Here is a 54,521-nt window from a genome sequence, read left to right on the forward strand (position 1 = left end):
GGTACGGCCCGGGGCCTCGTTCCGCGCCGCGTCCTCGCGGTGCGGAACGGGGCCGCCGGTGCGACGTCCGCCTTACGGGCGGCTCGACGAAATCGGGCGTGCCGGACACTGTCCCCGCCCGACGCACCCTCATATGCTTCGCCTTCTGCCTGTTCGCCCGCTTCAGGAGGCTCCGTGCCGGCTCGCACCCTGTACTGCTACACGTGTGATTCCGATGAGAAGCACCGCTCCCTCACCACCGGCGAGAAGACCTGGCTCAGAGGCCGCACGGGCCGTCGGAGCGTCGACGAGTTCTTCATGTGCGAGGCGCCGAGCTGCCGCAATGTGCGCAGCGGCTTCAACAAGCACCCCTTCGACCCGGTGATCCGCGTCCCTCTGCCGGACTGACCTCGCTCAGGGCGCTTCGACGGCTTCCTTGATGCGCTGCCCGAACGCCGGCGCGTCCTTGCGCGCCGCGCTTCCCGCGAAGCCGACCAGCAGCTTGCCGACTCCGTGGCCCTCCAGGACGTTGAAGAGCCTTACGTGCGTCCCGCCGTCCGGCGTGGGTTCGAGGTCGTAGCCGCCCTCCGCCGCGGTGATGAGGTTCTTGGACTGCTCGTGCCAGCGGATCCGGGTCGGAGCGACCAGTTCGCTGATCTCGAAGTCGCGCCGGGAGGTCATGCCCGCGTCCTTGACCGTGCTGTGGAAGACGGTGCCGACGCGGGTCGGGCCGTTCGGTGATTTCTCGATGCGCTGCACCCGTGGGCTGAACTCGGGGTCGTGTTCGCCGTCCGCGAGGTAGGCGAAGACCTCCTCGATGGGCCGGTCGATGTCGACCGTGGCTTCGAAACGTGTACTCATGGCTCTCTCCGGTCTGCTGGGGCGCGCACGGGAGATACGACGGGAACGGCCACCGCCGGAGGGGCGACCGCGCTCGGCGCGTCGCTCCGTCCACGCTACCGGAGGCGGGCGGGGTCAGCCTGTCGGCCGGCGTCGTGGCCGTCGTCGGGCGGGCGGATCGCCGGGCACGAAGAATCCCCGGACCGTAATTGCGGTCCGGGGATTATCGCGCGTATATTGGATTCTTCTGCGCTCATGCAGAAAGGCCCCGCTCGGGGGCCTTATGGATACGAATATATCTGGCGGGGAGCCGTTTTGTCAAACCGGGAAAGCGACGAATTGCGGGAAGAGCAGGAATTCATCGACCGGCTCCATGCCCGGGTCGACGCCCTGCGCGGCGTGGCGGCCGACGGTGTCGAGCGCGCGCTGACGCCGGTCGGTACGGGACAGCAGGCGCGGCTGGAGCGCGACATACTGGTCGCGGAGCGCTCGGGGCTGCTCGCCGCGCTCGACGCGGTCGACGGGTCCCTGTGCTTCGGTCGCATCGACCGCTCCGACGGGCTCGCGCACCATATCGGCCGGATCGGGATCCGTGAGGACGACACCGAGCACACTCCTGTTCTGATCGACTGGCGTGCGCCGGTGGCACGTCCCTTCTATCTCGCCACCGGGCACACGCCGATGGGGCTGCGCCGGCGTCGGCACATCACCACCGAGGGCCGCACGGTCACCGAGCTCCATGACGAGATCCTGGATCTCGGGGACCGGGACCGCACCGGATTCGAGGATCCGAACGGTGACGCCGTGCTGCTCGCGGCGCTCAACTCCGCGCGGACCGGGCGCATGGGCGACATCGTGCGGACCATCCAGGCCGAGCAGGACGGCATCATCCGGGCCCCGCACCGCGGCGTCCTCGTCGTCGAGGGCGGCCCCGGCACCGGAAAGACCGCCGTCGCGCTGCACCGGGCCGCCTTCCTGCTGTACGAGCACCGCGAGCTGCTCGCCAAGCGGGCCGTGCTCATCGTGGGGCCCAACCCGGCGTTCCTGCGCTACATCGCGGAGGTGCTGCCCGCGCTCGGCGAGACCGGGGTGCTGCTCGCGACGCAGGCCGAGCTGTTCCCCGGGGTGCACGCCACCGGTACGGACACCCCGCGCGCCGCCACCGTCAAGGGCGGCGAGCCGATGGCCGAGGCCCTCGCCCTGGCCGTACGCGACCGGCAGCGGCTGCCGGAGCCCGGGGCCGCGATGGTGATCCCGCACGAGGACGGCGGGGACCTGATCCTGGACTGGGAGATCGCCTACGAGGCCCGGCAGGCGGCCCGGGACACCCTCCTGCCGCACAATCTCGCCCGGCCCCACTTCGTCTTCCGGGTCATCGACGCGCTCACCGCACAGCTCGTCGAGCGCATCGGTGCGGACCCCTACGGCGGGCCCAACTTCCTCGGCCCCGACGATGTGGCGCTGCTCGGCCGGGACGTCGCGCTGAGCAAGGAGGTGCACGCGGCCGTCGACGAGCTGTGGCCGCCGCTGACCCCCGAGGGCTTCCTCGCCGACTATCTGGCCCACCCCGTGTACGTACCGGAGGAGGACGCCGACGCGATCCGCCGCCCGGCCGGCGCCGGGGCGTGGACCCCCGCCGACGTACCGCTGCTCGACGAGGCCGCCGAGCTGCTGGGCGTCGACGACAGCGCGGAGCGGGCGGCCGCCGAGGCGGCCCGTCAGGAGCGGGTCGGCTACGCGCAGGGGGTGCTGGAGCTGTCGCGGGGCTCGGAGAGTTACGAGTTCGAGGACGAGGAGTCCGAGGTCCTCGCCGCCCACGACATCATCGACGCCGAGCGGATGGCGGAGCGGCACGAGGAGGCCGACCACCGCACCGCCGCCGAGCGGGCCGCCGCCGACCGTACGTGGGCGTTCGGGCACATCATCGTCGACGAGGCGCAGGAACTCTCGCCGATGGCGTGGCGGTTGCTGATGCGCCGGGCGCCGACCCGCTCGCTGACCCTGGTCGGGGATCCGGCCCAGACCTCCGAGGAGGCGGGCGTCGGGTCCTGGGAGAGGATTCTGCGGCCGTACGTCGGTGACCGCTTCGAGCACGTCACGCTGGAGGTCAACTACCGTACGCCCGCGGAGATCATGGAGCTGGCCGCCGGAGTCCTGCGGGAGAAGAACCCGTCGTTCACCGCCCCGGTCTCGGTGCGCTCGACCGGCGAGAAGCCGTGGAAGCGGGCGGCCGGGGAGGATCTGGCGGGCACGGTGGCCGAGGCCGTCGTGGAACTGACGCCCCGGGAGGGACGCCTGGCGGTGATCGCGCCGCGTGCGCTGCACGAGGAGATCGCCGCGCCGCTGGACGGTGTCGTGGCAGGCGAGGCCCCCGACCTCACGCACCCCGTGGTGCTGCTGGATCCGCGCCAGGCCAAGGGGCTGGAGTTCGACCATGTGCTGGTCGTGGAGCCGGCCCGGTTCGGCACGAGCGATCTGTATGTGGCGCTCACCCGTGCCACGCAGCGTCTGGGCATCGTCCACCGGGAGGAGCTGCCACCGGCGTTGCGTTGACGGACGTCGCGGGCAGCGGGGGTGGCCGGAACACGGTGGGCGAACCCATAGGGTGACGCCATGTCTTCGCCATTGAGTTCGACCAAGACCGCGGCTGCTCTCCGCACCTCGGCACGGGTCTCCGCAGAGTTGTTGTTGGTCCTGGTGGCGGCGGCGGTCGCGCTGTGGGTGCTGGGCCGGATGTGGTCGGTCCTCTGGCCGCTGATAGTCGCTCTGTTCCTCACCACGCTGACCTGGCCGCTCGCCCGCTTCCTGCGCGCGCACGGCTGGCGGCCCGCGCTCGCCGCGTCGGCGGTGACGGTGTTCTCCCTGCTGGTGGGGGCGGGCATCGTGGCGCTGATCGCGGTGCCGGTGGCGGACCAGTCCGGGGAACTGGCCGGCAGGGTGGTCGACGGCATCGAGAAGCTCCGCGAGTGGGCGGCCGGTCCGCCGCTGAACATCGGCGACGACCAGATCACCGGCGCCCTCGACACCGCGACCTCCAAGCTCCAGGACAGTGTCGGCAGTGTGGTGACCACCGCCGTCACCGGGGTGAGCACCGTGGTCAACGGACTCGTCACGGCGGTACTGGCGGTCTTCCTGATGTTCTTCTTCCTCAAGGACGGCACACGGTTCCTGCCGTGGCTGACGCGTCAGCTTCCCGGCAGGCTCGCCACCGACATCCCCGAAGTGGCCTCCCGCAGTTGGGACACCCTGGGGGCGTTCGTACGGTCCCAGGCGTTCGTCGGTCTGCTGGACGCGGTCTTCATCGGGCTCGGCCTGTGGATCCTGGACGTGCCGCTGGTTCTGCCGCTGGCGGTGCTGACCTTCGTCTCCGCGTTCGTGCCGATCGTGGGGGCGCTGTTCGCCGGATTCGTCGCGGTGGTCATCGCTCTGGTCTCGAACGGGCCGATGGACGCCCTGATCGTGCTCGGGATCATCATCGTGGTCCAGCAATTGGAGGGCAATGTGTTCCAGCCCATGATCCAGAGCCGCGGGCTGGGTCTGCACGCCGCGACGATCCTGCTCGCGGTGACGCTGGGCGGCAGCCTGGCCGGTGTGGTGGGAAGCCTCCTCGCCGTTCCGGTGGCCGCGCTGCTCGGGGTGGCCTGGAACTATCTCCGCGAGCAGCTCGCGCAGGAGCCGCGGGAGCCGGAGCCCGAGGATCTGCCCGCGGATGCGCCGGTTCCCTCGTAGGGCCCGCCACCGGCGGGCAGGCGGGAGTGGTCAGGACGGGGTGCGGATCGCGGCCAGGAGCCGGGCGCAGCGTGCGGCCATCTCCGTAGCGGACTGCTCGGGGTGGGAGATCCACCAGCCGACGAGCGCGCCGACCGTGCCGGTCCACACGTGCTTCAGCGCGTCGGCGTCCAGCGGGTCGCGGTTGCCCTGTCCGTGCAGGACGTCCGCCGTACCGGAGGCCGCGAGGTCGTCGATGGCCGCGCGGTGGGCGTGTGCGGCGGCGTGCGGATCGGAGCCGGGCTTCAACGTCCGGTCGTACAGCACGAACCAGGCTTCCCGCTGCTCCTCCAGTACGTCGAAGACGGCTGCGAGGACGCGCGGCGGAACGCTCGACGCGGCGGGCGTGACGCCGGGTGGATCCGGCGTCATCGCCTCCTCGATCGCGGAGCGCAGCCGGGGCGCGATCTGTTCCAGGCAGGCGAGATAGAGCCCGTCCTTGGAGCCGAAGTAGGTGTACAGCATCGGCTTGGTGACCCCCACCCGCCGGGCGATCGAGGCCATCGACGCCGAGGCGTGTCCGTGCCGGCCGAACTCCTCCATGGCGGCGGCGAGGATCTGCGCCTCGCGCCGCGCCCGGGGAACGCCTTTCGTCCCGGCGCCGGGCACCGGGCCGGGGGCCGCGCCGGAGCGAGGCGGTCCGGAGCGGGCCGGTCCGGACTCCGGCGAGGGCGGCGGGGCGGGCGACTGACCTCTTGCCGTGTTCATGCCTGGACTATACGTTGCAGTAAATTACCCAGAGGTAAATTACTGGAAGGTCATACGCCCATGGCGGACCGCACCTCCCTGTCACACGGGGCCGACGCCGCCCCCGCCCGGTCCTGGTGGGGCTGGGGCGACCCGGGTCAGGCCCTGCCGGACGCCGAGTGCGCCGAGCTCGCGGCGCTGGTCCCCGGGGCCGCCGGAACCGTGCTGCCCGTCCCCTCCATCGCCTCCCTGGAGCTGCCGCCCGTCCGCGTGAGCGCACCCCGTACGCTCGCCCACCTCGTCTCCGGCGATCCGGCCGACCGGGCGGGCCACACCTACGGCAAGGCCTTCCGTGACGTCGTCCGAGCGCTCCACGGCGACCTGGCGGCCGCACCCGATCTCGTCGCCTTCCCCCGGGAGGAGCGGGACGTGGTGGACCTTCTCGACTGGGCGGCCGCATCGGACGTCGCCGTGATCCCGTACGGGGCGGGGAGTTCGGTGGTCGGCGGGGTCGAGTACCGCGCCGGAACCCACTCCGGCGTCCTGTCGATGGACCTCTCGGGGATGGGCCGGGTGCTGGAGATCGACCGGGTGAGCCGGTCGGCGCGGATCCAGGCGGGAGCCCTCGGACCGGGCCTGGAGGCGCAGTTGAGGCCGCACGGACTGACGTTGCGCCACTTCCCGCAGAGCTTCGCGTTCTCGACGCTCGGCGGCTGGCTCGCCACCCGGGCGGGCGGGCACTACGCCACCCTCCACACGCACATCGACGATCTCACCGCCGCCCTGCGCGTGGTCACGCCCGCCGGGGTGAGCGAGTCGCTGCGCCTGCCCGGGTCGGGGGCCGGGCCCTCCCCCGACCGGCTCTTCCTCGGTTCGGAGGGCACCCTCGGGGTCATCACCGAGGCGTGGATGCGACTCCAGGACCGTCCCGTCCACAAGGCGTCGGCCTCGGTGGTGTTCGACCGCTTTCCCGCCGCGGTGGACGCCGTCCGGGCCATCGCGCAGTCGGGCCTGCATCCGGCCAACTGCCGCCTGCTCGACCCGGGCGAGGCCGCGCTGTCGGGGGTGGCGGGCGGCGGCACAAGCGTCCTGGTGCTGGGCGTGGAGTCGGCCCACCACCCGGTGGACGGCCGGCTCGCCGAACTCGTCGCCCTGGCCCGCGATCACGGCGGCTCCCCCGTCGGCGGCCCGACCGCTGCGGGCGACTCGGCCGTGGGCGACTCGGCCGCGGAGACCTGGCGTTCGGCGTTCCTGCGGATGCCGTACATCCGGGACGGGCTGGCCCGGATGAGCGTGATCAGCGAGACGTTCGAGACGGCGTGCACCTGGGACCGGTTCCCGGAGCTGTACGAGGCGGTGCACCGGGACGTCGGGGCGGCCGTCCGGGCGGCGACCGGCGCCGAGGCTCTGATCAACTGCCGTTTCACGCACGTCTATCCGGACGGTCCCGCCCCCTACTTCACGGTGATCGCCCCGGGCCGGCGCGGGTCGGAGGTCGCCATGTGGGACGCGATCAAGGCGGCGGCGATGCGGACCCTGGGCGAGCACCGGGCGACCGTCACCCATCACCACGCGGTGGGGCGCGATCACCGGCCCGGGTACGACCGGCAGCGCCCGGAGCCGTTCGCGCTCGCCCTGCGCGCGGCCAAGCAGGCCCTCGACCCGGCCGGGATCCTCAACCCGGGCGTGCTGTTCGACGCGGCGGGGTGACAGCGGGTGCAGCTGACGGCCGGTCGACGCGGCGGGTGATGGCGGGCCTCCCGGCCGCTCATGCCGGGCGCGCGTCCGGCGGGGCCGTGCCGGGGGCCGCCTTCAGCGAGGCCTCGATGCGGGTGAGCTGGTGGGCGAGGCTCGTCATCCACACCTCCAGGTCCACGGACAGAGGCGTCGGCGGGGCGCGGTCCGGGCCGCGACCGAGTGCGGGCCCCGGCGCGGGCCCCGGCGCGGGCCCCGGCGCGGGCCCCGGCCGATCCTCGGCGAGCAGGGTGGCGATCCGGTCGGCCTCCGCCTCCAGGCCCGACGCGGTCCTCCGGGCCCGAACGGCGGAGGCGTCACTCGCGCCCGACTCCGGGCGGAGACCGAAGCGCGGCAGCCACTGCGCGCCGAGCAGCATGTGGTTGGCGGCGATGAGCAGGGCGTGCCAGTCGGCGCGGTCGGCTTCACCGGCGCTCGGGGCCTCCGCGCGGTACTGGGCGTACGCCGCCTCGGCGAGGCGCAGCCGGTGGACGCCCGGCAGGATCGCCGGGGCGGCCCGCGAACCGCCCGACGGCGCGAGCAGCGCCTGTGCCGTCACCGGCACCAGCGGGGCGCACGTTCTGAGCAGCCCGGCCATGGCCAGGCGGACCTCTCTTCGCGCCCCGGCCGGCCAGGCCAGCAGCCCGCACAGCAGACCGATCACGCTGCCGGTGACGACGTCGATCATCCGTGCCTCCGGCAGCCGCAGGGTGACCGGGGCGATCTGGGCGAACGCGGTGGCGACGACGAGCGTGAACAGCGCCTGCGCGTACGCGAGGCCCAGCAGCGGCCCCAGGGCGAAGGCCACCAGCATGACGGGGGCGAGCAGGGCGGCGTACACGTCGGTGTGCCGGCCGAGTCCGATCACGAGCGCCCCGGCCACCAGCGCGCCCGCCGCGTTGCCCGCCACCGCCCGGCGGACCGCCTGCCAGGTCGCGCCGGCGGTCGTACGTCCGAGGGTCAGGACGGCGAGGAGCACCCAGAACCCGTGGGTCAGGTCGAGAGAGCCGGCCACCGCGCGGGCCGCGGCGAGTCCGAGCGCGGTCCTCACGGCGTTCTGGAACAGCACCGACCGGAACGTCACATTGCCGAGGACGCGCCGGGCCCACAGCCTCGGCGTGGACAGTTCGGCGTACCAGAACAGTTCGCGCGGGGCGGCCGGCTCGGTGGGCCCTCCGTGCGTGCCGATGTCGACGGTGATCTCCACCATCCGCGCCGATTCGGCGAGCGCCAGCACCCGGGACTGCCGTCGCAGCACCTCGACCGGGGGCCGCTGACCGGGCGGTCCGGTGGCCAGGCGCACCCGGTCCGTCTGGAAGCCCCGCATCGCCTCCTCCAGCGCACCGGCGGGCGGTGGGCGGCTGCCGGTGCGCAGAAACCGGGCGCAGGCGGTGCACAGCTCCGCGACCCGGTCCAGGAGTGCGGCGGACTCGGGATCGGCGGGCGCGGGTACGGGTGTGGCTTCGGCGAGGGTGGCCAGCTGGTCGAGGAGTCTGCGTACGGAGCGGCCGGCCTGTTCGAACGCGCGGTCCGTCCGGCCGGCCCCGGCCGGGCGTTCCGCCGGTGGTAGGTCCGCCAGGCGCAGCTTCGCTCCGGCGGCGCGCAGCCGTGCTGGTGGTACGCCGCCGGGAGCGGCCCCGCGCGCCGCCTCGTCGAGGGCGTCGGCCAGCCGTTCCCGGTAGGAGGGCGCGGCCGGATCGGGCAGCAGGACCTCGAAGGCGGCGAGGAGCAGCACACCGGCCGTGAGCCCCGACAGCCGCTCCACGAGCGTGTCGGGGGCGTACGGCGGAAAGCAGGCGAGGATGTAGAACAGCTGGAGTCCGGGGGCGGCGCCCGCGGGCCTGGGCCCGGCCACGGCCGCGAACGCCAGCAGGAACCCGACGAGGAGCATGCCGCCGACGGCGGCCCAGGTGTCGACGGCGAGCAGGGTGCCCAGGGTCGCCAGGACCAGCGCCGGGGGCAGGGCCCGCACCATGACGGAAGCCCGCTGACGGCCGGAGCCGGGGACGGCTGAGAGGAGTCCGAGGGCGATCGGCGCGAAGAGGGCGTACAGCGCGGTGACCGGGAGCCCGGCTCCGTACAGCAGCGGGTAGAAGCCGGCGCTCGCCGCGCCGGCGACCCGGAAAGACCGGCGGAGGATCGTCGCCCGCTCCTGCCCGGCGATCACCCGCGCGCTCCCTCCGCGGGCGGGGCCCCGAGCCTCGCCCGGCGGGGCATGCGGACGGCGGCGGGCGGAGACCCTTGTGAGGGCCCGTCCGCCGGGAGCCGCTGTGCGCTCATGCCGCGCGCTCCTCTCCCGGGCCGGTCTCCGGTGACGCCCTCAGGGCTGCCTCCGGCCATTGTCGGCCGGGACCGGGCCGCCCGCGCGCGATGGCGAAGGGCTCGGGCGGCTCGATCGGTCCGTGCGGCCCGGCGATCGGTCGGGCCCTGTGCGCCGGACGAGAAAGGCGTCCGCCCCGAGCACCTGGTGCTCGGGGCGGACGCCGGCGAAGATCACACGGCCGGGCGGTCGCCCGCACAGTGGGGCGGCCCGTGGTGGCTCAGATGGTCGCCGTGTCGATCACGAAGCGGTAGCGGACGTCGCTCGCGAGAACCCGCTCGTACGCCTCGTTGACCTGGCTCGCGCCGATCACCTCGATCTCGGCGCCGAGCCCGTGCACGGCGCAGAAGTCCAGCATCTCCTGGGTCTCCGCGATGCCGCCGATCGCCGAACCCGCGATCGACCGGTTGCCCATGATCAGGGAGAAGAGGTTCAGCGAGATCGGCTCCTCGGGGGCGCCCACGTTGACGAGGGTGCCGTCCGTGCGCAGGAGGCCGAGGTAGGCGCCGAAGTCCAGCGGGGCCGAGACCGTGGAGAGGATGACGTCGAAGGTGCCGGCCAGCTCCTCGAAGGTCTTGGGGTCGCTGGTCGCGTAGTAGTGGTCGGCGCCCAGCTTGAGCCCGTCGTCCTTCTTCCGCAGGGACTGGGAGAGGACCGTGACCTCGGCGCCGAGCGCGTGCGCGATCTTGACGGCCATGTGGCCGAGACCGCCGAGGCCGACGACGGCGACCTTCTTGCCGGGGCCCGCGCCCCAGCGCTTCAGCGGCGAGTACGTGGTGATGCCGGCGCACAAGAGCGGCGCGGCCTCGTCGAGGGCGATGCCCTCGGGGATGGTGACGGCGAACTTCTCGGTCACGACGATGTGCGTCGAGTAGCCGCCGTAGGTGGGCTCGCCGCTGCGGTCGAGGGCGTTGTACGTCTGGGTGTTGCCCTCGGCGCAGTGCTGCTCGCGGCCCCTCAGGCAGGCGTCGCACTTTCCGCAGGAGTCGACCATGCAGCCGACGCCGACGCGGTCGCCGACCTTGAACCGGGTGACCCCGGAGCCGGTCTCGGCGACGATCCCGGCGATCTCGTGGCCGGGCACCATCGGGAAGATGCCCTCGCCCCAGCCGTCGCGGGCCTGGTGGATGTCGGAGTGGCAGATACCGGCGAACTTGATGTCGATCAGGATGTCGAACTCGCCCACCGGACGACGCTCGATCGTGGTGCGCTCCAGCGGGGCCTTGGCACGGGGAGCGGCGTAGGCGGCAACGGTGGTCATGCCGGAGGTTCTCCTCTGGGTGATGCGGTAGGAACGTGTCCCAGCCTCACTCCGGGTCCGACGTTTACCCAGCCCACCGCTTTGCCTACGTCCAGTGGTCCTACTACTGACGGGGACAGGCTCGGCCGCCTACGACCACGCATCGCAGGAATAATGGACCCCATGGACGATCAGCCGGAGGCCGCCGCACCCGAGCCGCTGGACCGGCGTGCCGAGCTCAGTGAGTTCCTGCGCACCCGCAGGGCCAAGCTTCAGCCGCAGGACGTGGGACTGCCGGAGTTCGGCCGGGCCCGTCGGGTGCCCGGGCTGCGCCGGGAGGAGCTGGCGCAGCTGGCCGGGGTGTCCGTGGCGTACTACACGCGTCTGGAGCAGGGCAACGGGCGCAATGTGTCGGCCGAGGTGCTCGACGCGATCGCCCGCGCGCTGCGGCTCACCGACGCCGAGCACGCGCATCTGAACCATCTGGCGAGGCCCGCCCGGCACAAGAAGAAGCGCCGCCCGGCGAAGGTGCAGCGAGTGCGGACCGGGCTGCTGTATCTCCTCGACAGCATGGAGGGCATTCCCGCGTACGTGGCCGGGGCGCGGTCCGACATCCTCGCCTGGAATCCGATGGCGGCGGCGGTGTTCGGCGACTGGGCCGCACTGCCGCCGGCCGAGCGGAACTGGGCGCGTCTGGTGTTCCTCTCCCCCGCCTACCGGGACCTGTTCCTGAACTGGGACTCCAAGGCCTCGGACATGGTCAGCTATCTCCGGCTGTACGCGGGCTGCCACCCCGACGATCCGCAGCTGTCGGCGCTGGTGGGCGAACTCTCGCTGAAGAGCGAGGAGTTCCGGCGGCTGTGGGCGACGCACAACGTCAAGGAGAAGGGCCACGGCATCAAGCTGATCCGGCATCCGCTCGTCGGCGACCTGACCCTGTCGTACGAGACGCTGAACCTCCCGGACGACGAGGACCAGCAGCTGGTGACCTACCACGCGGAGCCGGGTTCGGAGTCGGCCCAGGCCCTGCGCCTGCTGGCGAGCTGGGGCGCCGACGCGGGCCGGGCGGATGTGATCAGCGGCGCGGGTCGGGGTCCGGACGACGAGCGATGAGGACGAACTCCCGGCCCGGCCGGTCGGGTGCGTCACGCACCTCGCGTACGACGAAGCCCCGGGCCGTCAGGTCCGCCTCGACCTCCTGACGCTCGCGGAACCGCAGCGTGGAGTCGGAGGTGAGGACCTGGCCGTCGGCCGCGAAGACGTACGTCCAGCGGAACGAGACGAGCGGTCCGGCGACCTCGGTCACCTCGACCCAGCTCTCGACGGGGCCGAGGCCGACGATCTCGGTGACACGGTGCGAACGCTCCCGGTTCCACGCCTCCCAGGCGCGCCGGGCCGGGTCCCGCGTCTCGAAGACCAGGTGCCCGCCCGGCCGTAGCGCCTCGTAGGCACCGCGCAGCGTCGCCCGCCAGTCGCGCGGGTCGGTGATCTCCTGTGCCACGTTGGCCGTCATGGTGGCCAGGTCGACCCGCAGCGGCGGAAGAGCCGAAGCGTCACCGCTGATCCAGCGGACCCGGTCACCGCCCGGCTTGGCGCGCGCCACGTCGAGCGAGGCCCGGGCGGGGTCGACGCCGACGACCTCGAACCCCCGGTCCGCCAGCAGCAGGGCGAACACACCGGTACCGCAGCCGATGTCCAGCACCCGCCGTGCGCCGAACTCCTCGGCGATGCGGACGTACGGGTCCAGATCGCCTCGGTCGAGGTCGAGCGGATCGTAGAGAGCAGCCAGTCGGGGATCCACGAACATCTCGTCAGCCATGCGGCGGAAGGTACCGGGCGGGCGGGGCATCGGCACTCGCCGGGGCGGACGAGCGGTCAGTCGGCCTCGGCCACCGCCGCCACCTCCTCGGGCGCCACTCCTGCCGCCGCCTCCGCCTCATCGGTGGCGGCGGCGGGCGCGGGAATCCGGGTCGACGCCGTAGCGGCCGTGCCGGCCGGGTCCAGGAGCGGGAGGGTCTGTGCGGCGGCGAGCCGGGGCAGCAGCAACTGCCAGAAGCCGGTGAGCATGTACGGGGACAGCCAGCCGGAGTCGTGCCGGCCGAGCACCTCGAACCCGGCCGTCGCGGCGACCGTGGCGGCTGCCGCGTCCTCGCGGGAGACGTCCTCGGCGAGTGTTCCGGCGGCGGCCGCCTCGTCCAGCAGTTCCCGCACGCGGTGGTGCCACTGCACTCTCAGGTCCGGGGCGGCGGTTCTCGCGGCGTCGCAGCTCAGCCGGAATCCGGCCCGGCTCACCGGGTCCTCGCGCAGCCGTTCCGCGAGAGCGTGCGAGCTGTCGACGAGCGCCTGCAGGGCGGTGTCCGTCCTGCGCCGGATCGCGCCGGACATCTCGCGCAGCTCCCGGGACGCCTCCACCACCACCGCTTCCGCGACCGCGGCCTTGTTCTCGAAGTGGAAGTGCAGCGCGCCGGTGCTGACGCCCGCGCCGGAACTGATCAGCGTCAGCCGCGCCTGCGCGTAGCCGTGCTGCTCGAAGACGGTGGCCGCGGAGCGGATCAGCGACCGGCGGGTACGGGTGGCCCGCTCCTGTTTGGTCACCGGGACCTCCGCTCGAAGAATCGGCGACCGGACGGGGGACCGGAAAAGGCGGCTGCCCCGGTGGAGGGCTCCCCGCCGGGGCAGTGGAACGGCTTCATGGAGTTATGAAACCAACTTACCGGTTTCATTTCCAGAGAACGGAAGAAGACGGCGGAGACTTCCGGGACCCTTTCCGGCCACTTCTCCCCTTCGGGTTATAAAAGCTCTTCCCTTCCGGGCCATGGAACCGGGCCGGAAAGGGAAAGAGCGGATCATCGCACGTAGGGGAGAGCTGTCTCGCGGTACTACGCCGAGAACGCGTCCGCGTGATCGGCCGACCAGATCCGGAACGGCCGGGCCGGACGCCCTGTCAGTTCCTCGACGGTGGGCACCACCGTCGCCTTCGCGCCCGCCCGCTGCCGCTCCGCGCTCTCCAGGAAGGCTTCCGCGACGGGCCGCGGGTATGTCGCCAGCAGGGCCGCACGCGCGGCGTCCACGCCCAGTTCCTCGAAGCGCAACGGCCGCCCCAGCACCCGGGAGAGCTGGGCCGTCTGCTCCCGCGCGGTGATCGCCTCCGGGCCCGACACGGCGTACGCCCTGCCCTCGTGCCCCGTGCCGGTGAGTGCGGCGACGGCGACCGCCGCGACGTCGCGCGGGTCGACGCAGGCGACCGGCGCGTCGCCGTACAGGGCGCGCACCACTCCGGCCGACCGGATGCCGGGCGCCCAGGACAGCGTGTTGGACATGAACGTCCTGGGGCGGACGAACGTCCAGGCGACCCCCGACTCCCGCACGGCCTGTTCGTTCTCCCGCTGACGCCGGGTGATGAAGTCGTCGGCCCCCGGCTCCTCCACCGCCATCATGGACAGCTTGACCAGGTGGCGGACGCCCGCCGCTGCCGCCGCCGCGGCGACCCACTCGTCGTGGGGCTCGGTGGGGCTCTTCGTCACCAGGAACACCGAGGTGACGCCCCGCATGGCCCGGTCGAGGGCGGAGCGGTCCCCGTACTCCCCCTCGACGACCTCGACCCCGCTCCCCCGTACCGTCAGCCGCTCGGGGCTGCGCGCGAGAATCCGCACCGGGCCTGCCGCCGCCAGCTGTCCGGCGACCTCACGGCCCACCGCTCCGGTCGCCCCGGTCACGAGAATCACTCGGAAAACCTCTCAGCCGTCGATCCGCGGGCCGGACAGAACGGTGGAGAACACCGGTTCGCCGTCCTGATGGCCTGTCACCTGGACCGTCACCGTATCCTCGGCCGTCCCCGGCCGGACCACCGCCCCGATCGAGCACGGGCTGTCGAACTCGGCGTACCGGTGGAACCGGCTGCGCGCCTCCGCCGGAACGATTCCGCCGGGCCCCACCGCCAGGCAGGCCGCCTGACGGGCCGCCTCCAGCAGCAGCATGCCCGGGACATGGTCGTTGGGCCGCTGGAACAGCGTCGGATGCCGGGTGTCCACGCGCAGTTCCCACACCCCGTCCCGGCCGGTCTCCGAGAGCACCACGTCCTCGGCCCTGGTGCGGCCCGCCCCGGCGGTGGAGACCGGCGTCGCCCGCGGTATCGATATCCCCTCGGCGGGTGTGTCACCGCGCATCCGCCGGTACACCTTGGGGTTCGTGAAGCGGGTCGCGCCCGTCCCCGTCGCGGCCAGTTCCCCGTCGCGGTGGACCGCCCAGCCCACGCGCCCCTGTATCGGCAGTCCGCCCCGCCACTTCAGATCGGAGCAGTACACCTCCACGTCGATCTCGGCGGGGGCGCCGCCGACGCCCAAGTGGTCCAGGTCGCACGCGTAGTCGAGGTCCGCCATCAGGAAGTGGTAGCCCACCGGGACGCCGTACCCGGCGTGGAAGGAGAGCATGGCCGCCTGTCGCATCGCTTCCGCCACCAGCAGCGGATCGTGCCGGTCGCCGCTCACCGGGGCGAAGAACGGATGATCGTGCGGCAGGACCGCCGTGACCGAGAACCGATCGCGGGCCAGGCGCACCCAGTTACGCGGAAAGGCGTCCTCCGGCCTGGTCCGGTGCACCATGTCGATCCCCACGGGATGCACCACCTCGGCCTCCGAATCCATAGCCGGCACCGGATCGATCAAGACTGCTGCTTCGGGCATAACTCCCCCCAGGGGTCATGTGATGGCGAGCCGTTCCTGCGATGCACGTGCGCTGATAAGATACAGACTAAGCGGTTTTTTTTCTATCCCCGGCAGGGTCGTCCCCCCACACCGTCCCAGCCGTTTCCCGGGCCCTCGCCCAGCAAAGGAGACAGGATGGCCAAGCAGGACCGGGCGATCCGCACCCGCCAGACAATCCTGATGGCAGCGGCGCAGGCCTTCGAGAAATACGGCTATCAAGCCGCGACGATCACCGAGATACTCAAAAGCTCCGGCGTCACCAAAGGCGCTCTCTACTTCCATTTCCCGTCCAAGGAAGATCTCGCGCTCGGTGTTCTCGATGCGCAGGAGCCTCCTCAGACCGTTCCGGACCAGGCTCTCAAACTCCAGGAACTCATCGACCTGGGCATGCTGTTCAGCCATCGTCTGCAGACCAGCCTCCTCGCCCGGGCGGGCGTCCGCCTCTCCATGGACCAGCAGGCACAGGGCCTCGACCGCAGCGGCCCCTTTCTCCGCTGGCAGGAAGCCACCCATCACCTCCTCGCCCGTGCCAAACACAACGGCGAACTGCTCCCCCACGTCAACCCCACCGAGACGGCGGACCTGTACGTGGCCGCCTTCGCGGGAACCCAGGCGGTCTCCCAGACTCTCACCAACTACCAGGACCTGCAGCGCCGCCACATCACGCTGCAGCAGCACATACTCCCCAGTATCGCCACGCCCTCCATCCTCACCGCCCTCGATCTGACGCCGGAGCGCGCCGAGCGCCTCGGCCTGCTGGATCCGGTCGGCTGAACCGAGCCGGGGGAACGGCCACCCGGCTTTCAGGCTCGTACGCGGAACGGGCGCCGGGCGCTCAGGCGTCCAGCGCCAGTTTCGCGCCGAGGCCGATCATCATCACGGCGACCAGCGCGTCCAGCACCCGCCAGGCGGCGGGCCGCGCCAGGACCCCGCTCAGCATCCGGGCGCCGTATCCGAGCGCGACGAACCAGCACAGGCTGGCGAGGACCGCGCCGAGGCCGAAGGTCCAGCGCAGCGGACCCCGGTCGGCGGCGACGGACCCGAGCAGGAACACGGTGTCGAGGTACACGTGCGGGTTGAGCCAGGTCATCGCCAGGCAGGTCAGCACGACGCCCCGGCGCGACGTGGCCGGCGCGTCGGCGGCGTGCAGGGCCGACGGGCGCAGGACGCGGCGTGCGGCGAGCAGGCCGTAGCCGATCAGGAACAGGCCGCCGAGCAGCCCCACCGCCGTCAGCGCCGACGGCCAGGCCACCACGACCGCACCGACCCCGGCGACCCCCAGCGCGATGAGCACCGCGTCGGACAGGGCGCAGATCCCGACCACCGCGAGCACACCGTCACGGCGGACGCCCTGGCGCAGCACCAGGGCGTTCTGGGCGCCGATGGCGACGATGAGGGACAGGCCGGTGCCGAATCCGGCGGCCGCGGTGGTCAGGGCGTTCATCATGCGGCCGACGCTACAAAGCGGGACAATATGATGTCCAGCTAAGGATTCTTACGTATCATTAGCTTTCATGATGTCCGAGCTTCCTCTCGACCAGGTACGGACGCTGCTGGCCGTGGTCGACGAAGGCACCTTCGACGCGGCGGCGGGGCGCCCTGCAGCTGACGCCGTCGGCGGTCAGCCAGCGTGTGAAGGCACTGGAGCAGCGCACGGGCCGGGTGCTGCTGATGCGCACGAAACCGGTGCGGCCCACCGAGTCCGGCGAGGTGGTGGTGCGCTTCGCCCGCCAGCTGGCCCGGCTGGAGCGCGACGCGCGGACGGCGCTCGGGATGGCCGGACCGGACGGACCGACGCCCCTGTCGATCGCGGTGAACTCCGATTCCCTGGCGACCTGGTTCCTGCCCGCCCTGCGGCGGGTGCCGGAGGAGCTGGACCTCTGCTACGAGCTGCGCCGCGAGGACCAGGACCATACGGCCGCCCTGCTGCGGGAGGGGCTGGTGATGGCGGCGGTGACCTCGTCCCCGGAGGCGGTGACGGGCTGTTCGGTACGCAGGCTGGGACGGATGCGGTATCTGCCGGTGGCCAGTCCCGGTTTCGCCGACCGATGGCTGGAGCGGCGGGCGGGCACGGCGTTGCGCGAGCTGATCGGCGATGCCCCGGTGATCGGCTTCGACCGGCGCGACGATCTCCAGGACACCTTCGTCCGCCGGCTCGGTCTCGGGTCCCGGGCGAGCGCCCGGCGTCATCTCGTGCCCACCTCGGAGGGGTTCGTGAGCGCCGTGGCGGCGGGCATGGGCTGGGGCATGGTGCCCGAGGTCCAGGCGGAGCCGCTGCTGGACGACGGCCGGCTGGTGCGGCTCACCCCGGACCGGACCGTCGTCGTCCCGCTGTACTGGCAGCAGTGGAAGCTGGACTCACCAGCCTTGGCGGCCGTGGCCGATGCGGTGGCGGCAGAGGCGGCCGAGTCGCTCGACGGCGACCGGCCGGACTGACCGGTTCCGCCTCACCCCCACCCACAACCCACGTATCCCACCCCTACGCATGGGTGATTGCAGCACCCTCCGAGCGAAGTTAGGTTTACCTAACCGACCAGAGAGGGGCGCATGATGACGGACAGTCAGGGCCAGGAGACCGGCAACGGCCCGGAGACGGCGGTCGATTGGCAGGCACGGGGCACGGTCGCCCGGCTCGTGCTCGGTCAGATGGCCACCCAGGCACTCGGTACGGCGGTGCGGTTGGGGGTGTTCGACCGGATCGGTCCCGGCGAGCTGAGCGGCGACGCGCTCGCCGGTTCTCTCGGCACCCATCCGCAGGCGACGCTGCGTCTGCTGCGCGCGCTCGCCGGACTCCAGTTGCTGTCCGAGACGGAGCCGGGCGTCTTCCGGACCACGACGGCGGGCGACGCCCTGCGCACCGACACGCCCGGCACGATGGTCGCCATGGCCCGGATGTTCACCGATCCGGTCATGCTGCGGGGCTGGGACCTGCTCGACGAGAGCGTCCGTACGGGAGAGACCACGTTCGACACCGTGTTCGGGACGGACTTCTTCGGCCATCTCAAGGAACAGCCCGAGCTGTCCGCCGCGTTCAACGAGGCGATGAGCCAGGGCACCCGGCTGACCGCCGCGAACGTGCCGCACCACTACGACTTCGGGCGCTTCCACACGCTCGTGGACATCGGCGGCGGCGACGGCACCCTGCTGGCCTCGGTCCTGCGCGAGCACCCGGAGCTGCGGGGCATCCTGTTCGACACGGCCGAGGGACTCGCGCAGGCTCCGCGGCGGCTGGCCGAGCAGGATGTGAGCGGCCGCGTCGTCCTGGAGACCGGTGACTTCTTCGCCTCTGCCCCGGCCGGCGGCGACCTCTATCTGCTGAAGAGCATCATCCACGACTGGGACGACGAGAGGTGCGCGGCCATCCTGCGGCACGTCCGGGCCGTCATCCCCGACCACGGTTCGCTGCTGATCGTCGAGCCGGTGCTGCCCGCCACGGTGCCGCCGGACCCGGCGGGAGGCGTCTACCTCAGCGATCTCAACATGCTCGTCAATGTCGGCGGCCGGGAGCGGACCGAGGACGACTTCGCCGCCCTGTGCGCGGCGGGCGGCTTCGCCCTCCGGAGCGTGACGCCGTTGCCCGCGCCCGACATCTTCCGGATCATCGAGGCCTCACCGGTCTGACGGCCGCCTCGGGGCAGTCGCGCGGGACGCCTTAGGATGGCGGGTCTCTCCCCCTTGGAACGACATCGGAGGCGTCCTCCCCATGCGTGTGCTGCTGGTGGAGGACGACGACGACCTGCGGGAGGTCATCGCGTCCGGGCTGCGGGACGGGGGTTTCGCCGTGGACTGCGCGGCGGACTGGCCGGAGGCGGACGTGCTGCTGCACGTCACCGCGTACGACTGTGTGGTGCTGGACCGGATGGTGCCCTCCGGCGACACCCTCGTCCCGCTGGAGGTCAGACGCCGGGCCGGCTGGTCGGTGCCCGTGCTGTGTCTCACCGCCCTGGACTCGCTGCCCGAGCGGTTGCGGGGGCTGGAGAGCGGTGCGGACGACTATCTGGCCAAACCGTTCGCGATGCCCGAGCTGGTGCTGCGGGTCCGGGGCCTGAGCCGGCGGGCGGCGGCCCGGCTGCCCTCCTTCCTGAGCTGTGCGGACGTGGTCATGGACGTGGCGCGGTACGAGGTGCGGCGCGGCGGCGTGCTGCTGTCGCTGAGCCCGAAGGAGTACGCCGTGCTCCAGCAGCTCCTCGTCCACCGGGACGCCGTCGTCACCCGTACCGACCTGCTGGAGCACTGCTGGGACGAGATGGCCGACCCGGTGTCCAATGTGGTGGACGCCGTCGTCGCGGGGCTGCGGCGCAAGCTCGGCTCCCCCGGTCTCGTGCACACCGTGCGCGGTCAGGGGTTCCTGCTGTCGGCGGAGCCGGGGCCGTCCTGATGGCGAAGCCCGTACGCCGTCGTTCGCCGGCCCGGAGGCGGCTGCGCCGGCTGCAGCTGCGGCTGACCGCCGCGTACACCCTGATCACCGTCGTCGGGCTGGCCGCGCTGTCCTGGCTGGTGATCCGTACCGACGACCGGGCGCGGCAGGACGCCGAGTACGACGAGATGCGCCGCCGGGCGTCCGTCGCTGCCTCGCTCGTCTACTACGAGGACGACCGCATCAGGCTGGACGGCCTCGACGACGACGATGCGACCTCGGGAACCCCGCAGATCCTGGTGCTGGAAGGACGGCCCGGCGGTGATCCGGTGACCGTGTTCCGGGGCCGCACCGAGCAGTTCGCCGTACCGGCCGGGGCTCTGTGGGCGGTGACCCGTACGGCGATGGACGAGGAGGAACCGGTACGGGCCGAGGCGCGCGACCGGGCGGGAGAGCCGGTGCATCTGCTGGCCGTGCCCTTCTACCACGACGCCACCGACGAGGTGGCGGGCGCGGCCGTCGCGGTCGGCGATCCGGAGTACGGCGCGGCCGAGCACCGCAGTCTGGTCCTCTCCCTCGTCGTCGGGACCGGGGCGCTGACGGCGCTGGCCGCGCTGACCGGGCATGTGCTCTCCGGGCGGAGCATGCGGCCGGCCTGGCAGACGCTGGAGCAGCAGGAACGGCTGCTGGCCGACGCGGCGCACGAGTTGCGGACCCCGGTCGCGGTGATGCGCGGATCGGTGGAGGTGGCCGCGAGCTCTCCGGACGGGCCGGCGGCGCATCTGCCCCGGATCCGGCGGGCGGCGGACCGGATGGCCGACGTCGTGGAGAACCTGCTGACCCGGGGGCGGTTGGAGGCCGACGTGGACGTCGTACGGGCGGAGCCGCTGCGGCTGGACCAGCTCGTCGAGGAGGTGTGCGCGGAGCTGCCGGACGGCGGTCGCCGTCCGGAGCTTCGGCTGACGGAGTCGGTGACGGAAGCCGACGCGGCCCTGGTGCGGGTCGCCGTGCGCAACCTCCTGGACAACGCCGTACGGCACGGCCGGGCGCCGGGCGCGCCGACGGACCGGGCCGATCTGCTGGTGACCGTGCGCGGTCCGGAGGTGTGGGTCGCCGACCGGGGGCCGGGTGTGGATCCGGACCGGCTGCCGGAGCTGATGGAACGGTTCAGCTCGCCGGGCGGGGGAACGGGCATCGGCCTCTCGCTGGTGGGGCGGATCGCGGAGGCCCACCGGGGAACGCTCACCGTCCGGGAGCGCCCCGGCGGCGGCGCGGAGTTCGTCCTGCGGCTCGCCCCCGCCGGATCGCGGCAGGGCCGCCGGCGCGGCACGGGGCGGACGCTCACGATTCGCTCATGATCGGTCGGCCATGATGCGGGGGCAGGTTCCGAAGCCCAGCCACGGGAGTCTTGTCATGCCCCAGCACGCCGTCCCTCCGTTCCTCCGCCGTCGCAGCACACTCGCCGCTCTGGCCTGCGGGGTCGCGGTCGCGACGGGAGCGGGGCTGCTCCTGTCCCATGCCTTCGCCACGGGGGCGACGGACGAGGCCGCGCCCGAGGTCGTGCCGCCCCGCGCCGATGTGACCTTCGACTACCAGATCGGCGGCGCGTACACCCCGCCCGCCGGGGTCGGGGCCGTATCGCGGGACCGCGGCGACTCGCCGGCCGAGGGCCTGTACAACGTCTGTTACGTCAACGCCTTCCAGACCCAGCCCGACGCGCTGGACCAGTGGCAGAAGGACGACCCCGATCTGCTGCTGCGCGACGGCGACGGAGAGCTGGTCAGTGACGAGGCCTGGGACGAGGTGCTGCTGGACACGTCGACCGCGGGCAAGCGCGCCCGGCTGGCGGAGATCGTCGGGGAGTGGATCGACGGCTGCGCGGATTCCGGTTTCCAGGCGGTGGAGCCGGACAACCTGGACTCCTTCGAGCGCTCCGACGGTCTGCTGACCCAGGCGGACAACGCGGCGTTCGCGAAGCTCCTGGCCGACCGCGCGCACACCGCCGGGCTGGCGATCGGCCAGAAGAACACCACCGATCTGCTGGACCGGCGGGAGGCGATCGGGTTCGATTTCGCCGTCGCCGAGGAGTGCGGCCGGTACGACGAGTGCGCCGACTACGCCTCCGCGTACGAGGACAGGGTGTTCGTCGTCGAGTACACCGACGACGACTTCGCGAAGGCGTGTTCGTCCGTGGGGGCGAAGGTGTCGGTGGTGCGCCGGGATCTCGACGTCCGGCCGGCCGGGCGGCCGGGGTATGTGTTCCGCACCTGCTGACGGCTCACGGGGCGTCCGGCGGGTGGGCGCAGACCGTGAAGATGCCGCCTTCGGGGTCACAGATGACCACTTCGGTTCCGTCGGCGGGCGAGTCCACCGGCGGGCCGGCCGTTCCGCCCGCCGCGCGTGCCGCCTCGGCGACCGCTTCCAGGTCCGCGACCTGGAAGCGGACGTGCCAGCGCGGCCGCAGCCGGGGGTCGGGGGCCGACGCGTCCCCTCCGCCGCGCAGGGTGGCCACGGTCCGGCCGCCCTGCCGTACGACGACCGCGTCCTGCTGGTAGGCGTAACCGACCTCGCAGCCGCCGGGTTCCTGCGAGTCCCAGCCGAACACCCCGGCGTAGAAGATCGCGCAGTCGAAGGCGTGGCTGGTACGCAGTTCGATGGAGGCGGGCATGTTGTCGCGGCCGTACGACCAGGGCGGGGTCCGGCCCTCCCAGAAGCCGAATCCGGCTCCTTCGCGGTCGGCGGCCACGGCTCCCCGGCCCGGGCCCAGCCGGATCGGGCCGACGGCGATGGTGCCGCCCCGCTCGCGGACCCGGGCCGCTGCGGTGTCGACGTCCGCGACGGCGAAGTACGGGGTCCAGGAGACGGCTGTCGGCAGGCCGGGGGCGATCTGTCCGATCCCGGCGACGGGCAGGGCGCCGGCATGGGCGACGGAGAAGCCCTCGCCGAGGGTGCCGGAGCGGAAGGTCCACCCGAGGACGGGCCCGTAGAAGTCCTGGGCGGCCCGCAGGTCCCGGGTCATGAGGCTGACCCAGCACGGAACCCCGTGTACGGGGGTGCTCTGCGCTGCCTCGGTCATCGGGATCCATCTCCTCGTCACCGCTGGTGAGCCGCCGCGCCGCCGACGCCGGTCCGGCGGGTGGGCCTGATGGTCACCGGCCGTTCGCAGGCCGGAGCGCTCCGGGGCGTCACACGTCCTCCGGAGCGGGCACGCATCCATACCTACGCCGCCGGGGACGTCGCCGCCACCCGGGAGGGCCCTTGATGTCAGTGCCCGGTGACAGACTTTCCGCATGAACGCCTCGCAGCCGAAGGCTGACCTCCAGCACTATCTGCAGTTCGCTCGCGACACCCTGCTGTGGAAGCTCGAAGGGCTCTCGGAGTACGACGTCCGCCGCCCCCTGACGCCGACCGGCACGAACCTCCTCGGGCTGGTCAAGCATGCCGCCGGGGTGGAGCTGGGCTATTTCGGCGAGACGTTCGGGCGGCCGTTCGGCGAGGCGCCGCCCGCCTACGGGGACGACGCCGAGGCGAACCAGGACATGTGGGCGACGCCCGACGAGTCGCGGGAGGACATCCTCGGTCTCTACCGCCGGGTGGCGGAGCACGCGGACGCCACGATCGCCGAGCTGCCGCTCGACGCGGTCGGGCAGGTGCGGTGGTGGCCCGAGGAGCGGCGCCGGGTGACCCTGCACCAGATCCTGGTCCATGTGATCTCCGACCTCCAGCGGCACGCGGGGCACGCGGACATCGTCCGGGAGCTGGTCGACGGGACGGTCGGGCTGCGGTCCGGCACCGACAACCTGCCGCCGGGCGACCGTGCCTGGTGGGAGGGGTACCGGCAGCGCCTGGAGCAGGCGGCGCGGGAGGCGAAGTAGTCCTCTCCCGATCGCCCGCCCGGTCGTGGTGCCCTCCGGATCACTCACCTTGGTGGCGCTCTCCGGATCACTCGCCGGTTCGGCGTCCGGTGAGTGCGGCGGGTTCGCCGAGGTGGTGTGCGGCGGTGCGCCAGGCGGTGGTGACGGCTTCGCGGGCGGCGACGGTCGCCGCGCCGACCTCCGGCGGAAGGTGCAGCGGGGCGCCGACGTGGACGTGGAGCCGGGGGCGGCGGGCCGGGGCGGTGAGGAGCCCGGAGATCTGCTTGAGGCACGAGCCGGAGGTCACCCGGCGGGCGCCTGCCTGGCCGAGCGGCACGACGGGCGCCCCCGAGGCGTGTGCGAGGCGGGCGAGACCGCTGCGGAAGCTCTCCGGCGGGGCTTCCGCCGCGTCCGTGCGGCAGGGCAGCCGTCCTTCGCCGTAGATGAGCAGATGGCGGCCGTCCCTGAGCGCGACGGCCGCCGCGTCGAGGGCGCCCGCCGCCCGGTGGGTGTTGCGGTGCACGGGCACATGGCCGCCGCCCTCCAGAAGGCGGCCGAGGACCGGGATGCGCCAGAGGCCCGCGGTGGCCATGACGACGGGTTCGACGCCGAGGCGCAGCAGTGCGGCGAGGACGATGCCCGGGTCGGCCAGGGAGGTGTGGTTGGCGACGATGATGCTGCCGGCGGCCGGGGCCGTGGCGTGGTCGGAGGTGACCGTGAGGCGTCCGAGCGAGGGGACGACGGCGGCGGCGATTCGGCTGAGCACGGTTCTCCCGGGGTCCGGCGGGCGTGGCCGTCCTGGTGGACGGCGGTGCGGTCGGGGCCCGCCCGTTCCGGCTCGGCCCGCCACGCCTTCATCGTCGTGGCGGCCGGGGCGCGGGGCCTGAGTGCGGGTACTCACGGCTCCTGGGTCGATCGCCCCTGCCCCGGCTCACCGTCCGGGGCCACCGGCCGCCCCGTGCGCTGAGCCGGTCACGTACCGTGGACTACCTTGTTGCACATCTTTCGCAATTACTTCTTCATGGCAAGGAGGCTCCCATGGGCTCTCCCGTGGTGCTCGGGATCGAGTCGTCGTGCGACGAGACCGGGGCGGGGCTGGTGCGGGACGGGCGGCTGCTCGGTCACGCGCTCGCGTCCAGCATGGACGAGCACGCCCGCTTCGGCGGGGTGGTGCCCGAGATCGCTGCCCGGGCCCATGTGCACGCGTTCGAGCCGGTCGTCCGGCAGGCGCTGGAGAGCGCCGGGCTGCACATGGCGGACATCGGCGCGGTCGCCGTGACCACCGGCCCGGGGCTCTCCGGGGCGCTCCAGGTAGGGCTCGCCGGGGCGAAGGGGCTGGCGTACGCGCTGGGCGTCCCGCTGTACGGGGTGCATCATCTGGCGGGCCATGTCGCCGCCGACACCCTGGAGCACGGGCCGCTGCCCGATCCGTGCGTGGTGCTGATCGTCTCCGGCGGCCACACCTCGCTGCTGCTCGTCCGGGATCTGGCCCGCGATCCGATCGTGCATCTCGGGGACACCGTGGACGATGCCGCCGGGGAGTGCTTCGACAAGGTGGCCCGGGTGTTCGGGCTGCCCTATCCGGGTGGCCCTGCCATCGACCGGGCGGCGCGGGAGGGTGATCGGCGTGCGGTGGCGTTCCCGCGTCCGATGACCGGCGCGAAGGACGCCCCGTACGCCTTCTCCTTCTCGGGTCTCAAGACGGCGGCCGCGCGCTGGGCCGAGCAGCAGCGGATCGCGGGCCGGGAGCTGCCGTTGGCGGACGGTTCCGCGTCGCTCCAGGAGGCGGTGGCCGATGTGCTGACCCGCAAGGCCGTGGCGGCGTGCCGTGATCACGGGGTGGGGACGCTGGTGGTGGTCGGCGGGGTGGCCGCCAACTCACGGGTGCGGGAGCTGGCGGAGCGGCGGTGCCGGGCGGCCGGGATCACGCTGCGGGTGCCGCCGCTGAAGCTGTGCACGGACAACGGCGCGATGATCGCGGCGGTCGGCGATCTGCTGGTGCGGGCCGGGGCGGAGCCCGCTCCGATGGATGTGTCGATCGACCCTTCGGCGCCGCTGGAGTACGCGGCGCTGCATCCGGTGGCGCGGGGCGCGGGGCGGGCCGCCTGAGGCGGGGCCCCCGGGTTCTCCCGGTTCCGGACGCCGGGGGGCGTCCGGAACCGGGGTTTTCCACGGCGTCGTGACAAAGAGTTCCGGACGGTCCGGGCCCCTGCGGTCAGCGCCGCAGCCACACCGCCGTGTCGGACGGCAGGCGCCCGTCGGCGTCCAGTGGCCCGCTCGCCAGCAACTGTTCCTCGTGTCCGGGCAGTTCGACGCTGCGGTCGAGAAGGTTCACCACGCACACCAGGCCGTCGGTGCGGACGAAGGCCAGCACCCCGTCCTCGGCGGGCAGCCAGGTCATCGGGCCGTCGCCGAAGCCGGAGGTCTCGCGGCGCAGACGCAGTGCCGCGCGGTAGAGGCTGAGCATCGAGGCGGGGTCGGCGTCCTGCCGGTCGACGGCGTACGTCGGCCAGTCGGCGGGCTGGGGCAGCCAGGGCTCGGTGGTGGAGCCGAAGCCGCCGTACGGTTCGGCCGCCGCCCAGGGCAGCGGGACGCGGCAGCCGTCGCGGCCGGGGTCCCTGCCGCCGGAGCGGAAGTGCATCGGGTCCTGGATGCGGTCGAGCGGGATGTCCGCCTCGGGCAGGCCCAGCTCCTCGCCCTGGTAGAGGTAGACCGAACCGGGCAGGGCGAGCGTCAGGAGCGCTGCGGCGCGGGCGCGGCGGGTCCCGAGCTCCAGGTCGGCGGGGGTGCCGAACTCCTTCGTGGCGAAGTCGAAGGCGGTGTCCGTACGGCCGTAGCGGGTGACCGTGCGGGTCACGTCGTGGTTGCACAGGACCCAGGTGGCGGGGGCCCGGACGGGTGCGTGCTCGGCGAGGGTGTCGTCGATGGCGCGGCGCAGGCGCTGGGGGTCCCAGGGGCAGGCGAGGAAGGTGAAGTTGAAGGCGGTGTGCAGTTCGTCGGGGCGGAGATAGCGGGCGAAGCGCTCGGAGTCGGGGAGCCAGACCTCGCCGACGAACACGCCGTCGTACTCGTCCGCTATCGCCCGCCAGGAGCGGTAGATCTCGTGGATCTCGTCCTGGTCGATGTACGGGTGCGGGTCGACGCCCTCGGTGAAGTCGGGCAGGTCGGGGTGTTTGGTGAGCAGGGCCGCGGAGTCGATGCGGACACCGGCCACGCCGCGCTCGAACCAGAAGCGCAGGACGTCCTCGTGTTCGCGGCGGACGGTGGGGTGGGACCAGTTGAGGTCGGGCTGCTCGGGGGCGAACAGGTGCAGGTACCACTCCCCGTCGGGGACCCGGGTCCAGGTGTCGCCGGAGAACTGGGAAGGCCAGTTGTTCGGGGGGAGTTCGCCCGTCTCGCCGCGGCCCGGGCGGAAGTGGAAGAGTTCCCGCTCCGGGCTGCCGGGGCCGGCCGCGAGGGCTGATCGGAACCAGACGTGCTGGTCGGAGAGGTGGTTGGGGACGATGTCGACGATGACCTTGAGGCCGAGCCCGGCGGCCTCCGCGATCAGTTTCTCGGCCTCGTCGAGGGTGCCGAAGGCCGGGTCGATGGTGCGGTAGTCGGCCACGTCGTACCCGCCGTCGACGAGTGGCGACAGATACCACGGGGTGAACCAGACGGCGTCCACGCCGAGTTCGGCAAGGTACGGCAGATGCGCGCGGACCCCCGCGAGGTCCCCGGTGCCGTCGCCGTCGCCGTCCGCGAAGCTGCGGGGGTAGATCTGGTAGATGACGGCGTCGCGCCACCAGGTGTCGGTTCGGGAGGGGGGCACAGCTGCCACGTGAGGGTCCTTTCGGGCAGGTGGGGACTCCGCCGCCGGTCGCGGCGGGGCATGGATGACGTGACCGGCGGCGGAGAGCGTGTCGATGGTGGGGCGGAAGAGAAGAACGGTGCGGGGCGCGGATCAGCCCTTGAGGCTGCCGGCGGTGAGACCGGCCATGATGCTCCGCTGGAAGAAGAAGAACACGATGATCATCGGGATGCTCGCGATCACCAGACCGGCCATGATCTGGTTCTGTGTGACGGCTCCGGCGGTCTGCGAGAGCCCCACGCTGATCGTCATCTTCTCGCTGTCCGGCAGGACGAGCAGTGGCCAGACGAAGTCCTTGAAGACCAGGACGACGGTGAAGATGGAGACCACTCCGAGGATGGGCCGCGAGATCGGCAGGATGATCGAGACCAGAACGCGCCACGGGGGCACACCGTCGATCTCGGCCGCTTCGAGGATCTCGTCGGGTATCGAGTCGAAGAACCGTTTGAGCAGGAAGATGTTGAAGCCGTTGGCGGCCACCGGGAACCAGATCGCCCAGGGCGAGTTGAGCAGCTGCCAGCCGAAGATCGGCACATCGGTGACCGTGATGTAGGCCGGAATCATCACGACGATCGGCGGGATCATCAGGGTGGCCAGCATCGCGCCGAGGATCACGTTGCCGAACATCGGGCGCAGCTTGGACAGCGCGTAGGCGGCGGTGACGTCGACGGCGAGGGCGAAGAGCCAGGCGCCGACCGCGTAGAAGAGGGTGTTCTTCAGGAGCAGCCCGATGTCGAAGAGCTCCCAGGCGTCCGAGAACACCGAGAAGTCGGGGTTCTCGGGCCACAGCGTGGGCGGCATCTGGGCTATCTCCTCGCCCGACTTCATCGCCCCGGTGACCATCCAGTACAGCGGGAAGACGAAGACCAGGGTGAAGACGAGCAGGATGGCCACGAGGACCGTCCAGTAGATGCGGCTGCCCCAGCGGGACTTGAGTTCCAGGGGCGAGACGATGGTCCGGGCATGACCGTCGGCCCAGGCGGCGCGGCGTCGCTTCTTCCCGTCGCGCGTCGGTGGCGGTGTCACCTCGCGGTTCGCTCCCGCCGTGTCGAAGTGGGCTGTGGTGTCGACTGCGTTGGCCACGGGACTACCTCTTCTCGTCACGGGTCAGCCGGAGCTGCACCGCGGCGACCGCAAGGAGAACGAGCATGAGCATCAGGCCGAGCGCGCTGCCCGCCCCGTAGTTGCCGCCGTACACGAAGGCGTACTGGTACATGAGGTACGCGACGGTGACCGTCGCGTTCTCGGGTCCGCCGCCGGTGAGCATGTACGGCTCGATGAACACCTGCATCGTGGCGACGATCTGGAGCATCAGCATCAGGAGCAGGATCAGTCGGGTCTGCGGGACGGTGACGTTCCAGATCCGCTTGAAGATCCCGGCTCCGTCCAGCTCCGCGGCCTCGTACAGATCGCCCGGGATGTTCTGCAGGGCGGCGAGGTAGATCAGGACGCCGGATCCCATGTTCATCCAGGTGGAGACGATGACCAGGGAGATCAGCGCGGTGTCCGAGGAGTCGAGCCAGGACAGTGCCGGCAGGCCGGCGAAGTCCAGGACCTGGTTGAACAGGCCAGGTCCGGGATCGTAGAACCAGCGGAAGAGCAGCACCGAGACGATCGGCGGCAGCATCACCGGCAGATAGACCACGAAGCGCAAGTAGCCGCGGGCGTGCCGCAGTTCGTTGAGCACGATCGCCACCGCGAACGGGATCACATAGCCGCAGACCAGGGCGAGCAGGGTGAAGACGACGGTGTTCTTCCAGGCCTGTCCGAAGGCCGGGTCCGCCACCACCGTACGGAAGTTGTCCAGGCCTACCCAGGTGGGCTCGTCGACGAGGTTGGTCTCCTGGAAGGAGAGGACGACCTGCCTGATGATCGGCCACCAGGCGAACATGGCGAAGCAGAACAGCGCCGCACACAGGAAGCCGTACGCGGTGATATTGGCCTGGACGGTCCGTTTCCGTTTCGCCGCCGGTCTGCGAGGCGGCTTGGCCGGCCGCTTCGGTTCGATGGTGAGTGTCTGCATGGTGATCTCCCGTTCACGCCTCTCCCGCCGGATCTGCTCGGGGTGCCGCCCTCCCCTCCTGGGCGGCACCCGGGACAGTGGCCGTCAGCCCCTGGCCAGAATCCCGTTGGCCTTGGACTCGGCGTCCGCGAGCAGCTTGGCTATGTCCGCGTCCTTCCGCGTGAGGACCGCGGACATGGGCACGTCGAGCACCGCGTAGAGCTCCTGGGCCTTCGCCGGCTCCAGCTTCAGCTCGACGCCCTTGGAGGTGTCCACGTAGGGCTGGTAGTACTCGACCGGCAGGACGGCGTTCTCCTCGCGGGCGTCCGCGATCCTCTGACCGGTCGGGGAGTCGCCCATGTAGTCGTTGTTGGGCACGCCGACGGCCTCGCCGTTGGCCTTGCCGCGCGCGTAGTCGTGCCGGCCCTTGCCCGGGGTGTTGAACTGGAAGTCGATCCACTGCATGGCCGCCTCGGTCTGGGCGGCGTTCGCCTTCGGGTTGACCATGTAGGCCTCGCCGCCGGTCAGGGACGCCTCGCCCTCGGGGATGCCGGTGATGCCGTAGTCGTCCTTCTTCCCCTGGAACTTCTGGACCACGTCGGTGACGACGTCCGGGGCTCCGAGCATCATGCCCGTCTTGCCGGCGGCCATCTGCTGCATCAGCGTCTCCCAGCCGATCAGCACCTTCTTGCCGACGCTGTCGTCCTTCCAGCGCATGTCGTGCAGCGTCTGCAGCACGGCCTTGCCCTCCGGGCTGTTGAACGCGGCCTTGCCGTCGACGACCATCTCGCCGCCGCGGCTGAAGATGGACTGCGCGAAGTGCCACCCGCCGACGTTGCCGCCGCCGTACTCGCCGTATCCGACGTAGTCGTCACCGAGGCCGGCGATCTTCTTCGCCGCGGCACGGACCTCGTCCCACGTCTTCGGCGGGGCGTCGGGGTCGAGACCGGCGTCCTTGAACAGCTTGCGGTTGTAGACCAGGCCGACGCTGTAGCTCACGTTGGGGACGCCGTAGGTCTTGCCGTCCTCGACGACCATGTCCCTGACATCCTGCTTGATGTCGCCGTAGTTCTTCACCAGGTCGGTGACGTTCGTGATGTCCTTCGCCTGCTTCTTGGAGATCACGTCGGCGTAGTTGGTGACCGGCACCATGAACACCGTCTCCATCTGTCCGCCGGCGAGCTTCGCGGCGAAGGTCTTCGGGTCGAAGCACGGCTGCTGGTCGGTGCTCTTGACCGTGACCCCCGGGTGCGCCTTCTCGAACGCGGCGACGTCGTCGTTCCACGCCTCGCGCTGCTTCGGTGCGGTCTTCGGTGGCTGACAGGCCACGGTGATGGCCACCCCTCCTCCCGCGTCGGACTCCGAGTCGCTGCCACAGGCAGCGAGGCTCACGACGAGACCTGTGGTCAGCAAGATCGCAAGATTGCGCGGCTTCATTACGCTCCTCCGGGGTGACGCCCAAGCACGGCCTTGATCGGAGCGTCACGATAGAACGGCGAGCAGACCAACGCAATATTCCGATCCAAATTTGCAAGATTGCGACTGCACCACGTTCTACGGGTGCTGATGGGCCACCAGAAGCCGCACAGGGCTTTCTCGACCGTGCAGGCCGTGACTACGGGTCGCGTACGGCCGACGCCAGGGAAGCGGGCATCGGTGACGGAGGGGAGGGGAGCGCCGGGACGGGCTGGGGCGCCTGGCGAAACGCGTGGGAAAACCGCTCGGGAGAGGGCCAGGAAAGGCGCTCGGGAGGAGGGGGCGGAGGTCCGGCCGGTGCGGCGTTCGACACTGGAGCTGCGGCCTCCCGCCCCTCGGCGGCCGGCTGGGAGCGCTCTCCACGCGGGTGCGTGGACCGCTCACCGAAGCGCGGCCGCCGGGGCGGTCACGACGGGCGGGGGGCCGCGGGGGCGTCGGGCGCACTGTTCGGCGCCCGGCCTGCCGCGGCCTCACCCGCTTCCACGTGCGACGGCTGTTCAGCAAGCCATCGCGTCGTGAACGCAAGAATATGGCAATAGTTGCAGGACGTTTATCGTCCCGTGATGGACTTGTCCGCCCTCTGGCGACTGCGGCCGGGGGTTCCGGCTGCCGGCTAGCGGGCTGCGGCGGCTGTCCGCACAGCGCCGAAATCGATGGCGCGGTCGGCCTCGCGCAGGACTTCCTCGGCCACCCGGCGCACTTCGGCGAGCACGTCGCCGTGCTCCTCCACGAGGCCGGCGTAGATCGGTGCTTCGGTGCTGTCTGCGGAACTCATACGGATTTTCCCCGTCGGTCTGGTGCGAAAAGCCTCTGCCGGTCTGCGGAGGCGGGGGCGAGTGTACGTGGTGGGCGGCGGCGGGGGCGATTCGTCATCACGTGCCGGGACCACCCCGCACCTGCTGGAACGGCGCCCCGCCCCTCCCCCGGCGGCCGCGGGCGGCCGCTCCGTCACCGCCTGCGGCGGCCCGCGCCGAGATGCCGCACGGGAAAGCCCGCACGGGCGGCGAGGGCGGTCAGCTCGTCGGCACGGGCCGCCCGCAGGCCCACCACCGGATAGCAGTCGGAGTCGATGTCCAGGACGGCCAGCGCCGCGCCGATCTCCCGGTAGTGGCGGCCGCAGGCGTCGAGGAACTTGTCGGTCGGCAGACCCGTCTCCCGGGCCTCGAAGAGCACCCACGGGTCGATGGAGGGCCGCGATTCCAGCTTCTGCAGCCGGGCCCGGATCTCCTGCGCGTCCTCCTTCCAGTCGAACTCCGCGAGCAGCCCGTGTGCGTCGAGCGCGTCGACGAGCGCGATCCAGGCGAGGTTGTCCACCGGCTCGTCGATGCCCCGGTCCGCCAGCCGGTCCGCGAAGGCGCTCACATACTCGTGCGGGCTGTCGTGGGCGCGCAGCACCTCCTCGGCCACGGCGGGGTGCGCCGGGGCGAGCAGGGCGGCGATCTCGGCCAGGGACGTGCGGACCGTGCCGGTGTCGTGGGGGTCGGACATGTCGTGCTCTCCTCCTGCGGCGATTCCGCCGCCGGTTCGTCGTCGGTCGGTGCGTTGCGCGCCGCTCTCGGCGGCGGGTTCTGTGCCGTCCCGGTGGACGGGCTGTGAGCTGTTACGGGAGCGGTCGGGGGTGCCCCTGGGCGCGCCGCCGCCGGGCCGCGGGCAGCGGGCGGTGGCCCTCGGTCCACTCGTTGACCCAGCCGCAGCCCGAGCAGGCGTACCGCCCGTCGAGGCCCGCGATCAGGGTGCCGCAGCGGGCGCATCCGATGTAGGTGATCTCCGGGTGCTCCGTGGCCGCTTCGGCCGGGGCCCGACGCTCCGGGCCGGAAGGGGTCGGCATCCTCACGCGGCCTTTCCCGCGGCGTCCAGCAGGATCCGGGCGAGCTCGCCCGGCTGCGAGAACATCGGCCAGTGGCCGGTGTCCATGGTGACCAGCCGCCACCGCTCGCTCTTCAGCAGCTCGGCCACCGCGGCGCTCGGCTCGGGCCAGTCGAGCAGGCACTTGACGTACGTCGTGGGCAGCAGCCCCGGGGACCGGGTCAGGGCGGCGGGCTCGGTGAGGGTGGCGCCGGGGTGGGGTGTCGAGCCGGCGAGGAACCGGGCGATCTGTTCGTCGGTGAGGCCCTGGTCCGCGCAGTCGGCGGCGGCCGGCGGCGGCCAGAAGCCCCCGTTGGCCGCGATGGCGGCCTCCACGCCGGCCCGGCCGTCCGGCCAGCCGGAGACGAAGGACTCGCCGTCGGCCGGGACGTTGGAGTCGACGAACACGACGTGGGCGAGCCGGTCGCCGATCCGCTCCGCCGCCTGCCCGACCGGGATGCCCGCGTAGCTGTGTCCGACCAGCACCACGTCACGCAGGTCGAGGCGCTCGACCAGCCCGGTGATGTCCTCGACGTGCGTCCGCTGCCCGGCCGCCACTCCCTGCTTCTCGGCGAGGCCCGACAGCGTCAGCGGGTGGACCCCGTGACCGGCCTCGCGCAGACCGGGCTCCACGTCACCCCACGCCCACGAGCCGAGCCAGGCCCCTGCCACCAGTACGAATTGCGTCATGCCAGCAACGTAGTGCAGGGGTACGACAACGCCGCCCGGCCACCGTCCCGCCGCCCGGTCCGCGACCGGCGCTTCGCTATCTTCACCGGACACGGAACGGGGCGGCGGATGTACCGATCGCCGTCGCCCGGCCGCCGACCGAAGGAGACCACCTGTGCGTTCCCCCGCCACCGACCGGACCGTGGGCGTCCTGCTGCCGCGCGACCTGCCCGCCGACCGGATCCTGCCGTACGCGCGCCGGGCCGAGGAGCTGGGGTTCGGCTCCGTCTGGGTGGTCGAGGACCTCGGCTTCCGCGGGGGCATCGCCCAGGCGGCCGCCGTGCTGGCCTCCACCGAACGCATCCGGGTCGGCATCGGACTGCTGCCCGCCGGCGCCCGCAACGTGGCGTTCGCGGCGCTGGAGATCGCGTCGCTGGCGCAGCTCTTCCCCGGCCGGGTCGATGTCGCCGTGGGGCACGGCATGCCCCACTGGATGCGCAGCGTCGGTCAGTGGCCCCGGAGCCCGCTGACCTTCCTCCGCGAGTACGTCGACGCCCTGCGGGCGCTGTTGCGCGGCGAGCTCACGCAGCGGCGCGGGCAGTACGTCCACCTCGACGGCGTACAGCTCGATGCCAGTGCGCTGCCCGGGATCGTGCCGGACATCCTGGCCGGTGTCCGGGGCCCCAGGTCGCTGGCCGTCTCCGGCGAGGTGGCCGACGGGACGGTCCTCGCGGAGCCGGTCGCCCCCGAGTACGCCCGGGCGGCGCTCGGGCACATCGCCGCCGACCGCCCCCACCGCCTGGTCGCGTACAACGTCGCGTCCGTGGACGCCGACCGGGACACCGCGCTGGCCGCCGCCCGCCCGGCGCTGGAGTGGATCGGCGAGCCCGACTGGCACGCGCACATCGCACCGCTCCCGTTCGCCGACGAGCTGGCCACGCTGCGGGCCGGGTGCGCCGACCGTGAGGAGTTCGTCCGGCGGCTGCCCGACGACCAGGTCGCGCGACTCGCCGTGGCCGGCACCCCGAAGGAGGCCCGGGCCCGCCTCGACGGACTGTGGTCGGCGGGCGTCACCGACTCCGTCCTGGCCCCGGTCGGTCCCGATCCGGTGGCGGCACTGGAGTCGCTGGCCACGGTTCTCGACGCCGGGTAACCCTGCGGACGGCGTACATACGGATACGGACACCGCGGATACGGACGCGGCGGACGCCGGGGGGGGCGAGCGCCCCCATGACCTTTCGACCGATGCCACTTGACGATCGAACAGGATGCATTGTCGGCCGTTTCTGACTGCTTTTCGCTATGAACGGAGGCGATGGGTCACGGCGAGGCAGGATGTCCCCGTGATGGGCAACCTCCCCGTCGTGACGACCAGCTTCGTCGGCCGCAACAGCGAACTGGTCAGCGTCGAACGGGCACTTCGAGATCATCGGCTGGTCACGCTCACCGGCCCCGGCGGGGTCGGCAAGAGCCGGCTGGCCCTGCGCACGGCCGAGCGTGCCCGGGACCACTACGCCGACGGCGTCTGGTGGGCCGACCTTTCCCATCTGCACGACGAGCAACTGCTCGCCACGACCGTCTGCGACGGCGTCGGGCTCCTGGACCACAGCGCCCGCCGGCCGGTGGCCGCGCTCGGCGAATGGCTCTCCGAGAAGAACCTGCTCCTCGTTCTCGACTGCTGCGAACGGATCGTCGGCCCCTGCGGGCAGCTCGTCGCCGAACTGCTCGCCGCGGCCCCGGGGCTGACGGTCCTGGCCACCAGCAGGGAGCCGCTGGACGCCGCGGACGAGCTGTGCGTCGAGGTGCCGCCGCTGTCCGCGGGCGAGGACGGCGACGATGCCGTCCGGCTCTTCCACGAGCGCGCGGCCGCCGTCGCCCCGGGCCTCGCGCTCGACGACCCCGGCAGCACGGCCGCCGTCAGCGAGATCTGCCACCGCCTCGACGGCATACCGCTCGCCGTCGAACTGGCCTGCGCCCAGCTCCGCGACAGCAGCCCGCAGGAGATCACCGGACGGCTGGCCTCCCGGATGGAGAACCTCACCGACGACACCCTCTGGCCCCGCCGCCACCGCGCCCTGCGCACCACGATCGGCTGGAGCCACGAGCTCTGCGCACCGCTGGAACGGCTGCTCTGGGCGCGGCTCTCCGTCTTCCGCGGCGTCATCACGGCTCCGGACGCCGAGGCGGTGTGCGCGGGCGGGCCGCTGGACACCGAGGCCGTCGCCCCCGCCCTGGAGCGGCTGGCCGACCAGTCCGTGCTCCGGCGTACCGCGGACGGCTACCGGATGCTGGACACCCTGCGCGAGTACGGCGCGATGTGGCTGGCCGAGCTGGGCGAGGACTCGCTCTTCGCGGACCGGCAAGCCCGGCACTTCGCCCATGTCTCCGTCCAGGCGTACGCGGGCTGGCTGGGTCCTTCGCAGGTGCTCTGGTACCACCGGATCGCCGACTCCCACGCGGACCTGTGCGCGGCCCTGGACCATCTGCTGGCCGAGGACCCGGAGATGGCGATGGAGATGGCCGGGTGCGTCGGCCTCTTCTGGAGCTGCTGCGGCCATCTGCACCAGGCCCGTACGTATCTGCAGCGGGTGCTCGCCCTGCCGCTCTCCGCCGGTCCGCACCGCACCCGGGCGCTCTGGGCCCTGGGGATCACGCTGACCCTGCAGGGCGACCACGAGGCGGCCCGCCGCATCGGCGAGGAGTGCGAGCAGGCGGCCCGCCGCGACGAGGACGCGGAGGCGGTGCTCCTCGCGGCCCACTCCGTGAGCTTCACGTATCTGATGATGGGCCGGCCGCTCACCGCGTACTCCGTCAGCGACCGCGCGCTGGCGGACCATCCGGGGGATCCGGCCGACGCGCCCTCGCAGCTGCGCTGCCGGGTGATACGCCTGTTCGCGCTGTCCGCGCTCGGCCGGCTCGACGAGGCGTACGAGGAGGCCATGCGGCTCCAGCGGATCAGTCTGCGGTTCGGCGAGCACTGGGCACGGGCCTACGCCGATCACCAACTCGCCCTCATCCACCTGCTCCAGGGCCGCCCCCGGCACGCCGAGAGCCATGCGCGGGCGATGCTCGCGAGCAAGCACGAGCTCCATGACAGCCTCGGCATAGCGCTCGGCCTCGATCTGCTCGCCGGCGCCATCGCCGCCCAGGGGAACGGGGTGGCCGCGGCCCGTGCCTCCGGTACCGGGCACGCGTACTGGCGCATGATCGGCCACCCGCACCGGGGCACCCCGGAGCTCGGGGCGATCCGTGAGCAGTGGGAGCTCCGGGCCCGGCAGGCCGCGGGCGACTCGGCGTACGAGCGGGCCTACCGGCGCGCCTCGGCCGACGACGCCGAACGCGGCCTGGCCCACGCGCTGGAGCGCGGGCAGCCCGGATAGGCCCGGACAGCGCGGACAGCCCGGAGATCGCGGACCGTCCGAGCCGGAACCGCCCGCCGCACCGGCACCGGCACCGGCACCGGCACCCGACCGTACGGCGGTGGGCGCCGGCCGCCGGACACCCGGCGGGACACCGCCTAGCATCCCGGTATGACGTCCATCAGCCGGCTCCGTCCCGACCATGCCGAGGCTCTGCTCGCCTTCGAACGGGAGAACCGGGCCTACTTCGCCGCGTCCATCTCCGACCGGGGCGACGACTACTTCGCCGCGTTCGCCGAACGCCACCGCGAGTTGCTCGCCGAACAGGACGCGGGGCTGCACCACTTCCACCTCATCGAGGAGGACGACGGCGGCATCCTCGGCCGGATCAACCTCGTCGGGGTGCGGGACGGTTCGGCCGAGCTGGGCTACCGGATAGCGGAAAAGGCCGCGGGCCGGGGGCTGGCCACCTGGGCGGTCCAGCGGGTCTGCGTCCTGGCGGTCGAGGAGTACGGGCTCACCGCGCTGCGCGCGGAGACGACGCTCGACAACACGGGATCCCGCACGGTGCTGGCGCGCACGGGGTTCGAGCCGCTGGAGGACGTCATGTTCGGCGACCGTCCCGGGCGGCGGTACGTCCTGGATCTGAGCGGGGGCGCTCCCCCGGTCCGCTGACCGGCGCTGCCCGGAGCGTGCGGCGGCGGAGGGCGGAAGGGCGGTGCGCGCCGGACTCCGCCGGTGTGGCGGTGATCGGCCGGATGGTCCACCTCGGGGGCAAGCCCCGTGCGGCCGCCCGATGCTGGGGCTCGCGGGAGCGGACCGTACCGCTGCCGCCCGCCCGATGCTGGGGCTCGCGGGAGCGGACCGTACCGCTCCGCCCGCTCGACGCCCACCGCTCCCAGGAGGCCCCCGTGCCCGCAGGTTCCCTTCGAGACGCCCCACCCCCGCGCAGTCGGCCGCTGCGGCGAAGAGCCGTCGTCGCCGCTCTGGCGGCCGCGTCGCTCGCCGGGCTGATGACCAGCCCGGCCCATGCGGGCGGCGACAGGGGCGACGGTCCGGCCGACCCGGCGTTGCGGCGCGGACTCCAGGCGCTCGTGGACACCCCGGGAGGGCCGCCCGGCGCCATCGCCGTCCTCACGGCGGGCGGCCGGAGCGAGGTGTACCGGGCCGGCACGTCGCGGCTCGGCACGGACCGCCCGCCCCGGACCACCGACCACATGCGGATCGCCAGCACGGCGAAGGCCTTCAGCGGCTCGGTCGCCCTGCAGCTGGCCGAGCGGGGCGCGCTCGGTCTGGACGACACCATCGGCCGACGGCTGCCCCGGCTGCCCGCCGCCTGGCACCGGGTGACGCTCCGCCAGCTCCTCAACCACACCAGCGGGCTCCCCGACTACACGGAGGACCCCACGTTCATCGCCGAGCTGACGGCCGACCCGCGCCGGCACTTCGACTCCCGCCGGCTGCTGGACTACGTCGCCGGTGACCCGCTGCGGTTCCGGCCGGGATCGGCGTACCGCTACTCCAACTCCGACAACATCGCCGTGGCGCTGATGGCCGAGGCGGCGACGGGGCAGCGGTACGAGAAGCTCCTCGCCGACCTCGTGTACCGGCCGCTCGGCCTGCGCGACACCAGCCTCCCGCAGGGCTACCGGCTGCCCGAGCCCTATCTGCACGGCTACGCGGTGGACCCGCCGGACGCACCGGAGGACGTCAGCACGGTGCTCAGCGCCTCGGGGGTGTGGGCGTCGGGCGGCATCGTCTCCACCCCCCGGGATCTGGGGGCCTTCATGCGCGGTTACGCCGGAGGGCTGGGGCTCGGCCCGGCGGTCCGCAGGCAGCAGTTGTCCTTCGTCGCGGGCAGCTCCGAACCCGCCGGTCCCGGACGCAACAGGGCCGGTCTCGCCGTGTTCTCGTACACGACGCGCTGCGGCACCGTGTACGGCCACACCGGCAACTTCCCCGGCTACACACAGCTGGCAGCGGGGACGAAGGACGGCAAGCGGTCGCTGACCGTCTCCCTCACCTCGCAGGTGAACAGCACGACGAATCCGCGGCTGCTGGCCACCCTCCGCGCGCTCCAGGAGGACTTCGTCTGCCGGCTGCTCGACCGCCGGAAGCCGGGCGGCGGGTACTAGGCATACGGAAAGGGGTACGCCGGGTGTCCGGCGTACCCCTTCGCGGGTCAGGCGGGGCGACGGTCAGTCGTTGTCGGTCTCCTCGCGGATGATGGTGTCGTTCTTGGCGTCCACGTCGAAGGTCGTCTTCTTCCAGTCGGAGCCGACCACATCGACCTGCCAGATGACGCCGTTGCCCTCGTTGTCGTCGAGGCTGACGGAGGTGACCGTCCCCTTCTTCTTCTCGGTGGCGACCTTGGCCGCCTGCTGCGGGGTCTGGGTGGCCTGGGCCAGCCGGTCGGCGGTCTCCTTCTTGTCGTCCGCGTCCTGATCGGCGTCGACACGGGCTTCGATCACCTTGCCGTCGACCGCGTTGATCCGGACGGTGTGGACCGTGCCGTCCTTCTCCGCGACCTCGGCGACCCAGACCGGGCCCTCGGCGCCCGGGCTCGCGCTGGGGCTGGAGGTTCCGTTCGGGCTCGCCGTTCCGGTGGGGCTGGCGGTTCCGGTGGGGCTGGCCGTGCCGGTCGGGCTTCCGGTGGCGGTGGGGCTGGGGCTCTCGCGGTCGTCGTCGTCCACGCCTTCCAGGTCCAGATCGACCAGCTTGCCGCCGGCCACCTCGCCGGTGGCCGTGGTGGCCGCGTCGTCGAAGGTGACCTTCGTGGCGTCGAGCACCTTCTTGCGCTCCTGCTGGTCCTCGGTGAGCTCGGCGCTGGCCGAGGGCGAGGTCGTCTGCTTCTGCGGAACGACCTTCGCGGCCTCGGAGGTGGCCGCGCTCGTCGCGCTGTCCGAGCTCTGACCGCATCCGGTCATCAGCACGGCCGCGGCGGCGGCCATGCCGAGGGCGCCGACCGTCTTGAGGGTGCGGGAACGGGAGGAGGCACTGTTCATTCGTCGAGGATCGAGTCTCATGCACGCATGCCTAGCCCTCCGAGCCATCGGTCATGTTGTCCTACCGGGGAACCACCCGATCGACCGGACGGGTCCGCCCGTTGGCCGTCGCTCCCCGGGCGACGGACGCCGAGGTGCGAAACAATGGCGGCAGGGCCGTATTCTCCGCGCCCGGCCCGGAGGCCGTCATGGATCACATGGTGCACACCGAGCGTTATGAGCTCATCTTCCAGATGTCCGGCGCCGCGGACGACGTGGTCTCCGTCCGGATGACCGACCGGCTGGGGGCGGGCGGATCCCCGGTGTACGAGGACGAGACGGGGATCGTGCGCGCCGAGATCAGCGACCGGGGCGAGGTCCGGATGCTGGCCAGCGGCGGCCATCAGGTCCCGGGGGCTCCCCTGCTGGCCCGCCCTCTGAGCGAGGACGCACCCGAGCCGCAGTGACCGGACCCGCCGGGCGGGGCGCGCCGTATACCAGGGCGCGCCCCGCCCGGCTGTGCGCGTACGGGTCCGGCCGGTGAGCCCAGCCTTCCGTTCATGCCCACTCCTCGCCCGAATGTGTTTACATTCCCGCACCTCGGACGTAACCTGAGCGCGAAACCACAGACTCGGGCATGAAACGGAAACGAAACCACATGTACGCACCGGAGCGTCAGCAGGAGATCCTCCGCCTCGCCCAGGAGAGCGGCCGGGTCGACGTGCTGTCGCTGGCCGAGGAGTTCCAGGTGACGGCCGAGACCGTCCGGCGCGATCTCAAGGCCCTGGACCGGGCGGGGCTGCTGCGCCGGGTGCACGGTGGGGCGATCCCCGTCGGCCGGCTCGACTTCGAGCCCGACCTCGCCGAGCGCGACGCGCTCGCCGCCGACGAGAAGGACCGGATCGCGCAGGCCGCCCTCGCCGAACTGCCCGCCGACGGCAATGTGATCGTCGACGCCGGCACCACCACCGCGCGGCTCGCCGCCGCCGTCCCCGTCGACGCGGCACTGACCGTGGTGACGCACGCGCTGCCCGTGGCCGCCCGGCTCGCCGACCACCCCGGCATCGCGCTGCATCTGGTGGGCGGCCGGGTCCGGCACCGTACCCGCGCGGCGGTCGACGCCTGGGCGCTCGGTTCGTACGCCGAGATCAACGCCGACGTGGTCTTCCTCGCCACCAACGGCTTCTGTCCCGACCGCGGACTGACCACGCCCGACCTCGCCGAGGCCGCGGTGAAGCGGGCCGTGATCAGGGCGGCCCGCCGGGTCGTCCTGCTCGCCGACTCCGGCAAGTTCGGGCAGGAGCACTTCGCCCGCTTCGGTGATCTCACCGATGTGGACCTGCTCATCACCGACACGGGCCTCAGCCCCGACGACGCCCGCTCCATCGAGAGCCGGGGCACGGAAGTAGTACGCGCATGATCCTCACCGTCACCCCCAATCCCAGCCTGGACCGCACCTACGAGCTGCCCGGACTGACCCGCGGCACGGTGCTGCGCGCCACGGCCGACCGCGTCGACCCGGGCGGCAAGGGCGTCAACGTCTCCCGCGCGGTCGCGGCGGCCGGGCACCGCACGGTCGCCGTCGCCCCGATGGGCGGACCGGAGGGCGCGCTGCTGGCCCGGCTGCTCGGCGATCTCGGCATCGAGGCGGCCGGTGTGCCGATCGCCGGGAACACCAGGATCAACGTCACGCTCGTCGAACCCGACGGCACCCTCACCAAGGTCAACGCGACGGGTCCCGAACTGAGTCCGGCCGAGGCGGAAGACGTTCTGGAGGCGGTACGGGTGCGCTCGTCGGCCGCCGACTGGATCGCCTGCTGCGGGAGCCTGCCGCGCGGGCTGCCGCCGCGGTGGTACGCGGAGCTGGTCGAGCGCAGCCACCGCGCCGGTGCGCGGATCGCACTGGACACCTCGGGTGCGGCGCTCACCGCCGCGCTCGCCGGAGGGCCCGATGTGATCAAGCCCAACGCCCAGGAGCTCGCGGAGGCCGTCGGCCGGCCGCTCGCCACGGTGGGCGACGCGCTGAAGGCGGCCGAGGAGCTGCGTGAGCGCGGCGCCCGGGCGGTGCTGGCGAGCCTGGGCGCGGACGGGCAGCTGCTGGCCGAGGCGTCGGGCGCGTATTTCGCCACCGCCCCGGTGACCGCCGTACGCAGCAATGTCGGCGCCGGGGACGCCTCGCTCGCCGGGTTCCTGGCGGCGGGCGGGCAGGGCCCGGACGCCCTCACCTCGGCCGTCGCCCATGGGGCCGCGGCCGTACAGCTGGCCGGAAGCCTCATGCCCACCCCGGCCGACCTCGATCTGCCGTCGGTCGTGACGACCTCCGACGTGCCCCTGGACCGCGCGCTGACGGAGCCCGCCCCATGACCCCCGCACCACCACCCCCGCAACTCCCGCAACTCCGGTACGGACCCCACCCGTACGAGCCCGCCGCCCCGTCCCCCCGAGCCGCCGCACGGCGGTCCCCGAGCAAGGAGCACCGCGATGAGTGAGCTGATCACCGCGGAACTGGTCGACCTCGATCTGTCCGCCGTAACGAAGGACGCCGCCGCGAGGTCGCTCGCCGAGCGGATGGTGGCCGCGCACCGCGTCACCGATCTCGACGGCTTCCTGGCCGATGTCGCGGCCCGCGAGGCGCAGATGCCGACCGGTCTCGACGGCGGCATCGGCATCCCGCACTGCCGCAGCGAACATGTGAGCGCCCCGACGCTGGCCTTCGGGCGCAGCGCGGCGGGCATCGACTTCGGGGCGGCCGACGGTCCGGCCGACCTGATCTTCCTCATCGCCGCCCCGGCCGGGGCCGACGACGATCACCTCACCATCCTGTCGGCCCTGGCCCGCAGGCTGATGGACCCGGAGTTCACCGCCGCACTGCGCGCCGGGACGGACCCGGGGGCGGTGGCCGCGCTGATCCGGGGCGAGGAACCCACGGATGAGCCCGAGCCGGAGGAGGATGACGCCACCGCGGCCGGGTCCGCGCCGTTCCGGATCGTCGCGGTCACCTCCTGCCCCACCGGCATCGCCCACACCTACATGGCGGCCGAGTCCTTGGCCGCCGCGGGCCGTGCCGAGGGGGTCGAGGTGACGGTGGAGACCCAGGGCTCGGCCGGCTTCAAGAAGCTGGACCCCGCGGTCGTCGCGGCAGCGGACGCCGTGATCTGGGCGCATGACGTGGAGGTCCGGGAGAAGAGCCGCTTCCGGGGCAAGCCGCTGGTCGACGTCGGGGTGAAGGCGGGCATCAACCGGCCCGCCGAGCTGATCGCCGAGGCCCGCCGCAAGGCGGAACGCGGGGAGATCGCCGCCGTGTCCGAGGACGGCGGCTCCACGGAATCCGGCGACGGCGACGGGGGCGGATCCGGCGCGGATCACGCGCACTTCGGCGTCCGGCTCCGTACGTATCTGATGTCCGGCGTGAGCTACATGGTGCCGTTCGTCGCGGCGGGCGGTCTGCTGATCGCCCTGTCGTTCGCCATCGGCGGCTACGAGATAGCGAGCGCCAAGTCGGTGGCCGACCACTTCGTCTGGGGCGAGGCGGACAGCTGGGCGGCGCTGCTCAACCAGATCGGATCAGCGGCCTTCGCGTTCCTGGTGCCGGTGCTCGCCGGGTACATCGCGTACGGGATGGCGGACCGGCCGGCGCTGGTGCCCGGCTTCGTCGGCGGCGCCATCGCGCTCACGGTGAACGCCGGGTTCCTCGGGGGTCTGGTCGCCGGTCTGCTGGCCGGTGCGGTGGTGATGGCCATCCAGCGGGTCCCGGTCCACGCGACCCTGCGCGGCATCATGCCGGTCCTGGTGATCCCCCTGATCGCCTCGGCGGTCGTGGGCTTCCTGATGTTCATCGTGGTCGGCAAGCCCATCGCCTCGCTGCAGAACGCGCTCACGGACTGGCTGAACGGTCTGTCGGGTTCCAACGCGGTGATCCTCGGCGTCGTCCTCGGGCTGATGATGTGCTTCGACATGGGCGGCCCGCTGAACAAGGTGGCGTACGCGTTCGCGGTCGGCGGTCTCGCCGACCCGACCGACGGCAGCCTCAAGGTGATGGCCGCGGTGATGGCCGCCGGAATGGTGCCGCCGCTGGCGATGGCGCTCGCCACCACCGTACGCAGGAAGCTGTTCACGAAGACCGAGCGCGAGAACGGCCGGGCGGCCTGGGTGCTGGGCGCCTCGTTCATCACCGAGGGCGCGATCCCCTTCGCCGCCGCCGATCCGCTGCGGGTCATCCCGTCGGTGATGGCGGGCGGTGCGGTCACCGGCGCGCTGTCGATGGCCTTCGGCGCGACGCTGCGCGCCCCGCACGGCGGCGTCTTCGTCGTCCCGCTGATCGGTGAGCCGTTCCTCTATCTGCTCGCCATCGCCGCCGGGACGCTCGTGGCGACCGCGCTCGTCGTCCTGCTCAAGGGCGCCCGCCGCACGGCGCCGGAAGGTGCCGGGGACGCGGAGGCCACGGGCTCCGACGGCTCCCGGGTCACCGTCGCCGCCTGACCACCCATCCCTCATCCAGGAGTGATCCATGCACCAGCAGACCGTCGTCATAGGTTCCCGCACCGGGTTGCACGCCCGTCCGGCGTCGCTGTTCGTCAAGGCCGCCGCCCGCCAGCCGGTCAAGGTGACCATCGCCCGCGAGGGCCGCGACCCGGTCGACGCCCGCAGCATGCTCGCGGTGCTGGCCCTGGCCGCCCCGCACGGCGAGACCGTGGTGCTCAGCGCCGAGGGCGACGGGGCGCGGGCGGCGGTCGAGGAGCTGGCGCAGCTGCTCGCTCAGGATCTCGACGCCGCTGTCTGATCTTCGCCGTCCGGTCTTCGCCCGCCTGTTCCGATACGTACCACCGGCGGCTGCCGGGTCGTTAGGTTGAGACACATGACCGAGACGTGGAACGCCTCCGACCCGGCTGTACTGGCCCTGCCCTCCGGACGCCTGGTACGCGGCCGTGGCCTGCGCAAGCCCGTGCCCGCGGGCCCCGAGCCCGACTTCGCCGTCTACCTCCTGGGGCGGACCCCGCCCCCGGTCGCCTGGGAGTCGCGGTGGCTGCGGTGGCCGGACTTCCGGCTGCCGGCGGACCGGGCGGCGGCGCGGGACCTCCTTGAAGAGGTGTGGGACCGGGCCGCCGGGAGCCGGGTCGAGGTGGCCTGCGGCGGTGGGATGGGGCGCACCGGGACGGCCCTCGCCTGCCTGGCCGTCCTGGACGGGGTACCCGCCGACGAGGCGGTGGCGTTCGTGCGCGCCGGCTACCACCCGCGTGCGGTGGAGACGCCCTGGCAGCGCCGCTACGTACGGAACTTCCCGGCGCGCCAGGACGTCCCCTAGGGCTTGTCGTCAAACTGCCGTCGTCGCCCGAAGGGCGGCCGGGCGGCGCATGGTGCGTGCGATCGCAAGGCGCCGGAATGGTCTCGTAGCGGAGCTACTTGGCCATTTCGGCAACGCAGCGAGCGTGCGTGCCAGGCGTCGCCCGGCAGACGGCAGTTTGACGACAGGCCCTAGGGCTTGTCGGGCACGTTCTTGAAGGTCTCCGGCACCGGCAGGGTGCTCCAGCGGCCGATCGGCCAGGCGACGACGACGGCCCGTCCGACGACCTCGTCGACGGGGACCATGCCCCGGTTCGGGTCGTCCTGGTGGTAGCGGGAGTCCGCGGAGGCCTGGCGGTGGTCCCCCATCACCCAGATCTTGCCGTCGGGCACGGTGACCTTGAAGCGGCCGCCCTCGTCGTTGCTGCAGGGGGTGTTGCCGGGGAAGACGTACGGCTCGTCCAGGGCGGTGCCGTTGACCTTCACCGGACCGTCGCCCGCGCACTCCACGGTGTCGCCCCCGACGCCGATGACCCGCTTGATGAGGTCCTTCTCCTCCGCGGAGGGCATCACGCCGATGAAGCTCAGTACTTTCTGCACGGTGTTGGGCTCGTCCACGGGCACGCCCGCGAGCCAGTCCGCCGGGTCGTGGAAGACGACGACCTCACCGCGCTCCGGCTCGGACCCGAACCAGGGCGTCAGCTTGTCGACCAGGACCCGGTCGCCCTGCTGGAGGGTGTTCTGCATGGAGTCCGAGGGGATCGAGAAGGCCTGCACCAGGAAGGTCTTGATGAGCAGGGCCAGCACCAGGGCGATACCGATGAGGAGCGGCAGCTCCACCCAGAACGGCCGGTTCTTCCGCGTCCTCGACCGCCGTGTGGCACGCCCCATTGCACCGCTCCTCGCCCCGTGTACCGCCGCCCGTCCCTGAGGGAACGGATCCGGTGATCCACTCTATGGGGCGCGGTGAGCGGGGCGGTGCGCCAGGGCCTAGGCGGGTCCGGCGCCGACCGGCGGGACCGTCGCACCCTCCCCGGCGCGGACGGCTTCGACCACGCTCTGGTGGAAGCGGCGGCTCTCCTCCTCGGAGGGGCACGGTACGGGGCTGCCGGTGAGCGTGAACCAGTCCGACGAGCCGCTGTACTGCACGGCCACCGCCGCCTGTCCGTCGAACCAGGTCGTGTGCACCGTGAGATCGCCGCTCAGGATGCCCGCTTCCTCGGTGCGCACTCCGCCGGTGCCCGTGTAGACCCCGCTGGTCGTCCAAGATGCCCAACCCATGACGGTCACCTTTCGGACGATGACAAGCCTGTCCAGCCGACTTCTTCCGAGTATGGCACCGCCGGTGGGACCGTGCACGGGTGTGCGCGGTCCCGGTCCGGCCGCCCGTTTTCCGGGCGCGGGCTCAGGCGCGTTCCAGCATCCCGCGGACGAAGGCGGCCTGGCCCGCGTGCTGCAGGTCCTCCGCGAGGACGCTGATCAGCCGGACACCCAGCGTCACCGGGGGCGACCAGCCCCGGTCGACGACCCGGTCGAGGGCGTGGCCCTCCAGCCCCGCGACGTAGTCCAGGGTCCGCTCGTGGACGGCGTCGAAGTAGCCGAGGAGGGGTTCGGCGGAGTCCACGCGGACGGCGGCGACCTCGTCGGCGGTGTGTCCGTAGCCGGTCGCCGTCTCGTCGAACGGCAACGCGAAGCGCTCGGCCCAGCCCTCGGTGAGCCAGATCTGTCCGATTCCGGCGGCGTCGGCGATGTGGTCGTCCTGGACCCGGGTCAGATGCCAGACCAGCCAGGAGATCGAGTTCGCCTCCGCGTCGACGCGGGCGTTGAGGTCGTCGGGCGCGAGTCCTTCGACCGCCGAGTGGACCGCTTCCCCGACCCGGTCGAACGCTTCGGCCAGCATGCCTGCGGTATTCATCCGCCCACCTTGGCCCGAAGGCCCGGCGGCCCCGGGGTGCGACACACCGCCGGGCCGGCGGAAGCCGCCGTACGATCCCCTCATGGTCCGAAGCAGCGCGGAGAACGTCGATCAGTACCTCGCCGAGGCCCCGGAGGCCCGCCGGGAGGCCCTCACGGCGCTGCGCGCGCTGTGCCGGGAGGAGCTGACGGGGTTCCGTGAGGTGATGGCGTACGGCATGCCCGCCTATGAGCGGGAGGGGCCGGGGACGGGGGAGATCGCCTTCGCCGATCAGAAGCAGTACATCTCGTTCTATCTGCTGCGCACCGACGTCCGCGACGCGTTCGCGGACCGGCTGGCCCCGCACGACATGGGCAAGGGCTGTCTGCGTTTCCGCAACCCGAAGAAGATCGACTTCACGCTCGTCCGCGATCTGCTGCGGGCGACGGCGGCGACCCGCGGTACGGCCTGCTGACGCGGGGCGCCGCGGACCGGGGGTGCCTCAGCTCAGGCCCCGCAGCCAGTCGGTCAGCAGCCGGTTGACCTCGTCGGGGCGTTCCTGCTGGATCCAGTGGCCGCAGCCTTCGAGGATGTGGGCGGCGGAGAGGCCGGGGAGGGTCTTCGGGTAGGCGTCGATGGCGTCGGACATCCAGGTGGTGGAGGCGTCCAGGGCGCCGCCGATGAAGATCGAGGGCTGGGTGAGCGGTGCTCCGTCCCAGGCGGCGAGGTCCTCCCAGTCCCGGTCGACGTTGCGGTAGCGGTTGAGCGCGCCGGTCAGGCCGGTGCGTTCGAACTCCTCGCTGTAGACGTCGAGGTCCCGTTCGTCGAGCCAGCCGGGGAGCCGGCCGGTGGGGAACCGGTCGGCCATGCGTGCGCCCGGCGGTACGAAGAAGAGGCTGGGCCTGTCGGCGGGGATGGCGGTGTCCCCGGAGAGGCCCGCGTAGAAGCCGGCGAGCCAGCCGCGTACGTCCGGTTCGATCTCCGCCTCGGCGCGGCCGGGGGTCTGGAAGTAGCTGACGTAGAACTCCTCCTCGCCGCCGATGGCCGCGAAGCCGTCGGTGGGGCGGGGGCCGCCGCGGGGTGCGTAGGGGACGCTGAGCAGGGCGACGGCGGTGAAGACGTCCGGCCGGAGCAGGGCGCTGTTCGCGGCGATGGGCGAGCCCCAGTCGTGGCCGACGACCGTGGCGGTCTCCTCGCCGAATGCGTGGACGACGGCGGTGTTGTCGGCGACATGGGCGAGCATGCGGTAGGCGTCGGTGGCGGCGGGTGCGCTGGAGCGCCCGTAGCCGCGTACGTCGATGGCGACGGCCCGGTGTCCGGCGGCGGCCAGGGCGGGGAGCTGGTGACGCCAGGAGTACCAGGACTCGGGGAAGCCGTGGACGAGGAGGACGAGGGGGCCGGTGCCCTGTTCGACGCAGTGGATCCGGCCGCCGGGGACGTCGACGGTGCGGTGGGTCGCACCGGGCAGGACGGTGGAGGGGCGGGCGGCACGGTCCGTGGGCGGCGTGGGTACGGCGGTGGGCTCCGGCATGGCTTCTCCTCGGGCGCCCCGTGCGGGCGGGGCGGTCGTGACGCTTCGGCGTGCGGCCGGGCCGGGAGGCCCGGCCGCACGATCACGATCATTCGGCCGGTGCGGGCGCCCGGACAAGGATTTTTGCCGATGCGGCAAAACGGTGGGGCCGGGGCGGTTCAGACGAGGAGGCCGAGCAGGTGGGCGCAGGCGGCGGCCTCGTCCGGGTGGTGGGCGAGGACTTCATACGTACCGCGCTCGAACGCCCCGGTCTCCCAGCCGCCGCTGTCGCCCCGCCGGACGAAGAGGAAGTCCGGCGGGGTGGGTACGGGCTCGTGGACGCCCTCGATCCGGTAGTAGCCGCCGGGGATCCGTGCCTCGACGAGTGCGGCGTGCAGTGCCCGGCGGTCCATGGCCGGTTACGCGCCCGCGGGCGTCAGGTAGGCGTTGTCCAGCAGCCACTTCACATTGAGCCGCTGCCCCTCGCCCGGGTCGAGGAACACGGCGTCGAGCTTGATCTGCTGGCCGCCGCCGGGCTGCTCGAACCACGGGGCGATGGAGCCCTGCCAGACCCAGAAGGGCTTGGCGACCTTGTAGACGCGGTAGTCGCACGGAGTGTCCGCGTCACGGGTGTTGAGGTTCTGCGGGGGCAGGGCACGCTCGGCGTAGGCATCGCCCGCGGGGGCCAGGTAGCCGCCGTACTCCGAGCCGAAGCGGTCCAGGCGCTGGCCGGTGCGGAGCTTGACGGGCTCCTTGTCGAGCTCGCCGTTCACCTCGGCGAAGCCGTCGTTGGGCGGGTACTTCCAGCTGCCGGTGTCCGCGGGCCCTTCCCAGTACTTCTTCAGGAAGTCCTTCGGCGTGAGGTCGCCGGTGCGCTGGTAGCCCTTCAGGAGCGGGCCGACCGGGGCGAGCCGCTTGTTCGGCAGCCACTTGGGGCCGAGGCGGGCGTCGCCGCGGAACTCTCCGGTGCAGGGTTCGTGGCGTTCGGCGGCGGGCGCGGGCCGCTCGGGCCCGGGTGCGGCGTTCGCCGCGGGCGCGGAGAGCAGTCCGGCGGTGATGCCGAGCGCGGCGAGTACGGTACGCATGCGGTTCAAGTCAGAAGTCCCCTCGAGCACTGATGATCCATCAGGACAGCTGACGTAGGGTAACCGCTCAACTACATGAAGCTTCCGCGCCATGCCGGTTTTCCGGCCATCGGGCATGTCGCCGGGCACAGCACCACGCCCCGGCCGCGCGACGGGCGCGACCGGGGCGTGGTGGACGCGGGGCGCGGGCCCCGATCCGGGTGGTGCTAGCCGATGTTGACGTCGATGCAGGCGTAGAACGCGTTCGAGGTGTCGGCGATGTTCCAGACGGCCAGGATCTTCTGCTGGCCGGTCTTGTTGCCGAAGTCGACCTGGTGGGTCACGGTCGCGCCGGGCTGCGCGCCGCCGTCGTCGAACTCGGCGATCTTCTCGCCGCCCACGAAGTACTGCCAGGTGCTGGTGGAGTGGCGTGCGGTGATCTTCCACTCGAACTCCTGGGAGCGGTTCACCGGAGTGACCGACCAGCCCTTGGAGTCGTCGTCCAGCTCGGCGAAGCCGCTGTTGCCGCCGCTGCAGCTGGTGAGCCCCTTGGGACCCTCGACGGACTGCGGTTCGTACTTGATCGCACCACAGCTGACCGTGCCGGCGGCGCACTGCGCCTGCCTGCTGGGCGGGTTGGAGATGTAGCCGTGAGCACTGGCGGAGCTCGCCGGAAGGCTGAGGGCGAGGACCGGGGCGAGCATGGCGCCGACGGCGAGTGCGGTCTTCCTTTTCGCGTGCATGCTTCTCCTTCACATGAGACCGCACCGCGCGGTGGCGGACCGTGGGGGGTCCGGCTTCGACGGCGAGGCCTCGCGAGTGTGGGGCCAAGAGGCGCGAAGGGCTGCAAGTCCCTTGCCGGACACGCCTGATGGCAGATGTCCGGAAAGGCCTTGCACTTGGACTAGACCATACCGACCGACGCGTTCACGTCAAGGGTGGTACGCGGCGGCCGGCCGCCGCCGGATGAGCCCGGGCGGGTGCGCGCGGCCCGGCGCACCCGCCCGGGTGACGCGATCACTCCTGGTCGTCGCCGTACCGGACCGTGACGCGCTCGAAACCGAGCGAGCCGAGCAGTCCTTTCAACATGGCGGCGGTGTTCTTCTCCGCGCGGGCGGTCAGTCCGCTCTCCTTCGCCGCTTCCGAAATGTGCTGGGCGGCGAGCTTGTTGACCGCCTGCTCGCTGCCGGGGTTGTCGGAGAAGAAGTCGCCCAGCCGGTCGAGGAGACCGCGCTGCTTGGACACCGCGTAGGAACGGTCGGGGTCGAGCGCCGGCTTGCCCAGCACCGCGTGCGGCAGCCGGATCTCGGCCACGGTGCGGTCCTCGTTCACCACGACGCCGTTGCCGGTGACCTTGCCCAGGTCGACGGAGGCGCCGACGGTGCCCGCGCCGACGAACAGGGTGCGGGTGCCGCGCACCACGTCGGGCAGGAACTTCGTGTCCTTCTCCAGGTCGACGACGACCTGGAAGTTGCCCGAGGCGGCCTCGTACGCGCTCATGTCCTGGATCGACTTGAGCACGGCCGGGCCGGACCGGTCATGGGTCTCCTCACCGAAGAGGTCGCCCAGTCCCGGCAGCAGACTCAGCCGGCTGCCGGCGAACAACAGGACGAGGACGGCCGCGCCGATGCCGAGGACTTTCAGACACCCCCGGGCGGGGCGGGTGTTCCGCTTTCCGCCGCTGTGCGGCGCGGGCTCTGTGGTTACGTCGCTGGACGTCATGTTCTGCGTGTGACCCGCGCCCGGTGCTTTCAGTCCCGCTCCCGCCGTCCCCCGTACGAACTCCCGCACAAAATAGGCCCGTTCCGGTACGTACGGGCAGACGCGGGCCCTCCCGGCGGCCGGTCCGCTCAGCGCGGCGAGGCCGCCACCCGTACGCGGTCGCTGCCGCCGTCGGAGAGGAACGACGCCAGTTCGCTCCCCTGGTCGGCCACGGCGGCGCGGTCGGCGCGGGAGAAGGCGCCCAGGGGATCCACCGTGACGACGCCCTCGCTCACGCTCCAGGTGGCGGCCACCCGGCCGTCGACCAGGACGACGCGCTCACCGGCCACCGAGAGCCCACGGTGGGCGTCGTCGATGATCCGGCTCCGGTCCTGGTAGCCGAGGATCGCGTTGTCGAAGGCCGGCAGGAACCGCACCGGGGCGGGTGTGTCCGGATCCGGTCGCGGGGCGTCGGGCAGATCGAGCAGTTCCCGGCCCCGCTCGTCGCGGAAGGAGACCAGTTCGTCGCGTACGGCGGTCACCGCGCCGGGCAGTCCGGCCAGCCCGGACCAGGCACGCAGGTCGGCCGTGGCGGCCGGACCGTGGGCGGCCAGATAGCGCCGCACCAGCGCCTGGCCGACCGGATCGGAGCCGTCGGCGGCGGGCGGGTCGACCGGGCGGCCGAGCCACGCGGAGAGCGCGACATTGCGCACCCCGCCCTTCGCCCGCCACAGCCCCCGGGGCGGCGCCTGGGCCATCGGGACGAGGGCGGCGACCACCATCTCACCCAGGGCCCGCGGTCCGGGGCCGGGCCGCCCCGGGGCGAGCTCCCGCACGATCTCGGCCGCCGTACGGGGCTCCCCGTCTGCCAGCAAGTCCCGCGCCTCTGCGGCGAGTTCGTCGAGGTCCACCCCTTTCAGCTCGTCGCGGTAGACGCCGAGCACCCGTTGCCGCAGCATCGCGTCGTGGCGGGACCGCCAGGCGAGGACGTCGTCGGCGGTGACCAGATGGACCGTGCGGCGCATCAGATGGGTGCGCACGACGCCGCGCCGGGTCAGCAGATCCGAGAGGGCCGCCGGATCGAAGGCGGTCAGCCGGGACCAGAGCCCGACGAAGGGCTCCTGCGGCTCCTGCGCCTGGAGGCCGCAGAGGTGGGCCACCGCGTCCACGACCGGCAGGTCGGCCCGGTCGAGCAGCAACTGCCGCGCGAGCATGGCACGGTTCAGCGCCCGGTTGTCGAGGACGGTCATCGTGTCGTTTCTCCCTCTCGGTTGCCCGCGGGCGCTTCCTCGCACATCCTCGCGCAGGCGCTGCGCCCTGTTGTCGTGACGCCCCGGGCGTCCCGGCGCCCGGGGCGTCACGGTGCCGCGTCGGTCAGGTCGCCTGCCGCCCGTCGAGCGTCTCGCGCAGGATGTCCGCGTGGCCGGCGTGCTGTGCGGTCTCGGCGATGACGTGGGTCAGCACCCGCCGCGCACTCCACTCCCCGCCGGGCTCGTTCCAGGGCGCCTCGGGAAGCGGATGCGCCGCCGAGAGGTCGGGAACCTCAAGGATGATCTTCTCGGTGCGGGCGGCGACCTGCTCGTAGGCGTGGAGGACCCCGGCGGTCGTCTCACCGGGCAGCATCCGGAACTCCTCGTCCCGGTCGGTCATCCACTGCGGGACCTCGCGTGCGGTGCCGGCCGCCAGGTCGCCCCAGGTGACCCCGTCGGGCAGCGCGAAGGACATCGCCGACGGGCCCTCGGTCACGAAGCGCAGCCAGTTCTCCTCCATGGCCGTGACGTGCTTGACGAGACCGCCCAGACACAGGGCGCTGACCGTCGGACGCTCACCGGCCTGCTCGTCGCCGAGGCCTTCGACCGAGCGGATCAGGGCGGCTCGCACGGTGGCGAGGGCGGCGAGGAGGTCGGTGCGTTCGGCGTCGAGGGACGTGGGTGCTGCGGACATGGTGATCGGGTCCTTCCGGTGTTTCCGTCGTTCGGTATGGATCAACCTTCGCAAGGGAAGAGGACAGGGTGTGGCCTCTTCTCCGGTCATACTGGCCCCATGCCGAAGACTTCAGCGCGACTGCTGGCGCTGCTCTCGCTGCTCCAGGCGCGCCGCGACTGGCCGGGCAGCCTGTTGGCCGAGCGGCTGGAGGTCAGTCCGCGCACGGTGCGGCGTGATGTCGACCGGCTGCGGGAGCTGGGCTATCCGATCACGGCGTTCAAGGGGCCCGACGGCGGATACCGGCTGGACGCGGGCGCGCAGTTGCCGCCGTTGCTGTTCGACGACGACCAGGCCGTCGCGCTCGCCGTCGCCCTCCGGACGGCCGCCGCGACCGGAGCCGGGATCGGGGAGGCCGCGGCCCGCGCGCTCACCACCGTCCGGCAGGTCATGCCCGCCCGGCTGCGCCATCGCGTGGACGCGCTCCAGGTCACCGCCGTCGAGCGCACGGGAGGGCGGGCGCAGCCGCAGGCCGATCCGCGCGTGCTCCTGACACTCAGCGCGGCGGTGCACGCCCGCGAGGTGCTGCGCTTCGACCACTCCCCCGCGTACGTTCCGCCCGACGCCGACGCCGACGCCGACGCCGCGCCCGCGGTACGGCGGGTGGAGCCGCACCGCCTCGTCACCTGGGGCGGGCGCTGGTATCTGGTCGGCTGGGACCTGGACCGCGAGGACTGGCGGACCTTCCGCGCGGACCGGATCACCCCACGCACTCCCACGGGCCCCCGGTTCACGCCCCGCGAGGTGCCCGGAGGCGATGTGGCCGCCTTCGTCGCCGCCCGGTTCCAGGGCTCCGACACCCCCGGGGAGTGGCCCTGCCGCGGCGAGGCGATCCTCGCCGCACCCGCCTCCGAGGTGGCCGGCCATCTCCGCAGCGGAATCGTCGAGGAGCACGGCCCGGACCGCTGCCGGGTGATCCTGGGCGCCTGGTCCTGGCCCGGCCTGGCCGCCGAACTCGGCAGATTCGACGTGGACATCGAGGTCGTCGGGCCGGACGCCCTCAGGGACGCCTTCGCCCATCTGGCCCGGCGCTACGCCGACGCGGCGGGGGCGGGAGCGGGAGCGGATTAGCGTCCGACGAGGCGGGTGTCGGAGGTGTCGTCGGTCGTCGAGGTGGTCACGGACGTGGTGACGTTCCCCGCGAGACCCAGCACCAGGAACAGCACCACGAGCCACTTCGCTGCGCTGCTCAGGACCAGCGGGCGGGTGGCGGAGCGGGCCGGCTCGCGGGCCACGGCGAGGTCGCCGTCGTCGCCGAACAGGCCCTTGGGGTAGGCCGGGGTGAGCATCATGACGTACGCGGAGAACCGCATCCGGTAGCGCAGGGTGGCCGCCGTCGCCTCGAACAGCGGACGGGGCATCCGGCCGAGGCACAGCGTGATCAGCCACCAGACGAAGGCCAGCGCCCACCACCCGTACACG

The 54,521-nt window shown here is 72.4% G+C and carries 55 protein-coding genes and 1 pseudogene (1 of these 56 only partly in view); 25 read left to right on the forward strand and 31 right to left on the reverse strand.

Going from position 1 to position 54,521, the window contains the following annotated elements; genetic code table 11:
• Positions 1 to 174 precede the first annotated feature (174 nt).
• Positions 175 to 387 carry a hypothetical protein gene (locus ACSMXR_RS00275; protein ID WP_137231296.1) on the forward strand — a complete coding sequence of 71 codons (213 nt, stop codon included), beginning with the start codon at positions 175 to 177 and terminating at the stop codon, positions 385 to 387.
• A 6-nt stretch (positions 388 to 393) separates the two neighbouring features.
• On the opposite strand, the gene ACSMXR_RS00280 is transcribed toward ACSMXR_RS00275, so the two are convergent.
• Positions 394 to 840: an SRPBCC family protein gene (locus tag ACSMXR_RS00280; RefSeq protein ID WP_137231295.1), complete on the reverse strand. Its 447-nt coding sequence runs from the start codon at positions 838 to 840 to the stop codon at positions 394 to 396.
• Positions 841 to 1,158: 318 nt separating this feature from the next.
• Here ACSMXR_RS00280 and ACSMXR_RS00285 point away from each other — a divergent pair, with 318 nt between their 5' ends.
• Positions 1,159 to 3,372, forward strand: coding sequence for a HelD family protein (locus ACSMXR_RS00285; RefSeq protein ID WP_473172490.1), 2,214 nt, complete (start codon positions 1,159 to 1,161; stop codon positions 3,370 to 3,372).
• A gap of 60 nt (positions 3,373 to 3,432) precedes the next feature.
• On the forward strand, positions 3,433 to 4,548 hold the full coding sequence (locus ACSMXR_RS00290; RefSeq protein WP_376187995.1) for an AI-2E family transporter: 1,116 nt from the start codon (positions 3,433 to 3,435) through the stop codon (positions 4,546 to 4,548).
• Positions 4,549 to 4,578: 30 nt separating this feature from the next.
• Here ACSMXR_RS00290 and ACSMXR_RS00295 read toward each other — a convergent pair whose 3' ends face one another.
• A complete protein-coding gene (locus ACSMXR_RS00295; protein WP_473170909.1) occupies positions 4,579 to 5,295 on the reverse strand; it encodes a TetR/AcrR family transcriptional regulator in 717 nt (238 codons plus the stop codon).
• A 60-nt stretch (positions 5,296 to 5,355) separates the two neighbouring features.
• Here ACSMXR_RS00295 and ACSMXR_RS00300 point away from each other — a divergent pair, with 60 nt between their 5' ends.
• On the forward strand, positions 5,356 to 6,984 hold the full coding sequence (locus tag ACSMXR_RS00300) for an FAD-binding oxidoreductase (protein WP_473170910.1): 1,629 nt from the start codon (positions 5,356 to 5,358) through the stop codon (positions 6,982 to 6,984).
• Positions 6,985 to 7,042: 58 nt separating this feature from the next.
• On the opposite strand, the gene ACSMXR_RS00305 is transcribed toward ACSMXR_RS00300, so the two are convergent.
• Both ACSMXR_RS00305 and ACSMXR_RS00310 read right to left on the reverse strand, forming a co-directional pair.
• The gene (locus ACSMXR_RS00305; protein WP_473170911.1) at positions 7,043 to 9,175 is read right to left on the reverse strand and encodes an FUSC family protein; all 2,133 of its coding nucleotides are present in this window, start codon (positions 9,173 to 9,175) and stop codon (positions 7,043 to 7,045) included.
• 373 nt (positions 9,176 to 9,548) lie between these two features.
• Complete coding sequence (locus ACSMXR_RS00310; protein ID WP_218523553.1) at positions 9,549 to 10,589, reverse strand: NAD(P)-dependent alcohol dehydrogenase; 1,041 nt, start codon at positions 10,587 to 10,589, stop codon at positions 9,549 to 9,551.
• Positions 10,590 to 10,751: 162 nt separating this feature from the next.
• Between ACSMXR_RS00310 and ACSMXR_RS00315 the strand changes: the two genes are divergently transcribed.
• Positions 10,752 to 11,681 (forward strand): helix-turn-helix domain-containing protein, encoded by a 930-nt coding sequence (locus ACSMXR_RS00315; protein ID WP_218523554.1) that lies wholly within the window; start codon positions 10,752 to 10,754, stop codon positions 11,679 to 11,681.
• Here the strand turns inward: ACSMXR_RS00315 and ACSMXR_RS00320 are convergent.
• The 4 genes from ACSMXR_RS00320 to afsA form a co-directional block, all read right to left on the reverse strand.
• Positions 11,644 to 12,387, reverse strand: coding sequence for a class I SAM-dependent methyltransferase (locus ACSMXR_RS00320; RefSeq protein WP_473170912.1), 744 nt, complete (start codon positions 12,385 to 12,387; stop codon positions 11,644 to 11,646). The genes ACSMXR_RS00315 and ACSMXR_RS00320 overlap by 38 nt on opposite strands.
• A 56-nt stretch (positions 12,388 to 12,443) precedes the next feature.
• Positions 12,444 to 13,163: a ScbR family autoregulator-binding transcription factor gene (locus ACSMXR_RS00325; protein WP_381795932.1), complete on the reverse strand. Its 720-nt coding sequence runs from the start codon at positions 13,161 to 13,163 to the stop codon at positions 12,444 to 12,446.
• A gap of 284 nt (positions 13,164 to 13,447) precedes the next feature.
• On the reverse strand, positions 13,448 to 14,293 hold the full coding sequence (locus ACSMXR_RS00330; protein ID WP_137231285.1) for an NAD(P)H-binding protein: 846 nt from the start codon (positions 14,291 to 14,293) through the stop codon (positions 13,448 to 13,450).
• Between the two features lie 12 nt (positions 14,294 to 14,305).
• Positions 14,306 to 15,250, reverse strand: a complete 945-nt coding sequence (gene afsA / locus ACSMXR_RS00335; RefSeq protein ID WP_381854033.1) for a 2-oxo-3-(phosphooxy)propyl 3-oxoalkanoate synthase — start codon at positions 15,248 to 15,250, stop codon at positions 14,306 to 14,308.
• Between the two features lie 156 nt (positions 15,251 to 15,406).
• On the opposite strand from afsA, the gene ACSMXR_RS00340 reads away from it, so the two are divergent.
• Complete coding sequence (locus ACSMXR_RS00340; protein WP_137231283.1) at positions 15,407 to 16,045, forward strand: ScbR family autoregulator-binding transcription factor; 639 nt, start codon at positions 15,407 to 15,409, stop codon at positions 16,043 to 16,045.
• Positions 16,046 to 16,106: 61 nt separating this feature from the next.
• Here the strand turns inward: ACSMXR_RS00340 and ACSMXR_RS00345 are convergent, their stop codons facing one another.
• A complete protein-coding gene (locus tag ACSMXR_RS00345; RefSeq protein ID WP_137231282.1) occupies positions 16,107 to 16,718 on the reverse strand; it encodes a LysE/ArgO family amino acid transporter in 612 nt (203 codons plus the stop codon).
• A gap of 67 nt (positions 16,719 to 16,785) precedes the next feature.
• On the opposite strand from ACSMXR_RS00345, the pseudogene ACSMXR_RS00350 reads away from it, so the two are divergent.
• The 5 genes and pseudogenes from ACSMXR_RS00350 to ACSMXR_RS00370 all read left to right on the forward strand — a co-directional run bounded on the left by ACSMXR_RS00350 (position 16,786) and on the right by ACSMXR_RS00370 (position 21,902).
• Positions 16,786 to 17,707, forward strand: a pseudogene (locus tag ACSMXR_RS00350) (LysR family transcriptional regulator ArgP).
• Between the two features lie 114 nt (positions 17,708 to 17,821).
• Positions 17,822 to 18,892, forward strand: a complete 1,071-nt coding sequence (locus ACSMXR_RS00355; protein ID WP_473172491.1) for a methyltransferase — start codon at positions 17,822 to 17,824, stop codon at positions 18,890 to 18,892.
• Positions 18,893 to 18,974: 82 nt separating this feature from the next.
• Entirely contained in the window at positions 18,975 to 19,649 is a 675-nt protein-coding gene (locus tag ACSMXR_RS00360) for a response regulator transcription factor (protein ID WP_030082193.1), read from the forward strand.
• Entirely contained in the window at positions 19,649 to 20,986 is a 1,338-nt protein-coding gene (locus ACSMXR_RS00365) for a sensor histidine kinase (protein ID WP_381854530.1), read from the forward strand. Before ACSMXR_RS00360 ends, ACSMXR_RS00365 begins: the two co-directional genes overlap by 1 nt.
• 55 nt (positions 20,987 to 21,041) lie before the next feature.
• Positions 21,042 to 21,902, forward strand: a complete 861-nt coding sequence (locus tag ACSMXR_RS00370; protein WP_137231277.1) for an endo alpha-1,4 polygalactosaminidase — start codon at positions 21,042 to 21,044, stop codon at positions 21,900 to 21,902.
• 4 nt (positions 21,903 to 21,906) lie between these two features.
• Here the strand turns inward: ACSMXR_RS00370 and ACSMXR_RS00375 are convergent, their stop codons facing one another.
• On the reverse strand, positions 21,907 to 22,704 hold the full coding sequence (locus ACSMXR_RS00375) for a VOC family protein (protein ID WP_218523561.1): 798 nt from the start codon (positions 22,702 to 22,704) through the stop codon (positions 21,907 to 21,909).
• 214 nt (positions 22,705 to 22,918) lie between these two features.
• On the opposite strand from ACSMXR_RS00375, the gene ACSMXR_RS00380 reads away from it, so the two are divergent.
• Positions 22,919 to 23,503, forward strand: a complete 585-nt coding sequence (locus ACSMXR_RS00380) for a DinB family protein (protein ID WP_218523562.1) — start codon at positions 22,919 to 22,921, stop codon at positions 23,501 to 23,503.
• Between the two features lie 67 nt (positions 23,504 to 23,570).
• Here ACSMXR_RS00380 and ACSMXR_RS00385 read toward each other — a convergent pair whose 3' ends face one another.
• The gene (locus ACSMXR_RS00385; RefSeq protein WP_473170913.1) at positions 23,571 to 24,248 is read right to left on the reverse strand and encodes a lysophospholipid acyltransferase family protein; all 678 of its coding nucleotides are present in this window, start codon (positions 24,246 to 24,248) and stop codon (positions 23,571 to 23,573) included.
• A 272-nt stretch (positions 24,249 to 24,520) separates the two neighbouring features.
• Here ACSMXR_RS00385 and tsaD point away from each other — a divergent pair, with 272 nt between their 5' ends.
• Positions 24,521 to 25,591: a tRNA (adenosine(37)-N6)-threonylcarbamoyltransferase complex transferase subunit TsaD gene (gene tsaD / locus ACSMXR_RS00390; protein WP_473170914.1), complete on the forward strand. Its 1,071-nt coding sequence runs from the start codon at positions 24,521 to 24,523 to the stop codon at positions 25,589 to 25,591.
• A gap of 106 nt (positions 25,592 to 25,697) precedes the next feature.
• Here the strand turns inward: tsaD and ACSMXR_RS00395 are convergent, their stop codons facing one another.
• From ACSMXR_RS00395 to ACSMXR_RS00430, 8 genes are all read right to left on the reverse strand, one after another.
• Positions 25,698 to 27,302, reverse strand: a complete 1,605-nt coding sequence (locus ACSMXR_RS00395; RefSeq protein ID WP_381911181.1) for a glycoside hydrolase family 13 protein — start codon at positions 27,300 to 27,302, stop codon at positions 25,698 to 25,700.
• A 123-nt stretch (positions 27,303 to 27,425) separates the two neighbouring features.
• Positions 27,426 to 28,286, reverse strand: a complete 861-nt coding sequence (locus ACSMXR_RS00400; protein WP_137231352.1) for a carbohydrate ABC transporter permease — start codon at positions 28,284 to 28,286, stop codon at positions 27,426 to 27,428.
• Between the two features lie 133 nt (positions 28,287 to 28,419).
• Complete coding sequence (locus ACSMXR_RS00405) at positions 28,420 to 29,355, reverse strand: carbohydrate ABC transporter permease (RefSeq protein WP_256341803.1); 936 nt, start codon at positions 29,353 to 29,355, stop codon at positions 28,420 to 28,422.
• Between the two features lie 84 nt (positions 29,356 to 29,439).
• Complete coding sequence (locus ACSMXR_RS00410) at positions 29,440 to 30,747, reverse strand: ABC transporter substrate-binding protein (RefSeq protein WP_256341804.1); 1,308 nt, start codon at positions 30,745 to 30,747, stop codon at positions 29,440 to 29,442.
• A gap of 676 nt (positions 30,748 to 31,423) precedes the next feature.
• On the reverse strand, positions 31,424 to 31,585 hold the full coding sequence (locus ACSMXR_RS00415; RefSeq protein WP_170994476.1) for a hypothetical protein: 162 nt from the start codon (positions 31,583 to 31,585) through the stop codon (positions 31,424 to 31,426).
• A gap of 173 nt (positions 31,586 to 31,758) precedes the next feature.
• The gene (locus ACSMXR_RS00420; protein WP_376188695.1) at positions 31,759 to 32,298 is read right to left on the reverse strand and encodes a DUF6630 family protein; all 540 of its coding nucleotides are present in this window, start codon (positions 32,296 to 32,298) and stop codon (positions 31,759 to 31,761) included.
• Positions 32,299 to 32,410: 112 nt separating this feature from the next.
• A complete protein-coding gene (locus ACSMXR_RS00425; RefSeq protein WP_137231268.1) occupies positions 32,411 to 32,638 on the reverse strand; it encodes a hypothetical protein in 228 nt (75 codons plus the stop codon).
• A 2-nt stretch (positions 32,639 to 32,640) separates the two neighbouring features.
• Positions 32,641 to 33,345, reverse strand: coding sequence for an alpha/beta fold hydrolase (locus tag ACSMXR_RS00430; RefSeq protein ID WP_381795952.1), 705 nt, complete (start codon positions 33,343 to 33,345; stop codon positions 32,641 to 32,643).
• A gap of 154 nt (positions 33,346 to 33,499) precedes the next feature.
• Here ACSMXR_RS00430 and ACSMXR_RS00435 point away from each other — a divergent pair, with 154 nt between their 5' ends.
• From ACSMXR_RS00435 to ACSMXR_RS00450, 4 genes are all read left to right on the forward strand, one after another.
• Positions 33,500 to 34,477 (forward strand): LLM class flavin-dependent oxidoreductase, encoded by a 978-nt coding sequence (locus tag ACSMXR_RS00435; RefSeq protein WP_473170915.1) that lies wholly within the window; start codon positions 33,500 to 33,502, stop codon positions 34,475 to 34,477.
• Positions 34,478 to 34,670: 193 nt separating this feature from the next.
• Positions 34,671 to 36,704 (forward strand): ATP-binding protein, encoded by a 2,034-nt coding sequence (locus tag ACSMXR_RS00440; RefSeq protein WP_473172492.1) that lies wholly within the window; start codon positions 34,671 to 34,673, stop codon positions 36,702 to 36,704.
• A gap of 150 nt (positions 36,705 to 36,854) precedes the next feature.
• Positions 36,855 to 37,358, forward strand: coding sequence for a GNAT family N-acetyltransferase (locus ACSMXR_RS00445; RefSeq protein ID WP_218523571.1), 504 nt, complete (start codon positions 36,855 to 36,857; stop codon positions 37,356 to 37,358).
• Positions 37,359 to 37,696: 338 nt separating this feature from the next.
• Positions 37,697 to 38,818 (forward strand): serine hydrolase domain-containing protein, encoded by a 1,122-nt coding sequence (locus tag ACSMXR_RS00450; RefSeq protein WP_473172493.1) that lies wholly within the window; start codon positions 37,697 to 37,699, stop codon positions 38,816 to 38,818.
• A 63-nt stretch (positions 38,819 to 38,881) separates the two neighbouring features.
• Here the strand turns inward: ACSMXR_RS00450 and ACSMXR_RS00455 are convergent, their stop codons facing one another.
• Positions 38,882 to 39,688 carry a PepSY domain-containing protein gene (locus ACSMXR_RS00455; RefSeq protein WP_137231262.1) on the reverse strand — a complete coding sequence of 269 codons (807 nt, stop codon included), beginning with the start codon at positions 39,686 to 39,688 and terminating at the stop codon, positions 38,882 to 38,884.
• A 197-nt stretch (positions 39,689 to 39,885) separates the two neighbouring features.
• Here ACSMXR_RS00455 and ACSMXR_RS00460 point away from each other — a divergent pair, with 197 nt between their 5' ends.
• From ACSMXR_RS00460 to ACSMXR_RS00485, 6 genes are all read left to right on the forward strand, one after another.
• Positions 39,886 to 40,134, forward strand: a complete 249-nt coding sequence (locus tag ACSMXR_RS00460) for a DUF6296 family protein (RefSeq protein WP_164616584.1) — start codon at positions 39,886 to 39,888, stop codon at positions 40,132 to 40,134.
• Between the two features lie 191 nt (positions 40,135 to 40,325).
• Positions 40,326 to 41,087, forward strand: a complete 762-nt coding sequence (locus tag ACSMXR_RS00465) for a DeoR/GlpR family DNA-binding transcription regulator (protein ID WP_137231350.1) — start codon at positions 40,326 to 40,328, stop codon at positions 41,085 to 41,087.
• Positions 41,084 to 42,031 (forward strand): 1-phosphofructokinase, encoded by a 948-nt coding sequence (pfkB, locus tag ACSMXR_RS00470; protein WP_137231261.1) that lies wholly within the window; start codon positions 41,084 to 41,086, stop codon positions 42,029 to 42,031. Before ACSMXR_RS00465 ends, pfkB begins: the two co-directional genes overlap by 4 nt.
• 117 nt (positions 42,032 to 42,148) lie before the next feature.
• Complete coding sequence (locus ACSMXR_RS00475) at positions 42,149 to 44,146, forward strand: PTS fructose transporter subunit IIABC (protein WP_473170916.1); 1,998 nt, start codon at positions 42,149 to 42,151, stop codon at positions 44,144 to 44,146.
• A gap of 28 nt (positions 44,147 to 44,174) precedes the next feature.
• Positions 44,175 to 44,447 (forward strand): HPr family phosphocarrier protein, encoded by a 273-nt coding sequence (locus ACSMXR_RS00480; RefSeq protein WP_473170917.1) that lies wholly within the window; start codon positions 44,175 to 44,177, stop codon positions 44,445 to 44,447.
• Positions 44,448 to 44,522: 75 nt separating this feature from the next.
• On the forward strand, positions 44,523 to 44,969 hold the full coding sequence (locus ACSMXR_RS00485; protein WP_218523575.1) for a protein-tyrosine phosphatase family protein: 447 nt from the start codon (positions 44,523 to 44,525) through the stop codon (positions 44,967 to 44,969).
• Between the two features lie 170 nt (positions 44,970 to 45,139).
• Here the strand turns inward: ACSMXR_RS00485 and lepB are convergent, their stop codons facing one another.
• From lepB to ACSMXR_RS00500, 3 genes are all read right to left on the reverse strand, one after another.
• The gene (gene lepB / locus ACSMXR_RS00490) at positions 45,140 to 45,838 is read right to left on the reverse strand and encodes a signal peptidase I (RefSeq protein ID WP_137231257.1); all 699 of its coding nucleotides are present in this window, start codon (positions 45,836 to 45,838) and stop codon (positions 45,140 to 45,142) included.
• A 99-nt stretch (positions 45,839 to 45,937) separates the two neighbouring features.
• Positions 45,938 to 46,228 (reverse strand): hypothetical protein, encoded by a 291-nt coding sequence (locus tag ACSMXR_RS00495; protein ID WP_103512286.1) that lies wholly within the window; start codon positions 46,226 to 46,228, stop codon positions 45,938 to 45,940.
• A gap of 124 nt (positions 46,229 to 46,352) precedes the next feature.
• Entirely contained in the window at positions 46,353 to 46,862 is a 510-nt protein-coding gene (locus tag ACSMXR_RS00500) for a mycothiol transferase (RefSeq protein WP_473170918.1), read from the reverse strand.
• 82 nt (positions 46,863 to 46,944) lie between these two features.
• Between ACSMXR_RS00500 and ACSMXR_RS00505 the strand changes: the two genes are divergently transcribed.
• Complete coding sequence (locus tag ACSMXR_RS00505; protein WP_137231255.1) at positions 46,945 to 47,316, forward strand: iron chaperone; 372 nt, start codon at positions 46,945 to 46,947, stop codon at positions 47,314 to 47,316.
• Between the two features lie 27 nt (positions 47,317 to 47,343).
• On the opposite strand, the gene ACSMXR_RS00510 is transcribed toward ACSMXR_RS00505, so the two are convergent.
• From ACSMXR_RS00510 to ACSMXR_RS00540, 7 genes are all read right to left on the reverse strand, one after another.
• Positions 47,344 to 48,372 (reverse strand): alpha/beta fold hydrolase, encoded by a 1,029-nt coding sequence (locus ACSMXR_RS00510; protein ID WP_473170919.1) that lies wholly within the window; start codon positions 48,370 to 48,372, stop codon positions 47,344 to 47,346.
• Positions 48,373 to 48,530: 158 nt separating this feature from the next.
• Positions 48,531 to 48,764, reverse strand: a complete 234-nt coding sequence (locus tag ACSMXR_RS00515) for a hypothetical protein (RefSeq protein WP_137231253.1) — start codon at positions 48,762 to 48,764, stop codon at positions 48,531 to 48,533.
• A gap of 6 nt (positions 48,765 to 48,770) precedes the next feature.
• Positions 48,771 to 49,445 carry a TNT domain-containing protein gene (locus ACSMXR_RS00520; protein ID WP_364886472.1) on the reverse strand — a complete coding sequence of 225 codons (675 nt, stop codon included), beginning with the start codon at positions 49,443 to 49,445 and terminating at the stop codon, positions 48,771 to 48,773.
• Between the two features lie 197 nt (positions 49,446 to 49,642).
• A complete protein-coding gene (locus ACSMXR_RS00525) occupies positions 49,643 to 50,158 on the reverse strand; it encodes a lytic polysaccharide monooxygenase auxiliary activity family 9 protein (protein ID WP_137231251.1) in 516 nt (171 codons plus the stop codon).
• Positions 50,159 to 50,432: 274 nt separating this feature from the next.
• A complete protein-coding gene (locus tag ACSMXR_RS00530; RefSeq protein WP_381911163.1) occupies positions 50,433 to 51,137 on the reverse strand; it encodes a DUF4230 domain-containing protein in 705 nt (234 codons plus the stop codon).
• A 128-nt stretch (positions 51,138 to 51,265) separates the two neighbouring features.
• Positions 51,266 to 52,366, reverse strand: a complete 1,101-nt coding sequence (locus tag ACSMXR_RS00535) for a winged helix DNA-binding domain-containing protein (protein WP_473170920.1) — start codon at positions 52,364 to 52,366, stop codon at positions 51,266 to 51,268.
• 124 nt (positions 52,367 to 52,490) lie between these two features.
• Positions 52,491 to 53,060, reverse strand: a complete 570-nt coding sequence (locus ACSMXR_RS00540; protein WP_473170921.1) for a DinB family protein — start codon at positions 53,058 to 53,060, stop codon at positions 52,491 to 52,493.
• Positions 53,061 to 53,159: 99 nt separating this feature from the next.
• Here ACSMXR_RS00540 and ACSMXR_RS00545 point away from each other — a divergent pair, with 99 nt between their 5' ends.
• Positions 53,160 to 54,170 carry a helix-turn-helix transcriptional regulator gene (locus ACSMXR_RS00545; protein ID WP_473170922.1) on the forward strand — a complete coding sequence of 337 codons (1,011 nt, stop codon included), beginning with the start codon at positions 53,160 to 53,162 and terminating at the stop codon, positions 54,168 to 54,170.
• Here the strand turns inward: ACSMXR_RS00545 and ACSMXR_RS00550 are convergent.
• A protein-coding gene (locus tag ACSMXR_RS00550) for a DUF4389 domain-containing protein (RefSeq protein ID WP_381795979.1) crosses the window boundary here: on the reverse strand, positions 54,167 to 54,521 show its 3' end. Its footprint extends 437 nt past the window's final position; only the last 355 of its 792 coding nucleotides appear in the window; the start codon falls outside the window, past its right edge; it ends in the stop codon at positions 54,167 to 54,169. The two genes, ACSMXR_RS00545 and ACSMXR_RS00550, sit on opposite strands and share 4 nt — an antisense overlap.

The organism is Streptomyces sp. DSM 106670 (assembly GCF_055792845.1).

Excerpts from the sequence above, each read along its gene's own strand:
- ACSMXR_RS00545 (WP_473170922.1), top strand. The coding sequence starts at position 53,160 with ATGCCGAAGACTTCAGCGCGACTGCTGGCGCTGCTCTCGCTGCTCCAG.
- ACSMXR_RS00465 (WP_137231350.1), top strand. The coding sequence starts at position 40,326 with ATGTACGCACCGGAGCGTCAGCAGGAGATCCTCCGCCTCGCCCAGGAG.
- ACSMXR_RS00310 (WP_218523553.1), bottom strand. The coding sequence starts at position 10,589 with ATGACCACCGTTGCCGCCTACGCCGCTCCCCGTGCCAAGGCCCCGCTG.
- ACSMXR_RS00480 (WP_473170917.1), top strand. The coding sequence starts at position 44,175 with ATGCACCAGCAGACCGTCGTCATAGGTTCCCGCACCGGGTTGCACGCC.
- ACSMXR_RS00290 (WP_376187995.1), top strand. The coding sequence starts at position 3,433 with ATGTCTTCGCCATTGAGTTCGACCAAGACCGCGGCTGCTCTCCGCACC.
- ACSMXR_RS00515 (WP_137231253.1), bottom strand. The coding sequence starts at position 48,764 with ATGGACCGCCGGGCACTGCACGCCGCACTCGTCGAGGCACGGATCCCC.
- ACSMXR_RS00475 (WP_473170916.1), top strand. The coding sequence starts at position 42,149 with ATGAGTGAGCTGATCACCGCGGAACTGGTCGACCTCGATCTGTCCGCC.
- ACSMXR_RS00405 (WP_256341803.1), bottom strand. The coding sequence starts at position 29,355 with ATGCAGACACTCACCATCGAACCGAAGCGGCCGGCCAAGCCGCCTCGC.
- ACSMXR_RS00365 (WP_381854530.1), top strand. The coding sequence starts at position 19,649 with ATGGCGAAGCCCGTACGCCGTCGTTCGCCGGCCCGGAGGCGGCTGCGC.
- ACSMXR_RS00370 (WP_137231277.1), top strand. The coding sequence starts at position 21,042 with ATGCCCCAGCACGCCGTCCCTCCGTTCCTCCGCCGTCGCAGCACACTC.
- ACSMXR_RS00345 (WP_137231282.1), bottom strand. The coding sequence starts at position 16,718 with ATGATGAACGCCCTGACCACCGCGGCCGCCGGATTCGGCACCGGCCTG.
- ACSMXR_RS00460 (WP_164616584.1), top strand. The coding sequence starts at position 39,886 with ATGGTGCACACCGAGCGTTATGAGCTCATCTTCCAGATGTCCGGCGCC.
- pfkB (WP_137231261.1), top strand. The coding sequence starts at position 41,084 with ATGATCCTCACCGTCACCCCCAATCCCAGCCTGGACCGCACCTACGAG.
- ACSMXR_RS00355 (WP_473172491.1), top strand. The coding sequence starts at position 17,822 with ATGACGGACAGTCAGGGCCAGGAGACCGGCAACGGCCCGGAGACGGCG.
- tsaD (WP_473170914.1), top strand. The coding sequence starts at position 24,521 with ATGGGCTCTCCCGTGGTGCTCGGGATCGAGTCGTCGTGCGACGAGACC.
- ACSMXR_RS00430 (WP_381795952.1), bottom strand. The coding sequence starts at position 33,345 with ATGACGCAATTCGTACTGGTGGCAGGGGCCTGGCTCGGCTCGTGGGCG.
- ACSMXR_RS00415 (WP_170994476.1), bottom strand. The coding sequence starts at position 31,585 with ATGAGTTCCGCAGACAGCACCGAAGCACCGATCTACGCCGGCCTCGTG.
- ACSMXR_RS00530 (WP_381911163.1), bottom strand. The coding sequence starts at position 51,137 with ATGACGTCCAGCGACGTAACCACAGAGCCCGCGCCGCACAGCGGCGGA.
- ACSMXR_RS00340 (WP_137231283.1), top strand. The coding sequence starts at position 15,407 with ATGGCCAAGCAGGACCGGGCGATCCGCACCCGCCAGACAATCCTGATG.
- ACSMXR_RS00375 (WP_218523561.1), bottom strand. The coding sequence starts at position 22,704 with ATGACCGAGGCAGCGCAGAGCACCCCCGTACACGGGGTTCCGTGCTGG.
- ACSMXR_RS00500 (WP_473170918.1), bottom strand. The coding sequence starts at position 46,862 with ATGAATACCGCAGGCATGCTGGCCGAAGCGTTCGACCGGGTCGGGGAA.
- ACSMXR_RS00540 (WP_473170921.1), bottom strand. The coding sequence starts at position 53,060 with ATGTCCGCAGCACCCACGTCCCTCGACGCCGAACGCACCGACCTCCTC.
- ACSMXR_RS00445 (WP_218523571.1), top strand. The coding sequence starts at position 36,855 with ATGACGTCCATCAGCCGGCTCCGTCCCGACCATGCCGAGGCTCTGCTC.
- ACSMXR_RS00505 (WP_137231255.1), top strand. The coding sequence starts at position 46,945 with ATGGTCCGAAGCAGCGCGGAGAACGTCGATCAGTACCTCGCCGAGGCC.
- ACSMXR_RS00425 (WP_137231268.1), bottom strand. The coding sequence starts at position 32,638 with ATGCCGACCCCTTCCGGCCCGGAGCGTCGGGCCCCGGCCGAAGCGGCC.
- ACSMXR_RS00525 (WP_137231251.1), bottom strand. The coding sequence starts at position 50,158 with ATGCACGCGAAAAGGAAGACCGCACTCGCCGTCGGCGCCATGCTCGCC.
- ACSMXR_RS00510 (WP_473170919.1), bottom strand. The coding sequence starts at position 48,372 with ATGCCGGAGCCCACCGCCGTACCCACGCCGCCCACGGACCGTGCCGCC.
- ACSMXR_RS00495 (WP_103512286.1), bottom strand. The coding sequence starts at position 46,228 with ATGGGTTGGGCATCTTGGACGACCAGCGGGGTCTACACGGGCACCGGC.
- ACSMXR_RS00300 (WP_473170910.1), top strand. The coding sequence starts at position 5,356 with ATGGCGGACCGCACCTCCCTGTCACACGGGGCCGACGCCGCCCCCGCC.
- ACSMXR_RS00450 (WP_473172493.1), top strand. The coding sequence starts at position 37,697 with ATGACCAGCCCGGCCCATGCGGGCGGCGACAGGGGCGACGGTCCGGCC.
- afsA (WP_381854033.1), bottom strand. The coding sequence starts at position 15,250 with ATGCCCGAAGCAGCAGTCTTGATCGATCCGGTGCCGGCTATGGATTCG.
- lepB (WP_137231257.1), bottom strand. The coding sequence starts at position 45,838 with ATGGGGCGTGCCACACGGCGGTCGAGGACGCGGAAGAACCGGCCGTTC.
- ACSMXR_RS00455 (WP_137231262.1), bottom strand. The coding sequence starts at position 39,688 with ATGAACAGTGCCTCCTCCCGTTCCCGCACCCTCAAGACGGTCGGCGCC.
- ACSMXR_RS00295 (WP_473170909.1), bottom strand. The coding sequence starts at position 5,295 with ATGAACACGGCAAGAGGTCAGTCGCCCGCCCCGCCGCCCTCGCCGGAG.
- ACSMXR_RS00535 (WP_473170920.1), bottom strand. The coding sequence starts at position 52,366 with ATGACCGTCCTCGACAACCGGGCGCTGAACCGTGCCATGCTCGCGCGG.
- ACSMXR_RS00315 (WP_218523554.1), top strand. The coding sequence starts at position 10,752 with ATGGACGATCAGCCGGAGGCCGCCGCACCCGAGCCGCTGGACCGGCGT.
- ACSMXR_RS00420 (WP_376188695.1), bottom strand. The coding sequence starts at position 32,298 with ATGTCCGACCCCCACGACACCGGCACGGTCCGCACGTCCCTGGCCGAG.
- ACSMXR_RS00440 (WP_473172492.1), top strand. The coding sequence starts at position 34,671 with ATGGGCAACCTCCCCGTCGTGACGACCAGCTTCGTCGGCCGCAACAGC.
- ACSMXR_RS00320 (WP_473170912.1), bottom strand. The coding sequence starts at position 12,387 with ATGGCTGACGAGATGTTCGTGGATCCCCGACTGGCTGCTCTCTACGAT.
- ACSMXR_RS00485 (WP_218523575.1), top strand. The coding sequence starts at position 44,523 with ATGACCGAGACGTGGAACGCCTCCGACCCGGCTGTACTGGCCCTGCCC.
- ACSMXR_RS00360 (WP_030082193.1), top strand. The coding sequence starts at position 18,975 with ATGCGTGTGCTGCTGGTGGAGGACGACGACGACCTGCGGGAGGTCATC.
- ACSMXR_RS00280 (WP_137231295.1), bottom strand. The coding sequence starts at position 840 with ATGAGTACACGTTTCGAAGCCACGGTCGACATCGACCGGCCCATCGAG.
- ACSMXR_RS00380 (WP_218523562.1), top strand. The coding sequence starts at position 22,919 with ATGAACGCCTCGCAGCCGAAGGCTGACCTCCAGCACTATCTGCAGTTC.